Raw genomic sequence first — 57,671 nt, 5'->3', positions numbered from 1 at the left:
ATCGACTTTTTTGTCAGCAAGGGACACACGGCGGTGCCCTCCGCATCCCTGGTCTCCAGCGACCCCTCCCTGCTGTTCACGGTGGCCGGCATGGTGCCGTTCATTCCGTACCTGACGGCCCGCGAAGAGGCGCCCTACAACCGCGCCACCAGCGTGCAGAAGTGCATCCGGACCGGCGACATCGAGGAAGTCGGCAAGACGGCACGCCACGGCACCTTCTTCCAGATGTGCGGCAACTTCTCCTTCGGCGACTACTTCAAGGAAGACGCCATCAAGTTCGCCTGGGAACTGCTCACCACGGGAGTTGACGACGGCGGCTACGGCCTGCCGCCCGAGAAGCTCTGGGTCACCGTCTATGAAGAGGACGACGAGGCCGAGCAGCTCTGGCTCACGAACACGGGCATGCCCGCCGAACGGATCCAGCGGATGGGCAAGGCCGACAACTACTGGTCCACCGGCCAGCCCGGCCCCGCCGGCCCCTGCTCCGAGATCTACTACGACCGCGGCCCGTCGTACGGCGTCGAGGGCGGCCCGATCGCCGACGAGAACCGCTACGTCGAAATCTGGAACCTCGTGTTCATGCAGTACCAGATCGACAACGTCCGCTCCAAGGTGGACTTCGACATCACCGGCGAACTGCCCAAGAAGAACATCGACACCGGCCTCGGCATGGAACGCCTCGCAATGATCCTGCAGGATGTCGAGAACATGTACGAGACCGACCAGGTCCGCCCCGTGATCGACAAGGCCGCGGCACTGTCCGGCCGGGAGTACACCTCCGCCGAGTCCGCCGACGATCCGCACCACACGGACGACGTCCGGATGCGCGTGGTGGCCGACCACATCCGGTCCGCGCTGATGCTGATCGCCGACGGCGTGACCCCCTCCAACGAAGGCCGCGGCTACGTGCTGCGCCGCCTGATCCGCCGTGCCGTGCGCTCCATGCGGCTCCTCGGCGTCGAAAAGGCCTGCCTGCCCGACCTCCTCCCGGCATCCCGCGACGCGATGAAGGGCGTCTACCCGGTGGTCGAGACCGACTTCGACCGCATCAGCCGCATCGCCTACGCCGAGGAGAAGGCCTTCCTGCGGACCATCGCATCCGGCACGGCCCGCCTCGAGGACGCGGTCAAGGATTCCAAGGCAGCCGGCCAGCCGCTGTCCGGCGCCGACGCTTTTGCCTTGCACGACACCTACGGTTTCCCGATCGACCTGACGCTGGAAATGGCGGAAGAAGCCGGCCTTAAGGTTGACGAGCCCGAGTTCCGGAAGCTCATGCTGGAGCAGCGCCAGCGCGCCCAGGCCGACGCCAAGGGCAAGAAGGGCTCGCACGCGGACCTCAGTGCCTTCCAGGAGCTGCTGGCCGAGGGCGAGACCGTTTTCACCGGCTACACCGAGCTTGCCGGCGAATCCAAGGTCCGCGGCATCCTTGCCGGCGGCCGCAAGGTTTCCCAGGCGTCTACGGGCGAGGAGATCGAGCTCGTGCTGGCGGAGACCCCGTTCTATGCCGAGGCCGGCGGCCAGGCAGCCGATACCGGACTCATCACGGGCGACGGATTCGTCGTCGAGGTCCTGGACGTCCAGCGGCCCGTCAAGGGCCTGAGCGTGCACAAGGCAATTGTCCGCGAGGGCGAAATCGGTGCTGACTCCCTCGTGCAGGCCGCCGTGGACCGCGAGCGGCGCCACTCGGCGGAGCAGGCCCACACCGGGACGCACATCGTGCATGCTGCCCTGCACCAGATCCTCGGCCCGGAGGCCCTGCAGCGCGGCTCGTACAACAAAGCGGGCTACCTGCGCTTCGACTTTGCCTGGGGCGAGGGCCTCAGCGCCGCAACGCGCTCGGAGATCGAGGAAGTCTCCAACATCGCCATCCGGAACAACTTCCAGGTGGATACCAAGGTCATGGCACTTGCCGAGGCCAAGGCGCTCGGCGCCATGGCGCTCTTCGGCGAGAACTATGGCAACGAAGTCCGGGTTGTGGAGATCGACGGCGCCTGGTCCCGCGAGCTTTGCGGCGGCACCCATGTGGCCAACACCTCGCTCATCGGCAGCCTGTCCCTGCTGGGCGACCAGTCCGTGGGTTCCGGAAACCGCCGCGTGGAGGCCTTTGTGGGCATGGAGGCATTCCGGCACCTCGCTGCCGAGCGTGCGCTCGTCACGGAGCTCACCGAAATGCTCAAGGTCCCGTCCGGCCTGCTTGCAGACCGCATCGCCACCACCCTCACCAAGCTCAAGACCGTTGAAAAGGAACTGGAGCGCCTGCGCAAGGTGCAGCTGACCGCAGCCGCAGCGCAGCTGGTCGGCACCGCCAAGGATGCCGCCGGGGTCAAGGTCATTGCGCACGACGCCGGACAGGTCAGCGGCGCTGACGACCTCCGCGGACTCGCACTCGACCTGCGCACCCGTCTCGGCTCCGAGGCGGCCGCCGTGGCGGTTGCCGGTGTGAGCAACGACCGTCCCGTGATCCTGGTCGCCACCAACGAGGCAGCCCGCGCAGCGGGCGTCAAGGCCGGCGCCCTGGTCCGTCTGGCGGCCGGAATCCTCGGTGGTGGCGGCGGCGGCAAGGACGACGTTGCCCAGGGCGGCGGCACGGACGCCACGAAGGTACCGGCGGCGCTCACCGCCGTCGTGGACGCCATCACGAGGCGATAACCGAACTGTGAATCAATCTGCTGCACCCGGCGTCTACCCCCAGGGCATCAAACTGGGGGTGGACGTGGGCACCGTCCGCGTGGGCGTCGCTGTCTGCGACCGCGACGGCATCCTGGCCACACCCTTGAAAACGCTGGAGCGGAACGCCAAGAAGAACACGGACGTGCGTGTGCTGGCGGCCCTGGCCGGCGAGCTTGGCGCCGTCCAGATCTTCGTGGGCCTGCCGCGCACGCTCAAGGGCGAAGAGCACGCTTCGGCCCGGATGGCGACGGACTACGCGCATTTGCTGGTGGCCGCGCTGGAGAGCCGTGGCTCGGCCATTCCGGTGCAGTTGATTGACGAACGCTTGAGCACAGTGACAGCGCACCGCAACCTGCATGAAGCTGGCATGAGCAGCCGGAATCACCGTAAGGTAGTGGATCAGGTTGCCGCTGCGGGAATTCTCCAGCACGCAATCGATATGCAAAAAGCCAGGGGAACGGATGTTGGAAGCCGCGTGTTCGCGGTTTCCCAGCCGGGGCTTTCCGGGGACGCCGCAGCGGAAGGCGCTGAGCAGGCTGTCTCCGGAAACGACGTGCAATCTTCAGACGATGGAAGGCTACAGTGAGCCCGGTCAACAGCGGCGAGTCCTCAGGTGACGAATTCAGTGACTCCGGACCTCAGCTGACGCGCAAGGAAATTCGGGCCAGGGAGAAGTCCCTGGCGACCGAAGGCCATGACGTCGTCCCACCGCAGGCATTTGAAACCGGCCACTCGCCGCAGTTTCGCGCCGCCGCTGCCGGCCCGACGGGCGTCACTGGCCCGCAGTCCGCCGATGTGCCCGCGGAAGCACCCCGCGTGCCGCCCGCACCGCCGTCAGTGCATGAGGCAGCCCCCGAGATGCCCGACACTCCGCCCACGGTCCAGCAGCACGAAGTGCCCGTGCGCCACGAGGAACCCGTCCATCACGAGGAACCCGTGCGTTACGAGGAACCGGTGCAGGAGGAACTCCTCCACCACGAGGAACCGGTGCACCAGGAGCAGTTGCGCCCTGAAGCACCCGAAATCTACGACCCCCACGCCTACGATCCACACGGCGACCTGGCGGCGGAGCCCGGTCAGCACCACTATGCGGACCACCACGAGGACGAGGCGCACCATGTCTACGATGACGCCGACGCCTACGCCGCGGGAGACCATCCCGACCATCACTTTGACGAGCCGGGGCACCCGCTGATGGGTGCAGGCTCTTCGGTGGCAGTGGTCCCGGCCAAGTCCAAGAAGGTCCGCCGCCGGCGCCGCTGGCTCGCGCTGCTGCTGACGCTCGCGGTGTTCGTCACCGCCCTGGTGGTGGGAGCCCAGTTCCTGAAGCCGCTGCTGGGCGGAGACACCATTGCCGATTACCCCGGCCCCGGCACCGGGCAAGTGAACGTGTCCGTTGAACCCGGCGAAGGCACCAGGTCTGTTGCCACCAAGCTCGCGGACCAGAAGGTCATTGCCAACCCGGACACATTCCTGCACGAGCTCACCGCATCCGGCGGCACCATTGCGCCGGGCGAGTTCCAGTTCCGCCAGGAGATGAAGAACTCCGATGCCGTCGCCGTCCTGCTGGGCAAGGGCGAAGGCAAAGTGATGTACTTCGCTTTGAGCGCAGGGCTGCGGATCGGCGAGTCGCTGCAGTCCATATCCGAGGGATCAGGCATTCCCGTTACCCAACTCAAAGCGCTCAGCGACGCCCCCGCCCAGTTCGGGCTCCCGGCGAAGGCCAAGAACCTTGAAGGCTACTTGGCGCCCGGTGAGCACCGCTTCCCGCTGGGAACACCGGCGAAGGAGATCCTCCAGACCCTGGTCACCGCCACCGTTGACGAGCTCAAGGCGCAGGGCGTCACCGATCCGGAGAAGCAGTACGACGTCGTGACGGTCGCCAGCATCGTCCAGGCCGAAGGCGGGCAGGCCGAGTACGGCGACGTCGCCGGGGCGATCTACAACCGGCTCAAGCCGAACAACACCGAGACGGCCGGCCTGATCCAGTCGGATGCCACAGTGACCTACGGGCTGGGCATCAAGAGCTTCCACATCGACGAGGACCAGAAGGCCGACAAGTCGAACCCGTACAACACGTACGCCAATCAGGGCCTTCCGGTGGGACCCATCGGATCACCGGGCAAGAACGCGATCGATGCGGCTGCCAAGCCGAAGGCCAACGAGTACATGTACTGGGTGACCATCAACCTGGACACCAAGGAAACGAAGTTCTCCAAGACGCTGGCTGAGCACAACGTTTACGTGGAGCAGTACAACGCCTGGTGCGCCGCAAACGCAGGACGTTGCACGTGACCTTCCGGGCTGCCGTTCTTGGGCATCCGATCAGCCATTCGAAGTCCCCGGCCCTTCACCGCGCAGCCTACGCCCGGCTGGGTGTGGAGATCGAATACACCGCCATCGATGTGAACGTTCCGGACCTGCCGGCGTTCATGGAGACAGTCCGCGGCGAGCCCGGGTGGCGGGGACTGTCCGTCACCATGCCGCTCAAGACCGCCATGGTTTCGGAGGTTGACGAGGTCCGCGGCGTGGCCGGCATCCTCGGAGTCGTCAATACGGTGGTGTTCGAGGCCGACGGGACGTCCGTCCGCCGGATCGGCTACAACACCGACGTCGCGGGCATCGTCAACGCCGTGCGGCATGCCGGCGTGGTGGCCGCACCGACCGCCGTGATCCTTGGCGGCGGCGGAACGTCCGCCGCAGCGATCGCGGCCCTGAAGGATCTGGGGGCGCCGTCGGCTGACGTCTTCGTGCGCGACGTCGGACGTGCTGCCGAAGCCCGCGCGGCGTCCGACGGCGTCGGACTCCCGGTCCGCGTCCTCCCGCTGTCCGGTGCCGCCGCCGCAATGGCGGCTGCCGACGTCGTAATTTCCACCCTGCCGCCCCGCGGGGCCGATGCTCTGGCGGATGAGCTCGCCGGCCTCCACGCCGCAACGCCAGGAGTGCTGCTGGACGTCGCCTACGATCCCTGGCCCAGCCGGATTGCCTCCGTCTGGCAGGACGGCGGCGGCGCTGTGGTGCCCGGGCTGGAGATGCTGCTGTACCAAGCGGTGGAGCAGGTCCGGTTTTTCAGCGGCCTCGGCGACGACGTCACGGCCGATGTCATAGATGTGATGTGTGACGCAGTCGGGGCACCCCGACGAGTGTTCTAACCGCCCTACGTGGCAGGATGGATTGTATGTTGCGTTGGTTGACTGCCGGTGAATCCCATGGTCCGGCACTGGTCGGAATAATTGAAGGCGTGCCTGCCGGTGTTGAACTCACCAGCAGCCAGATCGCCGATGCCCTAGCCCGTCGGCGCCTCGGCTACGGCCGCGGGGCGCGGATGAAGTTCGAGCAGGACGTGGTGACCGTCCTCGGCGGCGTGCGCCACGGCCTCACCCAGGGGGGCCCCGTGGCCATCCAGGTGGGAAACACCGAATGGCCCAAGTGGGAGCAGATCATGGCTGCAGATCCCGTGGACCCCGACATCCTCGCCGACCAAGCGCGCAACGCACCGCTGACGCGGCCCCGTCCCGGCCACGCCGACTTCACGGGAATGCAGAAGTACGGCTTCGACGAGGCCCGCCCGGTGCTGGAGCGTGCCAGCGCCCGCGAAACCGCCACCCGTGTCGCCCTGGGCACCGTGGCGTCCCAGTACCTCAAGCAGCTGGGCATCGAACTTGTCAGCCACACAGTTTCCATCGCGAGCGTCTCCGTGCCCGAGGGACGCCCGCTGCCCGTGCCGGCCAACGTGATAGCCCTTGACGCAGATCCCCTCCGCTGCTTCGACCGGGAAACCTCGGACGCCATGGTGGCCGAGGTTGACGCCGCCCACAAGGAAGGCGAAACCCTCGGCGGTGTGGTGGAGGTCCTCGCCTACGGCCTTCCGCCCGGGCTCGGCAGCTACGTTCACTGGGACCGCCGCCTGGACTCTCGCCTTGCCGCTGCCCTGATGGGCATCCAGGCCATTAAGGGTGTGGAGGTTGGCGACGGCTTCCTCACGGCCTCCCGCCGCGGCTCCGCCGCCCATGACGAAATCGTCAAGGATTCCGACGGCCGGATCATCCGCACCAGCAACCGGGCCGGCGGCATCGAAGGCGGCATGAGCATCGGCGATGTCCTGCGCGTCCGTGCAGCGATGAAGCCCATTGCCACCGTTCCCCGCGCCCTGAAGACCATCGACGTGAGCACCGGGGAGGCCGCCAAGGCCCACCACCAGCGCTCCGACGTCTGTGCCGTCCCGGCCGCGGGCGTCGTGGCCGAGGCCATGGTGGCGCTGGTGCTCGCCGAGGCTGTGGCAGAGAAGTTCGGCGGTGATTCCGTCGCGGAGACGGCCCGCAACATCAAGGGTTACCTGGACAACATTCCGGCGTCCCTGGACTCGATCGGCCAGTAGTGCCGGTCAGCAGCAGGAACGGCGCAGCGCCACGGCGGCCCATCGCGCTGATCGGGCCCATGGCCGTGGGCAAGTCGGCAATCGGGCACCAGCTCGCGCAGCAGCTGGGGGCGGCGTTTGTCGATACCGACATCGTGATTGTGGAAAACCACGGCACCATCGCGGACATCTTCGCTGCCCGCGGCGAGACTGCGTTCCGGGAGATTGAGGCCCGGATCGTGGCCCGGGTGATCGAAGACGCCCAGCACACCAGCACCGTCATTTCGCTGGGTGGTGGGGCGGTCCTGGACTCCGGCACCCAGCAGCTGCTGGGCCGCTGCACGGTGGTCTACCTGGAGTGCGACGCCGAGACGGTGTCCGAACGCATCGCCCGGAATTCGGGCCGTCCGCTCCTCGCGGGGGATGCCATGGGCCGCTGGCGCGCATTGTTTGCCACCCGGCAACCCGTGTACGAACGGCTTGCCGATCTCGTTTTCGATGTCCGCAACGGATCCGTTGCGGACCTCGGACATCGGCTGGAAGAAGCGCTGCGTGAGTACGCGGCGGCACAGACTGCGGCGGCGGAGCCAGTGGCCGCCACAAAGGAAGTTGAAAAGTGAGTAGCGAATCAACCGTCATCAAAGTCACCGGCAAGTCTGCCGCTGACAACTACGACGTCGTTGTGGGCCGCGGCCTGCTCGAACGCCTTCCGGAGCTGCTGGGGGAGCGCGTCAAACGCGTCCTGGTCATCCACCCGCGTGCCCTGCGGCTCACCGGCGATACCGTGCGCGATGAACTGGCTTCGGCCGGCTTCACAGCGCTGACCGCCGAAATCCCGGACGCCGAGGAAGGCAAGCACATCCAGGTTGCCGCGTTCTGCTGGCAGGTCCTGGGACAGAACGACTTCACCCGGTCCGACGCCGTCGTGGCAGTCGGCGGCGGCGCCGTCACGGACCTCGCCGGGTTTGTCGCCGCGACGTGGCTTCGCGGGGTCAAGGTCATCCACATGCCCACCAGCCTGCTCGGCATGGTGGACGCATCCGTCGGCGGCAAGACCGGCATCAACACGGCCGAAGGTAAAAACCTTGTGGGCGCGTTCCACCCGCCGGCTGCCGTGCTCGCTGACCTGGACACGCTGGGCACGCTGCCGAAGAACGAGCTCATTTCGGGGATGGCGGAGGTCATCAAATGCGGGTTCATCGCCGATCCCGCCATCCTGGACCTCGTGGAAAAGGATCCTTCCGCGGTCACCGATCCGCAGTCCGCGGCCCTGCGGGAACTGATCGAACGCGCCATCGCGGTCAAGGCGGAAGTGGTGTCCGAGGACCTCAAGGAAACCGGCCGGCGCGAAATCCTCAACTACGGGCACACCCTGGGTCACGCGATCGAGCTGGTGGAACGCTACTCCTGGCGCCACGGCGCTGCCGTATCTGTAGGGATGATGTTCGCCGCGGAACTCGCCCGCAGCGTGGGGCGCCTCAGCGACGCCGACGCCGACCGTCACCGCACCATCCTGGAAACCCTCGGGCTGCCGATCACCTACCGCCGGGACCGCTGGCAGGGACTCCTCGACGGCATGCGCCGGGACAAGAAGTCCCGCGGCGACCTGCTGCGTTTCGTGGTGCTGGACGGCATTGCGCGGCCGGGGATCCTGGACGTCCCGGACACGTCCCTGCTGTTCGCCGCGTACCAGGAGATTGCCTCTTGATGATGAGCGACGTCATGATGGATTCCATGGGCGGCACAAGTGAGTGGCCGGATGCGGGCTTCCCGGGAATCAAGATCAACCCGGACACCCTGATGCCGGGAATCGTCAACGAAGAAGCCTGCAGCTCCGCGCTCCAGGCATCCTCCGATCCGGCGGACCGCATCATGGTCCTCCTGGTGGAAGGCCACGCCGCCGACGCCGCGGAGCTCCTGGCCGAGGCACGCTACAGCGACCCCGAATCCTTCCGGCTCCGCGCCTTCGAAGCGGAGGTCCTGCGGGTGTCCAAGCGCTTTGACCGGGCCGTGGACCTTTTCCGCCAACTCCTGGGCGAAGTCCAGGGAACCGAGCTGGAGGCCCTGGCGCACCAGCACCTGGGCCGGGCGTACTACGCCGGCGGCAACACCGCGGCCGCCGTTGACGAGTTCGCGAAAGCCCTGGACCTGAGGGTCGCAGGGGCTGCGGACGCCGCGCTGATCTACTCTTCCACCGTTGCGCTGCAGCGGGCACGGAACGTCTTGGAAATGGCGTCCTAGCGGCCGTCGCGCGAGCCCGCCGGCATTACCGGTAGAATGGTTCTTGGATTTTTGACAAATACTCGCTGGCGGCCTTTTGGTGTGCCTGCCTGACATAACCGGCTGGCAGCTAGAAGCAGTCAGATAGAAACCAGAGGATATCAGTGGCAACCACAAACGACATCAAGAACGGAACCGTGCTGAAGCTTGAGGGCCAGCTCTGGAACATCATCGAGTTCCAGCACGTCAAGCCGGGCAAGGGCGGCGCTTTCGTCCGCACCAAGATGCGCAACGTCATGTCCGGCAAGGTGGTCGACAAGACCTTCAACGCCGGCCTCAAGATCGAGACTGCCACGGTTGACCGCCGCGACTACCAGTACCTGTACCAGGACGGCGCTGACTTCGTGTTCATGGACACCCAGGACTTCGACCAGATCACCGTTTCCGGCGCCACGGTAGGCGACGCCACCAACTTCATGCTGGAAAACCAGATGGTCAACATCGCCATCCACGAAGGCACCCCGCTGTACATCGAACTCCCGCCGAGCGTCGTGCTCGAGATCACCTACACCGAGCCGGGCCTGCAGGGCGACCGCTCCTCGGCCGGCACCAAGCCGGCAACGCTGGAAACCGGCTACGAGATCCAGGTGCCGCTGTTCGTTGAGAACAACACCAAGGTCAAGGTCGACACCCGCGACGGCAGCTACCTTGGCCGGGTCAACGACTAGTGAGCGCCCGCGGTAAGGCCCGTAATCGGGCCCTGGATGTTCTCTTCGAGGCGGAGCAGCGCTCCCTCTCGGCTTTTGATGTGCTGCGGTCCCGCCGCGAAATAACCGACCAGATCGTCAACCCCTACACCCTCGAAATCGTCGAAGGCGTGGTGTCCCACCAGGTTGCCATCGACGAATTCCTGGAGACCTACTCGCAGGGCTGGACACTGGAACGCATGCCTTCGGTGGACCGCATCATCCTGCGCATAGGCACGTGGGAACTGCTCTACAACGACGACGTTCCCGACGGCGTGGCGGTCAGCGAGGCCGTCGCCCTTGCCAAGATGCTGTCCACGGACGAGTCGCCGTCGTTCATCAACGGCCTGCTGGGCCGGCTCCAGCAGCTGAAACCATCGCTGCTGGCTTAGCCGCAGCAGGTGCGAAGCACTGAAAGGGCCGGCGCCCGCCTCACGGCGGGCGCCGGCCCTTTCCTGCATCTGCCACGCATCAGCGCAGCACGGCGTCCCGACGGGCCACGATTTCGGCCAGCTGGCGGTGCTCGTCGAACTGGTGGGCAGGAACGTCCCGGCCGCTGAGGATCCGCTGCCGGATGAAGGCAAGCTGGGTGGCCGAGCGGAGGAATGACTTCATCTGCGGCCCCCGGCCGAACTGCTTTGCCCAGCGCACCGCGGACCGGCGGCCGCCGGCCGTTGACAGCATCTCCACTTCCGGCGGCGTGAACCATCCGGCGGCGGCATATTCCTGGAGCCGCTGCCGCGTCAGCCGGGATTCGGCAACGCGCAACAGCACAATCACGACGACGGCCAGCACGAAGATGGGCACCTGCACCACGATGTACTGGACCAGGAAGTCCTGTCCCATGCTGTTCCACATGCTGTGCAGGAACATCGCCGGCGCGAGGCCGACGAAGAACGCCACGACGAACATTCCCGTGTGCCAGCGGCGGGCCGCCAAACCGAGGATGAGCCCGGTGGTTCCGGTGAAAATGGCGTGTGCAAACGGGGACATCACGCCCCGCAGGAAGAACACCATCGCCAGGTCGGCGCCCGGCGTGCTGGATTCGGCGATGGCCCGCCCGAAGTACAGGATGTTTTCCGTGAAGGCGAAGCCGCCGGCAATGGTGAAAGCGAACACCACGCCGTCCACGGGACCGTCAAAGTGCTTCCGCGCGAAGACCAGGAGCAGCAGCAGGCCCAAGGACTTGGCGACTTCCTCTACCACCGGGGCCTGCACGGTCACGGCAAAGGTCCGGTAGTCCATGCCGACCGGCGGTGCTGCCGCCAGTGCGAAGAACGGCTGGATCAGCAGCGTGACGGAAATGGACACGGCGGCGCCCCAGAGGAAGGCAAACAGCAGCAGCCGCTTGGGCTCGGGCTCCCAGCGGTCGATGACGTAGACGGCCAGCAGCACGGCGCTGAGCGGAATAAGGGAGGCGATGAAACCGATCACGAATCCGGTGATTCCCGTGTTGCCCACGAGGTAGGGGAGGACCAGGAAGAGGCTGGCGAAGGCAAGGAAGCCCCCGCCGCCTACAAGCCCCATGACCCCCGCACCCGTCCGGTTGCCTGCGACTGCGGCCGGCATCACCGTGTGGGCGGCGGGTGCAAAGGTGTTGGCGGGTGCCGCACGGTAGTGATCGGGCCGGACCTGGCCCATCCACGTGGGATTGGCCTGCCGGGGCAGGGGCTGTCCGGGCCATGGGGGCTGCTGCCTGTAGCGTTGACCGCCGGGGGGATCGTGCGGCGGCCAAGGCTCGTTCGATGTCATGGCACTGAGCCTATGTCGCCGGCGCCGCCGCTTCCAAGGCGGCACTCCTGCCGAAGCGGCGGGTCCTCACCGGCCCACGGGTGTGATGTTAAACGCCTTCCATGCCCCGGGCGGGCGGGCCGGGCGGGGATGCTGCGTGTGGTAATTTTGAAGAGCAAATGTTCCTTTTTTAATTCCGTCCCGTGAGGCGGGGAAAGGGGAGACGAGCGTTGACTTCAGTCACAGAAGCACCGGTTCCGGCCAGGGTTGTGCTCAACTCTGCGGACATTGACCGTGCACTCACTCGTATCGCCCATGAGATCCTCGAGGCCAACAAGGGTTCCCAGGATCTGGTGCTGCTCGGCATTCCGCGCCGCGGCTACCCGCTGGCAGTCCGACTGGCCAAGAAAATCGCCGCCGCCGATCCCACCGTGGACGCCGCCGCCATCGTCGGCCAGCTGGACGTCACCATGTTCCGGGACGATCTCTCGCACCAGCCCACGCGGCCCCCGTATCCCACGCAGCTGCCGCGTACCGGCATCGACAACAAGGTCGTCGTTTTGATCGATGACGTCCTCTACTCCGGCAGGACCATCCGCGCGGCGCTCGATGCCATCGTGGACCTCGGCCGCCCGCGCATCGTCCGGCTCGCCGTCATGATCGACCGCGGCCACCGCGAACTGCCCATCCGCGCCGACCACGTCGGCAAGAACCTCCCCACCTCATCCTCCGAAAAGGTCCGGGTCCGGCTCGAAGAGACCGACTCCGTTGACGGAGCTCCGGTCAACGAAGTGGTCATTGAGGCAGGCGCATGAAGCACCTGCTCTCCACCGAAGACCTCAGCCTGGGCAACGCCATCCGCATCCTCGACACCGCCGAGGAAATGGCGGCAGTGGGGGACCGTGAAGTCAAAAAGCTTCCCGCCCTGCGCGGACGCACGGTCGTGAACCTGTTCTTCGAGGATTCCACCCGCACCCGGATCTCCTTTGAAGCGGCGGCCAAGCGGCTGTCCGCCGACGTCATCAACTTCGCCGCCAAGGGATCCTCCGTCTCCAAGGGCGAGTCCCTCAAGGACACGGCCCAAACGCTGGCCGCCATGGGGGCCGACGCCGTCGTCATCCGCCACTGGGCCTCCGGTGCGCCGCACCGGCTGGCAGCCACGGACTGGATCGATGCCGCCGTCATCAACGCCGGCGACGGCACCCACGAACACCCCACCCAGGCGCTGCTGGACGCCTTCACCATGCGCCGGCACTGGGCCAGGCTCCACGGGACACCGTCCGCGGGGGCGGACCTGAAAGGGATGCGCGTCGCCATCGCCGGCGACGTCCTGCACTCCCGCGTGGCGCGCTCGAACGTCTGGCTGCTCCGTACGCTCGGCGCGGAGGTCACGCTGGTGGCGCCGCCCACCCTGCTGCCCATCGGCGTCGGACAATGGCCCTGCAGCGTCAGCTACGACATGGACGAGACCCTGGCAAAGGGCGTCGACGCCGTCATGATGTTGCGCGTCCAGGGCGAACGGATGAACGCATCCTTCTTCCCCACGACCCGCGAATACTCCCGCCGCTGGGGCTTCGACGACAACCGCCTCCGTGCCCTGGACGAGCTGGGCCTGAAGGACACCATTATCATGCACCCCGGCCCCATGAACCGCGGGCTCGAAATTTCCTCGGCGGCCGCGGACTCACCCCGGTCCACCGTCCTGGCACAGGTGCGGAACGGCGTGTCCGTCCGGATGGCCGCACTGTACCTGCTGCTTTCCGGGGACACCCGCGAACCAGCCGCAACCCCCACCGCCGCCAACTCCAACGCCGCCTATTCCACCAAGGAGAGCCACTGATGGCACACGAACAACAGGACGCAGCCAACACCGGGGCCTACCTCATCCGCGGCGCAGCCATCCTCGGCGGAGCGGCCGAAGACCTCCTGATCCGCGACGGCATCATCGCCGAACGGGGCAAGGGCCTGGCAGCAGACGGAGCCACCGTCATCGAGGCCGCCGGCCTGGTAGCGCTGCCCGGCATGGTGGACATCCACACGCACCTCCGCGAGCCCGGACGGGAAGACGCCGAAACAGTGGAAACCGGCACGCGCGCCGCCGCGCTTGGCGGCTACACGGCCGTGCACGCCATGGCCAACAGCAATCCCGTTGCGGACACCGCAGGCGTGGTGGAACAGGTCCACACCCTGGGACGCGCCGCAGGCTGGGTGGACGTCCGCCCCGTCGGCGCCGTGACCGTGGGCCTCGCCGGCGAGCAGCTGGCCGAGCTCGGCGCCATGGCTGATTCCCGTGCCAAGGTCCGGGTCTTCTCCGACGACGGCATCTGCGTCCACGACCCCGTGATCATGCGCCGTGCGCTGGAATATGTGAAGGCGTTCGACGGCGTCGTGGCCCAGCATGCGCAGGAACCCCGGCTCACCGCCGGCGCCCAGATGAACGAAGGCGACGTCTCGGCTGTGCTGGGCCTGACTGGCTGGCCGGCCGTGGCCGAGGAAAGCATCATTGCCCGGGACGTCCTGCTGGCCCAGCACGTCGGCTCCAGGCTCCACGTCTGCCACGTCTCCACGGCAGGATCAGTGGAAATCATCCGCTGGGCCAAGGCACGGGGGATTAACGTCACCGCCGAAGTGACGCCGCACCACCTGCTGCTCACCGACGAACTGGTCCGCAGCTACGACCCCGTCTACAAGGTCAACCCGCCGCTGCGCACGGACTCCGACGTCCAGGCGCTGCGTGCCGCCCTGGCGGACGGCACCATCGACGTCGTCGGCACGGACCACGCCCCGCACCCCAGCGAACACAAGGAATGCGAATGGGCGCAGGCGGCCATGGGCATGACCGGCCTGGAAACGGCCCTGTCCGTCGTGCAGGACACCATGATCGAAACCGGCCTGATGGGGTGGGAGGACTTCGCCCGCGTCACGTCCACCGTTCCCGCCGCGATCGGCCGGGTGGCGGACCAGGGGCGTCCGCTGGAGGCAGGCGAACCCGCCAACGTCACACTGGTGGATCCGGCTGCGCGCTGGACCGTGGACCCTTCTAAGATGGCAACCATGGGCCGTAACTCTCCGTTCGCCGGCAGGGAACTTCCGGGCAAGGTCGTGGCGACATTCTTCAAGGGCCACCCCACGGTCCTCGACGGACACCTCAACACCCCATACAGGTACCCGGCCGATACGCCTGCTGCCGCCCCGGCCGGCGGGTACTGATGGACAAGGTCGTTGCCGGATTCGCCACAGTGGCGGTCATCGGCGTCCTGTTCGTGATGCTGGGCACCGGCTGGAGGAACCGCCTGCGGCGCCAGTCCGACGTCGAACAGCTGCCCGCCGTTCCCGCGGAACTGGGCCTGCCGCTGGCCGCAGCAGAGGGCCAGTACGTCGCCACCACCACGGCCGGCGACTGGCTGGACCGCATCGCCGTCCAGGGCCTCGGCATCCGCACCAACGCTGAGCTCACCGTCCACCCGGAAGGCGTGCTGTTCGAACGATCCGGAGCGGCGCCCGTCTTCATCCCGGCAGCGAAACTCACCGGAGTCCGCCAGGACAGCGGCATGGCCGGGAAATTCGTCGAAAAAGACGGACTCCTGGTGGTCAGCTGGACACTGGGAAGCCGCGAACTGGACACCGGGTTCCGGTCCAGGCGCGCAGACGACAAGCCGGCCCTCCTCGAAGCATTTCAAGAATTGATCTCCGCAGCCCCTCAGGCAGATGCCGATAGTGGAAAGTAACAACGTGACAGAGACAGAAGTGACAGCAAACACAGGTACCGCACCTGAAACGGAAATTTCCACGCCCGCGGTGCTGGTGCTCGAGGATGGCCGCATCTTCCGGGGCCGCAGCTACGGCGCCACCGGAACCGCCCTGGGCGAGGCAGTCTTCGCCACCGGCATGACCGGCTACCAGGAGACCATCACGGACCCGTCCTACGCCCACCAGCTGGTGGTCCAGACGGCACCGCACATCGGCAACACCGGAGTGAACGCCGACGACGCCGAGTCCCGCCGCATCTGGGTGGCCGGCTACATTGTCCGCGACGCCGCGCGCCGGCCCTCCAACTGGCGTTCGGAACGGTCCCTTGACTCCGAACTCGTGGAACAGGGCATCGTCGGCATCCAGGGCGTAGACACCCGTGCCATCACCCGCCACCTGCGCGAACACAAGACCATGCGCGCCGGGATCTTCTCCGGCGAGGCCGCCCGTGCCACCGACAAGGAACTGGTGGACACGGTACTGGCCAGCGCGCCGATGGAGGGTGCCCGCCTCGCCGAGGAAGTCAGCGTGGACGAGTCCTACATCGTGGAGCCCAAGGACTGGGGCTGGGACGGCGAGCCGCTGTTCAGCATCGCCGCGATCGACCTCGGCATCAAGCGGATGACCCCCATCCGCTTCGCCGAACGCGGCGTCCGCGTCCACGTCCTGCCCGCGACGGCTACCCTGGCGGACGTCCAGGCAGTCAACCCGGACGGCTTCTTTATGTCCAACGGACCGGGCGACCCCGCCACGGCCGACAACCAGGTCAAGCTGCTTCGCTCGGTGCTGGACGAGAAGCTGCCGTACTTCGGCATCTGCTTCGGCAACCAGATCCTGGGCCGCGCCCTGGGCTTCGGCACCTACAAGCTCCGCTACGGTCACCGCGGCATCAACCAGCCCGTGATGGACCGCCGCACCGGCAAGGTGGAAATCACCTCGCAGAACCACGGCTTCGCCGTGGACGCCCCGCTCGACGGCGCCACCCAGGCTCCCGAGGAGCGTTACGGCCGCGTCGAGGTCAGCCACGTCAGCCTCAACGACGATGTCGTGGAGGGCCTCTCCTGCCTGGACATCCCGGCCTTCTCGGTGCAGTACCACCCGGAAGCCGCCTCCGGACCGCACGACGCCGCCTACCTTTTCGACCGCTTCATCGAGCTGATGGCGGACACGAAAAAGGCGGCCAAGTCTCCCACGGCTGTGTCGCCAACGGCTGCGGCCGAGACTAAGCCTTCCACCGATTCCAAGACTGAGGACAAGAAGTAATGCCCAAGAGAACTGACCTTAAGAGCGTCCTGGTCATCGGTTCCGGCCCCATCGTGATCGGCCAGGCCGCCGAGTTCGACTACTCCGGCACCCAGGCTCTCCGCGTCCTCAAGGAGGAAGGCCTGCGCGTTATCCTGGTCAACTCCAACCCGGCCACCATCATGACGGACCCCGAGTTCGCCGATGCCACCTATGTTGAGCCCATCACCCCCGAGGTGGTGGAGAAGATCATCGCCAAGGAACGCCCCGACGCGCTCCTGCCCACCCTGGGCGGCCAGACGGCCCTCAACACCGCCATCGCGCTGGACAAGAACGGCGTGCTGGAAAAGTACAACGTGGAACTGATCGGCGCGAACATCGCAGCGATCGAACTCGGCGAAGACCGCGAAAAGTTCAAGGGCGTCGTGGAACGCTGCGGCGCGGAGTCCGCCCGCAGCCACATCATCCACACCATTGACGGGGCCCTCGCCGCAGCCGAAGACCTCGGCTACCCCATGGTGGTGCGGCCCTCCTTCACCATGGGCGGCCTCGGCTCCGGCCTCGCCTACGACGAAGCCGACCTCCGCCGGATCGTCGGCCAGGGCCTGCAGTACAGCCCCACCAGCGAGGTGCTGCTCGAAGAGAGCATCCTCGGCTGGAAGGAATACGAGCTCGAGATGATGCGGGACAAGAACGACAACGTGGTTGTTGTCTGTTCCATCGAGAACTTCGACCCCGTGGGCGTGCACACCGGCGACTCCATCACGGTGGCCCCCGCCCTGACCCTGACGGACCGCGAATACCAGCGCCTGCGCGACATCTCCATCGCGGTCATCCGCGAAGTGGGCGTGGACACCGGCGGCTGCAACATCCAGTTCGCCGTCGAACCGGACACCGGACGCGTCGTCGTCATCGAGATGAACCCGCGCGTCTCCCGGTCCTCGGCGCTTGCTTCCAAGGCCACCGGCTTCGCCATTGCCAAGATCGCCACCAAGCTCTCCCTCGGCTACACGCTGGACGAGATCCCGAACGACATCACGCAGAAGACCCCGGCGTCCTTCGAGCCGACCCTGGACTACGTCGTGGTCAAGGTTCCGCGCTTTGCCTTCGAGAAATTCCCGGCGGCGGACCCCACCCTGACCACCACCATGAAGTCCGTGGGCGAGGCCATGGCCATGGGCCGCAACTTCACCGAGGCACTCCAGAAGGCGCTGCGCTCCCTGGAACAGAAGGGCTCGCAGCTGGACTTCAGCCACGTTCCCGAATGGGAAGTCGCCGAGCTGATCGAAAAGTCCAAGCGGCCCACCACCGAACGCCTGCACCAGGTGCAGCGCGCCCTCCTCGGCGGCGCCACGGTGGAGCAGCTCTTCGAGGCCACCAAGATCGACCCGTGGTACCTGGACCAGCTCCAGCTGCTCAACGAGATCTCGCAGGAGATCCGCAAGTCCACCGCCCTGACCCAGGAAATGCTGCAGCGCGCCAAGCGCCACGGCTTCTCCGACGAGCAGATCGGCGCCCTCACCAACAACCAGGAAGCCGTGGTCCGCGGCGTCCGCCAGGCCCTGGGCATCCGTCCGGTCTACAAGACCGTGGACACCTGCGCTGCCGAGTTCGCCGCCTACACCCCATACCACTACTCGTCCTATGACGAAGAGGACGAGGTGGCGCTGCACGCCAAGCCGTCCATCATCATCCTGGGTTCCGGCCCGAACCGCATCGGCCAGGGCATCGAGTTCGACTACTCCTGCGTGCACGCGTCGATGGCCCTCCGCAAGGCCGGCTACGAGACCGTCATGGTCAACTGCAACCCGGAAACCGTCTCCACCGACTACGACGTCTCCACGCGCCTCTACTTCGAGCCGCTGACCCTTGAGGACGTGCTCGAAGTCATCGCGGCGGAGGAGCGCACCGGCGGCGTCATGGGCGTGTTCGTCCAGCTCGGCGGCCAGACCCCCCTCAAGCTCGCGCAGCAGCTCGCCGACGCCGGCGTGCCGATCCTTGGCACGTCACCGGAAGCGATCGACCTCGCCGAACACCGCGGCGCGTTCTCCCGCGTGCTGGACGAGGCCGGGCTGATCTCGCCCAAGAACGGCACCGCCGTGTCCTTCGAGGACGCCAAGAAGATCGCCGACGAAATCGGCTACCCCGTCCTGGTGCGGCCGTCCTACGTGCTGGGCGGACGCGGCATGGAGATCGTCTACGACGAGCCCAACCTCTCCCGCTACATCGCCAACGCGACGGAAATCACCACCGAACACCCGGTGCTGATCGACCGGTTCCTGGAGGACGCCGTCGAGATCGACGTCGACGCCCTCTACGACGGAACCGAGATGTACCTCGGCGGCATCATGGAGCACATCGAAGAGGCCGGCATCCACTCCGGCGACTCCGCATGCGTGCTGCCTCCGATCACGCTCGGCAACAACGTGATCGAGCGCGTACGGACCGCCACCCTGGCCATCGCCGAAGGCGTGGGCGTCCGCGGCCTCATCAACATCCAGTTCGCCCTGGCCTCCGACGTCCTGTACGTCCTCGAAGCCAACCCGCGGGCCTCCCGTACCGTGCCCTTCGTCTCCAAGGCCACGGGCGTCCAGATGGCCAAGGCGGCTGCCCTGATCGGCACCGGCGTGACCATCAACCAGCTCCGTAGCGCCTACAAGATGCTGCCGGAAACCGGTGACGGCTCCACCCTGCCGTTCGACGCCCCCGTCTCGGTCAAGGAAGCCGTGCTCCCGTTCAGCCGCTTCCGCACCCCGGAGGGCAAGGTTGTGGACTCGCTCCTCGGCCCGGAAATGCGCTCCACCGGCGAGGTCATGGGCATCGACAAGCACTTCGACACGGCGTTCGCCAAGAGCCAGGCGGCCGCCAACAACGCGCTGCCCACCGAAGGCAAGATCTTCGTCTCCGTGGCCAACCGGGACAAGCGCTCGGTGATCATGGGTGTGAAGCGCCTCTCCGACCTCGGCTTCGAGATCGTCTCCACCGGCGGCACCGCCGACGTCCTGCGCCGCAACGGCATCCAGGCCACCCCGGTCCGGAAGGTCGCCGAGGGCAGCAGCGCCGAAGGCGAAGGCACCATCGCCGACCTCATCATCGCCGGCGAGATCGACATGGTCTTCAACACGCCCTCCGGCGGCGAAGCCCGCATCGACGGCTACGAGCTGCGCGCCGCAGCCACCTCGATCGGCATCCCGTGCATCACCACGGTGGCTGAGTTCAATGCCGCCGTCCAGGCCATCGAAGCGCTGCGCACGTACGAATGGTCCGTGACCAGCCTGCAGGAGCACGCCGCTGCGCTGGCGGCCTCGCAAAACAGGGCCGCCCAGGAAGCAGCAGCGCAGCATGCCTGAGCCGGAAGCTGCAGCAACGGCCGGCCGGGAGTCCTTCGGCTCCCGGCTCGGCCAGGCCATGGCGGATCGCGGTCCGCTCTGCGTCGGGATCGATCCGCACCCCGCGCTCCTGAAGGCATGGGGACTGAACGACGACGCCGCCGGCCTCGAGCGCTTCTCGCTCACCGTCGTTGAGGCAGTGGGTTCGCTCGCTGCCGCCGTGAAGCCGCAGGTGGCTTTGTACGAACGGCACGGTTCTGCGGGTATGGCGGTGCTGGAACGCACCCTCGCAGCCGCCGCTGATGCCGGCGTGCTGACCATCGCGGACGCCAAACGCGGTGACATCGGCTCCACCATGGCCGCCTACGCCGATGCCTGGCTCCGGGACGGCTCGTCCCTGGCAGCGGATTCGGTCACCTTGAGCCCGTATCTTGGCTTCGAGTCCCTGCGCCCCGCGCTGGACCTTGCGGCGGACTACGGCCGCGGCGTGTTCGTCCTAGCCTTGACGTCCAACCCGGAAGGCGCCTCCGTCCAGCACGTGGGCGGCGCTGATTCGGTGGCCCGCAGGATCACCGAGGCGGCAGCTGTGGAGAACCGCCGGTATGCGGGAACCTTCGGCTCGGTCGGCCTCGTGGTGGGCGCCACCGTGGGCGGGGCGCTGCAGGACCTGCAGCTTGACCTGGAGGCCGTGCGGGGAATCATCCTCGCACCCGGGCTCGGTGCACAGGGCGCCACGGCCGCGGACCTGCGGGCAACGTTCGGTGCCGCCTATTCGCAGGTTCTTGGAACCTCGAGCAGGGACATCCTCTCAGCCGGTCCGGCCGTCGGCGGGCTCCGCGAGGCCGCACTGCGTACCTTGGAACCGCTGCTGACCAGCTGATCCGTTGATTTCGGCGCCATTGATTTCTGCGACGGGCAAAGGGTAGGTTCAGGGGGAATCCAACGGCCGATGCCTTGGATCCGACTGACGATTCGGGGGTGACGGAAGTGAGCTTACGGCCCTTGACCGAGCAGGAACGCGCGGAAGCCCTGGGCAGGGCGGCAGCGGCACGGGCAGCCCGGGCGGAGGCCAAGGAACAGCTGAAGTCGGGATCGCTCTCCGTGGCTGATCTCATCATTTCCGGCGACGGCGATTCCGCCCTGGCACGAATGAAGGTCTCCGAGATGCTCGAGGCCCTGCCCGGCATTGGCCGCGTCAGGGCGGCCGCCATCATGGATGAGCTGGGCATTGCCGCGTCCCGCAGGCTGCGGGGGCTCGGCATTCACCAGCGCCGGGCGCTGGTAGATTTTATGAACGAGAAACAGGTCCATCCGAATACCGCACAAAGGAATATGTGAGCAAGAAACCGGGACTGACAGTCCTCGCCGGCCCGACGGCTGTTGGCAAAGGCACCGTGTCCACCTACATCCGGGACAACTACCCCGAAGTCTGGCTTTCCGTCTCAGCCACCACGCGTCCGCCGCGCCCGGGGGAGCAGGACGGGGTGCACTACTTCTTCAAGTCGGCCGACGAATTCGACGCGCTCGTGGCCGGCGGGGAGCTGCTGGAGTGGGCCGTGGTCCATGGCCGCAACCGCTACGGCACGCTCCGCAGCACCGTGGACGCCGCCATTGCCGATGGCCGGTCAGTGCTGCTGGAGATCGATCTGCAGGGCGCGCGCCAGGTTAAGCAGGCCGTTCCGGAGGCCCAGTTCGTCTTCCTTGCTCCTCCCAGCTGGGAGGAAATGGTCCGCCGCCTCGTGGGCCGCGGCACGGAAACGGCCGAGGAACAGCAGCAGAGACTGGAAACCGCTAAACTAGAACTTGCCGCTGAGCCGGAGTTCGATCACACCGTCATCAATGATGACGTTCGACGCGCAGCGGACGAGCTTGTTTCACTCATGGGGCTGACCCCGCACCCGCATTAGCAGCTGGGTCGGATCGGCCCGCTAGAATTTGGAGAATTCGTGTCCACGAACCTTGAAGGCATCATCAACCCGCCGATCGACGAACTGCTGAAGGCAGCTGATTCCAAGTACGGCCTGGTGATCTTCGGTGCCAAGCGTGCACGTCAGATCAACGCATACTACGCCCAGCTGCACGAGGGCCTGTTCGAATACGTGGGCCCGCTGGTCGACACCAAGCTGAACGAGAAGTCGCTTTCCATCGCCCTGCGCGAGATCAACGAAGGCAAGCTCGTTTCCACGCCGATCGAACCTGCAGAGTAGAACTCTTCAGCCCAGATCTCATCAGACTACAGACTGCCTGTTGACGGAGGTCACGTGCGCATAGTCCTCGGAGTCGGGGGAGGGATTGCCGCCTACAAGGTGGCATCGCTCCTCCGGCTTTTTACTGAAGCCGGCCATAACGTCACGGTCATTCCCACAGAGGCGGCCAACCGCTTCGTCGGAGTGGCGACCTGGGAAGCACTGTCCGGAAACCCGGTCAGCAACAGCGTCTTTGACGATGTCCCCTCGGTCAACCACGTACGCCTGGGCCATGAAGCGGACCTCATCGTCGTGGCTCCGGCCACCGCTGATCTCCTGGCACGGGCCGCCGGCGGGCACGCCGACGACCTCCTGACCAACACGCTGCTGATGGCCAGCGGTCCCGTGCTGATGGCTCCGGCCATGCACACCGAAATGTGGCTGCACGCCGCGACCCAGGCCAACGTGGAGACGCTGCGCAACCGTGGCGTGACGGTCCTCGAACCCGCAAGCGGGCGGCTCACCGGTTCCGATTCAGGTCCCGGCCGGCTGCCCGAGCCGGAGGCCATTTTTGACGCGGCCCTTGCCCTGATGCAGGACGGCGGTGTTCCCGCGCAGCTGCCGCTGGCCGGCCGGACAGTCACCATCAGTGCAGGCGGCACGCGTGAGCCGCTTGACCCGGTCCGGTTCCTCGGCAACCGCTCCTCCGGGAAGCAGGGCGTTGCCCTGGCCGTGGCCGCCCGCAACGCGGGCGCCAGCGTCCGGCTGATCGCCGCCCACATGGAAGTACCGGTACCCGCCGGCGTCGAGGTGGTCCAGGTGGAAACAGCGGTGCAGCTTCGCGAAGCTGCGCTGCGCGCGGCCGCCGACTCCGACGTCGTGGTCATGGCCGCCGCCGTGGCGGACTTCCGTCCCGCCGAGGTTTCGGACACCAAGATCAAGAAGCGGGACGACACAGCCGATCCGGTCATCAGCCTGCTGCGGAACCCTGACATCCTGCAGGAGCTCGTGGAGGTCCGGGCAGCGAACAGGCCGGGGCAGCTGATCGTGGGGTTCGCGGCCGAAACCGGCGACGCCCACGGCGATGTGCTCGCCTACGCCGAGGCCAAACTGCGTCGGAAGGGGTGCGACCTGCTGGTGGTGAACCATGTCGGTGAGGGCCTGGTGTTTGGGCAGGACCACAACTCCGTGGTCATCCTTTCCCGCTCCGGCTCCGAACCACAGGCAGCGTCCGGTTCGAAGGATGATGTTGCGGCCGCCGTCATTGACCGCATCAGCTCCGAGCTGAGCCGCGTTTTTCCACGATCCTGAACAGCCGGCGTGTGCAAGGCCTCCTTAGCAGGGGGACACATGCTGAGGCATGACCGAATCCCAACCAGTAAGGTAGTTGAGTGACTTTACCGCTGCACATTCCCGCATCCCACGGCGCGACGCCGCCGTCCCTTCGTCTTTTCACGTCGGAGTCCGTGACTGAAGGCCATCCGGACAAGATCTGCGACCAGATCAGCGATGCGATCCTGGATGCCCTGCTGGCGAAGGACCCCGAGTCCCGCGTGGCCGTCGAGACCCTGGCCACCACCGGGCTGGTGCACGTAGCGGGCGAAGTCACCACCGACGCTTACGTTGAGATCCCGCAGATCGTGCGCGAAACCATCCTGGGGATCGGCTACGACTCCTCGGCGAACGGGTTCGACGGTGCCCGCTGCGGCGTCTCCGTATCCATCGGCCAGCAGTCCAACGACATCGCCGGCGGTGTGTTCAATTCCCTGGAGGCCCGCGAAGGACGCCAGGAAGACGACTACGATCTCCAGGGAGCCGGCGACCAGGGGCTCATGTTCGGCTACGCCAGCGACGAGACGCCGTCCTACATGCCCGTCCCGATCTGGATTGCGCACCGTCTTTCCGAACGCCTCACCGAAGTCCGCAAGAACGGCGAGCTTGCCTACCTCCGCCCGGACGGCAAGACGCAGGCCACGATCGGCTACGACCGTGACCGGCCTGTTTCCGTCGAAACCATCGTGATCTCCAGCCAGCACGCGGAAGGCGCCAGCCTCGAGCAGTTGCGCGCTGACCTCGCCACGCACGTGATCGATCCCGTGCTGGCGGCAGCCAACCTCGACATCTCCCGCACGCGCAACATCCTCAACCCGGCCGGTGCGTTCGTGATCGGGGGCCCCGTCGGCGACGCCGGACTGACCGGCCGCAAGATCATCGTGGACACTTACGGCGGCATGGCGCGCCACGGCGGCGGTGCTTTCTCCGGCAAGGACCCGTCCAAGGTTGACCGCTCCGCGGCGTACGCGATGCGCTGGGTGGCCAAGAACGTGGTTGCCGCGGGACTCGCCAAGCGGGCCGAGATTCAGATCGCCTACGCCATCGGCCAGGCTCGGCCCGTGGGCACCTACGTGGAGACCTTTGGCACGGAAACCGTGGATCCCGATCGCATCAGCCAGGCGATTGCCGAGATCTTCGACCTGCGTCCGCGGGCCATCATCGACGCGCTGGACCTCAAGCGGCCCATCTACGCCAAGACCGCGGCGCATGGACACTTCGGCCGCGACGATCCCGACTTCACCTGGGAGCGGCTGGACCGGGTGGACGAGCTCAAGGCCTTCTTCAACGCCTGAGAAGCACCGCCCGTCCGCAAACCTAATGCCGGTTGGCCACGAAGGCGTACGTCGCCGGAATAACTGTCGGTGCCGTGTGTTTTGCTGTAGCAGGGCCGCCGTCCGGGCGGCCCTGCTACAGTGCTTTCCGGCTGATGGCGCCCGATCTGCTGCCCCTAAACCGCCGGCACCACTACTGGCAGGATGCTGAATGGAGGTTGGTTCCGTGGCTTCCTTTCCCGGCGATGGTTCCGCCACCGAAGAACCGCTCCAGCTGTCACTGCTCCAGGGATTCCCGGCGGGCCGCCCGCAGTCTCCCGGCGGACCCGCCCTCGCGCACATGCTGCCGGTTGCCCGGGTGCTCATCGAGTCTTCGCTGCCCCACCTGGACCGCCCGTTCGACTACAGCGTGCCCGCTTCGCTTGACGACGCCGCGCAGCCTGGCGTCCGCGTCAAGGTCAAGTTCAACGGCCAGGAACTCAGCGGCTTCATCCTGGACCGGCTCGCTGAATCCGACGCCGGGCACACGCTCGTCCCGCTCCACAAGGTGGTGTCGGCCGTTCAGGTGCTCACGCCGGAACTGGCCGAACTCGCAGGCAGAGTCGCCGCCCGCTACGCCGGCACCCTGAGTGACGTGCTGCGTGTGGCCATTCCGCCGCGGGTGGCCAAACTCGAGAAGGAACTGGCCGCGGAAGGAACGATCTCCGCAGGCCCGCCCCCCGCGGCAGCGGAGGCCGCAGCCGGGGAACGGAAACCGGCTTTGGGCAGCGTTCCCGCCACGGCAGGACCCTGGGCCCGCTACGTCAACGGCGCGGCGTTCCTCCAGCATCTTGGGGCCGGAGAGTCGCCGCGTGCGGTCCTGAGCGCACTCCAGGGCTTCGGCCCCGCCGGCTGGCCCGCGCTTATTGCCGAAGCCGTGGCGGCCGTCCGCGCCTCGGGCCGCGGCGCAGTGGTTGTGGTTCCGGATTACCGCGACCTGGACCGCGTGGAGGAGGCCCTGGCCGCCCTGCTGCCACGGGAGGACATTGCCCGGCTCACCGCCGACGACGGCCCGACGCCCCGTTACCGCAGCTACCTTCGCATCCTCTCCGGCACTGCCGGGGTTGCCGTCGGCACCCGCTCGGCAGCGTACGCCCCCGTGCACAACCTTGGTCTGGTGGTGTGCTGGGACGACGGCGACGACCTCCACATCGAACAGCGGTCGCCCTATGCGCACACCCGGGAAGTCCTCCTGCTGCGGGCGGAACAGGAAGGTGCCGCCTGCCTGATGGCCGCACACACCCGCAGCACTGAACTGCAGCGGCTGGTGGATGCCGGCTGGGCCCGGGCGGTCGAGGCCGACCGGCCGGAAGTGCGCCGGACGGTGCCCCGGGTCCTGAACACGGCGGACAGCTTTGAACAGGAACGGGACCCCCTCGCCCGGATCGCCAGGCTGCCCGGTGCGGCCTGGCGCGCCGCCAAGGAAGGCCTGGAACGCGGCCCCGTCCTGGTCCAGGTGGCCCGTTCCGGCTATGCGCCGTCCCTGGTCTGCGACTCCTGCCGGGAACCGGCCCGTTGCACCGCCTGCAGCGGACCGCTCGCTGTTGCCGGCGCCGCCGGCAGTTCAGCCGTGCCCCAATGCCGCTGGTGTTCCGCTCCCGCGCCGGCCTGGCGCTGCAGCCACTGCAGCAGCCCGCGGCTGCGCCGCTCCGCCACCGGCGTGCTGCGGACCGCGGAAGAGCTCGGCCGGGCATTCCCCGGCAAGCCGGTCATCACCTCGTCCGGGGACCACGTGAAGGCCACAGTCCCGGACACCAAGGCCCTCGTGGTGGCCACCGTGGGAGCAGAGCCCGTAGCAGCCGGCGGGTATGCCGCCGCACTGCTGTTGGACGGGGACTCCTTGCTGCGCCGTGAAAACCTCCGCGCGGGGGAGGACGCCGTCCGGCGCTGGTTCAACGCGGCGGCGCTGGTAAAACCTGCCCGCGAGGGCGGCCTTGTTGTCATCACCGCCGATGACACGGCGGGGGTCGGCGCACTGCTTCGCTGGGACGCCGGGGGATATGCACGCCGCGAACTCTCCCTGCGCCAGGAGCTCCACCTGCCACCGGCAGTCCGGATTGCCTCCGTGACCGGCGGCCGGACCGCCGTCGGGCACTTTACCGAGGCGATTGAAAAGCAGCTGGCCAGGCAGGACATTTCCCTGCGCACAGCCGGTCCGGCACCGTTGCTGCTGACGGACGCACGGGCCGGCCAGCGGGAGTCCGGCGAGGACGTCCGGACGCTGCTGTTCATTCCCTATGCGCGGGCGGCCGAAGCCACCCGGGTGATGAGGGCCGTCAAGGCCGCCGCAGCGGCCAGGCGCAGCGACGATCCCGTGCAGCTGAGGCTCGACGGCGTGGATGTGCTCTAGTGACGAGCAGCAGCTGACGTGCACCAGCTGACGTGTTCCCGCGGGGCTGGCGTCAGCGCCCGTTGATCCGGACAGCTTCTTCGGCCAGCTGGACCAGTTGCCGCGCGGAGTGCGCCCAGCTGAATTCCGCCGCCCGTTCCACGGAGCGCCGTGACTGCGCTTTCCACACGTCCGGCTGCTCCAGCCGCCGGACGGCCTCGGCGAACTCCGACGGGGAATCCGGATGGACATAGCTCACGGCGTTATGGCCCACTTCGCGGAAGATCGGAATGTCGCTGGCGATGACGGGCGTGCCGTGGGACATCGCCTCCACGAGCGGCAGGCCGTAGCCCTCCGCGCGGGACAGGCTGATCAACGCGGTGGTCCGGGCCAGCAGCTCCTCGTACTCAGCATCCGTCACGCCGTTGTGGAAGATGATGTTGGCGCCGTCCGGCGCCAGGGCCTCGAGCTCCGCCCTGCGCTGCGGAGTGATGCGACTGAGGAGGTGAAGAGTCATGTCCGGCAGTTCGGCCATTCCCCGGACCATGGTTTCGACGTTCTTGTACGGCATGAAGGAACCCATGTAGAGAAGGGTTTTGTCCGCTCCGGCCCCGGGATCGCGGGGAGTGTGGCCGTGCTGCGGTGCGTTGCCTACAATCCGGACGGGCCGTTTGGTGAGGCTGTGTTTCGCGATCAGTGCCTCAGTGGTGTGGCTGATCGTGGCCACGACGTCGGCCCGGTTCAGGAGCATCCGTTGCGGCCAGTAGGCCTTGTGGTACAGGCGCCACAGCACCCGTACGGGAGCCGGCAGGAATCCTGGCGGGGCAGGGTGCTCGTAGTAGATCAGGTCGTGAAGGGTCAGGACCAGGCCGTATTTCCGGCCAAGCGTCCCCATCGTCTGCATCGGGCACACCACGACGTCGGCGCCGAGCTTGTTGATCTTGGCAGCCACAAACAGTTCTGCGGGGGAGAGCGGGCTGTTGATCAGCGTGTAGGGGACGTCCGGCAGCAAGGCAAGCTGCCGGGGGTCGCTGATGAGCATCGAGACGTCCGCAATCCTGGCCGTGGCCTGGATCAGGCTGGCGCCGTACCTGCTGATGCCGTCGTGGTGGTCCAGGCGGGTGAAGCGGGCATCGATAATGATTTTCACGCGGGATGGTCCTTCAGGAAGCGTCTGATGAAGCCGGCGGCCGGCTCGGGCGTCTCGTAGTGGATGAGGTGGCCGACGCCGGGAATGACATGGAGGGTGCCGTCCGGCAGGAGCGCCGCCAGTTTGTGCTGGTCCGCGAGCATCGCGATTTCGTCCTTTTCCCCGGCCACCAGAAGCACCGGCAGGGTGAGGTCCCGGGCAACCTCCGAGACGTTGCTGCCGACGGATGCCTTGAAGGATTCAAGCAGGCTGTCCCGGTTGGCGAAGGCGGAGAAATAGGCGTTGTGCTGCCCGTGGATGAACCGCAGGAGCTGCTTGTCCCGGGTCTTCGCCATTGCCACGCTCATGACCCTGACGATGAGCCGGCTGCGCAGCAGGAACAGCCCCAGGGCGCGGGGGAGCCTGGCGGAGGCCTCGTAGTAGAGGACGGCCAGTTTGGTCATAACGCCCTTGGGGCCCTCGAGGGCCGGTGCTGCGATCGGGTTGATGAGGACAAGGGGGGACACGGCGCGGGGGTTGGCCGCCACGAAATGGCTGGCAATGATCGATCCGAAGGAGTGTCCCAGCAGCACCGTTTCCGGCCCAAGGCCAAGGGCGGCCATGAAGTCGCTGATGAACTGTCCGTACCGCATCACGCTGTGCTCACTGCCGGCAAAGGCATCCGAGCTGCCGAACCCCGGGAGGTCGGGCATGATGAGGCGCATTTCGGGCAGCTGGTCCGCAATCCTGAGCAGGCCGTGGTGGTCGCCGCGGAAGCCGTGGATCACCAGGATGGTCCTGGTTTCGGGTGTCGCACGCACAGGCTCGTACACCCAGTAATCGACATTGCAGCCCTGCAGGTCCACGCTGCCGGCCCGCGTCCTGGCGTCGAGTTGCCCGCTGAAGAGGGGCGGGGCCTGTGCCGGTCCCGTGTCCACTTGTTCCATGGTTTCGAATCCTAGTTGACGTTGTCCGGGTGGGAGCCTGTGCGGTGGCCGCGTTCCAGGCCGGCAAGGGCGGCCATGTCTGCGGCGTCCAGGGTGAACCCGAAGACGTTCAGGTTCTCCCGGATCCGGGCGTAGGAGCTGGCTTTCGGGATCACCACGTTCCCCAGCTGCAGGTGCCATCTCAGGATGATCTGCGCGGCGGTCCGGCGGTGCGCCGCTGCGAGTTCCAGAACCACCGGGTCCTCAAGCACCTGGCCCCGGCCCAGCGGGCTCCACGCCTCGGTGCGGATGCCAAGCCGGTCGTGCAGCCGGCGGAGTTCGTCCTGCTGGAGCCAGGGGTGGAGTTCGATCTGGTTCATGGCAGGGACCACTTCAGCGCTCTCGAGCAGGCGCTCCAGGTGGGCGGGCTGGAAGTTGGACACCCCGATCGCCCGGATCCTGCCCTCGCGGTACAGGGTTTCCATGGCCCGGTAGCTTTCGGTGAAGAGTCCGCGGCCGGCGCATGGCCAGTGGATGAGGTACATGTCGACGTATTCCATGCCCAGGTTGGACATGGACGTGTCGAAGGCGCGCATCGTGGCGTCGTAGCCATGGTCGTCGTTCCACACCTTCGTGGTGACAAACAGGTCCTCGCGGGAGAGGGACGGGGATGCCTCGCCGGAGCCTCCGCCGGCACCGCTGCCCGCGAAACCGGACAGCGCGCCGATGGCCTTGCCTACTCCGGTTTCATTTCCATACATGGACGCGGTGTCGAAGTGCCGGTAGCCGGCTTCGAGGGCCATGGTCACCAGCCCGGCCGCGTCGGCCGAGGGGACCTTGTAGAGCCCGAAGCCCAGCTGGTCGATCAGCACACCGTTGTTGAGGCTTAGCCGGGGCGAGGTTTTCATAGCACTGACTCTACCGACTCGGCGCCGCGCGCTCCCGGGGACAGGCCGTCGGGCGGTCGTCGGAGACGTCAGGACAGTCCGTCAAAGCTGACCAGGCGCCGCGCCATGGCTTCATCGAGGATCAGGTCCGTAGCCAGCCCGGCGGCGAGCGCGCCGCGCAGTCCTTTGATCTTTGAGGCCCCCGAGACGACGCAGATACGGCGCCGGACCTGCCGCAGCTGAGCCAGCGCGGGACCGGTGGACCTTTCGTTCAGCGTGATGCCGTCTGATGACCCGTCGCCGCGGAAAAACACGGTCGCGACGTCACCCACCACGTCCGAGGTGGCCAAAATGTTCAGGTCGCTCTCGTCGAGGTAGCCGCCGGCATAGACGTGGCTGGGGTAGTCGGCGTCCACCGAACCCACGCCGAAGATGGCGATGCTCATGCGTGACTGGAGTTCGAGGATGCGCTGGACGCTGCGTTCATTCCACATGGCTGTTTTGGTGGCGGCGTGGTCGAAGAAGGCCGGAACCGGAAACTGTTCAACGCGTGCGCCGTAGGCGCTGCCGAACCTGCGCATGATGTCACTCGCGTAGGTGATGCCGGTGGTCTGCATGTTGCCGGCGCCGTTGAGCTGGACGATCACGCTGTCATGGGTGATCTTGCGGGTGAGGTGCCGGCTGACGGCGCTGAGCGTGGATCCCCAGGCGACGCCGATGATGGCGTTTGAGTCAACCAGCGGTCCGATTGTTCGTGCAGCCTGCATGGCCACTCTGTCAAGGGTCTCCGCCTCATTCAGGGTGTCGACGACCGGAACGACGTGGACATCCACGCGATATTGGGCGCGGATCATGTGCTCCAGTTCCGGCCCGGTGTCGAGGGGATTGCGGATCTGGATCTGGACCAGCCCGGTCTCCCGGGCAGCCGAAAGTAGCCGTGAAACCGTGGATCTGGAGGTCCGGAGTTCCCTGGCTATGGCGTCCATCGTGAGGTCCTGGAGGTAATACAGTTGTGCAGCTCTGAGGGCTTCTGAGTGGCGTGAGCGAGGCATTCCGGTCCCATCCTGCACGTTTGTGCATAGTGCTTGACTCCATTTTCCATTACTCCAAACAATAGTGGTGAACGGCGCCGCGCTGTGAGGCGCGCCGCACAGGACCAAACCCCAAAGGAGCAGTTTTGGGAACCAAGGATTCATCCGGCCATCCGGCCACCAGCAGCCAGCGGACATCAGTGCAAAGCCTGCGCCGGCGTCCCCGCGCCCAAGTCCTGATCATCGGCGGCGGAATCAACGGAGTAGGTACATTCCGCGATCTGGCACTGCAGGGTGTGGACGTCGCGCTCGTCGAACGGGGCGACTACTGCCAAGGAGCCAGCGGTGCATCGTCGCACATGATCCACGGCGGAATCCGGTACCTGGAAAACGGTGAGTTCCGGCTGGTCCAGGAGTCCGTCGTCGAACGCAACAGGCTCCTGCGCATCGCTCCCCACTACGTCAAGCCGCTCCAGACCACCATCCCCATCTTCAGCACCTTCTCCGGAGTGCTCTCGGCGCCGCTGCGGTTCCTGACCCACAAGCAGCAGGGCAAACCGAAGGAACGCGGAGCCTTCCTCATCAAGCTCGGCCTGAGCATGTACGACTTCTTCTCCCGCGACGGCGGCACCGTTCCGCGCCACCAGTTCCGCGGCCGGAAACGCGCCCTTGCCGAGCTGCCGCGGCTGCACCCGGGCATCAAGTACGCGGCCACCTACTTCGATGCCTCGGTCCACAACCCGGAGCGGCTCACCCTGGATGTGCTGCAGGACGGAGAGAAGGCGGGCACGGCCGGCCCCAGCGATGCGCGGGCCAGCAACTACCTTTCGCTCGTCTCCATGGGTGGAGCGGCCGGGACCCGTACCGGCTCCACCGGCGGCAGCACAGTCCAGTTGCGTGATGAACTCAGCGGCGAGGTCTTCGACTTCACGGCTGACGTCATCGTCAACACCACTGGCGCCTGGGTGGACCTGACCAACGGGGCCATGGGCGCAGCGTCTACCTTTATGGGCGGCACCAAGGGCTCGCACATCGTGCTGGACCACCCCGAACTCCTCGAAGCCTGCAACGGCCGTGAGATCTTCTTCGAACACACCGACGGGCGCATCGTCCTCATCTACCCGATGGGGGATCGCGTCCTTGTGGGAACCACCGACGTCGATGCTGACATGGCCGAGGACGCCGTGTGCACCGACGCTGAGATCGACTACTTCTTCGACCTGATCGGCCACGTGTTCCCGGACGTCACCGTGGACCGGGACCAGATTGTCTACACCTTTTCCGGTGTCCGCCCGCTGCCCAAACACGATGCCACCCAGCCTGGCTTCGTCAGCAGGGACTACCGGATCGAACGCCGGGCCGGCGGGCAGGAAGCGGCCGCGGGCGGCAGCAGCGCCGTCGTACTCAGCCTTGTCGGCGGTAAGTGGACCACGTTCCGGGCGCTGGCCGAACACCTGACGAATGACGTTCTCAGGGAACTGGGGATGGAACGCAAAATCTCGACGGCGAAACTCGCCATCGGCGGCGGTGCCGGCTTCCCGGACACGCAGGCCGGTGTCCAGCAGTGGATCAAGGCCCATATGTCCGCGGGCCGCGATGCCGACCGGATTTCCGGATTGCTGACCCGCTATGGAACCCGCGCCGAAGAGGTCCTGCGCTTCCTCGACGCCGGCCCGGACCGGCTCCTGCACTCCACCCGGGAACTCAGTGTCCGCGAAGTGGAATTCATGGCCCGGCACGAACAGGTGGGACACCTCATCGACGTGCTGATCCGGCGCACTTCCCTGGCCTTCCGCGGCCTGGTGACGGGCGAACTCCTCAACGAGGTGGCCGACGTCCTCGCTGGTCCGCTGGACTGGGACGCCGCGACCCGGGCCGCCGAAATCCACAATGCCCAGGAGGTGCTTGAACGCTTCCACGGCGTCCAGGTCCACAGCCTGGTCGCTTAGCAGGCTTGCGTGCCCGGGCAGTGATGCCCGGGCGCAAGGGCTGCGCGGTTCCGCTGGAGCAGAGGCCGGCGCAGCAGCCGGCCGGCATTGCAACAACAATGCCGGCCCAACAGCCCTTCAAACTCGCGAAGGGCTGACAACAGAAAATAGAGGAGTCAAAGATGTCTCTTGGAATTGTTTTTCTTTCCGAAGTATTCGGAACCGGGATGCTGACCTTGTTGGGTTGCGGCGTGGTGGCAAACGTCGCGCTCAAGGGCACCAAGGGCAACAACGGCGGATTCCTAATGGTCACATGGGGGTGGGGCATCGCAGTCTTCGCCGGCGTCTATGTCGCCGCCCGGTCCGGCGCGCACCTGAACCCCGCCGTAACCCTGGGCCTGCTGATCAACGGAAAAGCGGAGTATGCTCCCGGCGTCAGTGTCGACTTCGCCTCCACGCTGACATACTTCGGCGGTGAACTCCTGGGCGCGTTCCTGGGCGCAGTGGTCATGTGGCTTGCCCACAAGCAGCACTTTGACGCCGAACCGGAGCCCGCCAGCAAGCTCGCCGTGTTCTCCACCGGCCCGGCCATCCGTTCCACCCCCTGGAACCTGATCACCGAGATCATCGGCACGTTCGTGCTCGTCTTCGTCATCCTGACGTTCGGCGGCACCCCTTCCGGCCTCGGTCCGCTCGCAGTGGCCCTGCTGGTTGTCGGCATCGGCGTATCCCTCGGCGGTCCCACCGGGTACGCCATCAACCCCGCCCGTGACCTTGGCCCCCGCATCGCGCACGCGCTGCTCCCCATCAAGGGCAAGGGTTCCAGCGACTGGAGCTACTCCTGGATCCCGGTTGTCGGGCCGCTTGTTGGCGGTACCCTGGCCGGCGTCGTCGCAGCAGTAGTGCCGATCATCGTCACGGCAGCTTCCTGATCCCCGCCCCGCAGACCAACACACTGACCAAGCCCTTCACACAACAGACAAGGACGTCAACATGAACCAGTACGTAATCGCCATCGACCAGGGCACCACCAGCACGCGCGCCATCGTCTTCGACCACAGCGGCAGCATTGTCTCCTCCGGCCAGATGGAACACGAGCAGATTTTCCCGCAGGCCGGCTGGGTGGAGCACGACCCCGCCGAAATCTGGGACAACACCCGCGAGGTCATTGCCTCGGCCCTGTCCAAGGCGAACCTGACCCGGCACGACATTGCCGCCGTCGGCATCACCAACCAGCGCGAAACCGCCGTCGTGTGGGACAAGACCACGGGCAAGGCTGTCTACAACGCCATCGTCTGGCAGGACACCCGGACCCAGGACATCGTGGATGAACTGGCGAAGGACGGCGGCCCGGAGCGCTTCAAGCAGAAGGTGGGCCTGCCACTGGCCACGTACTTCTCCGGCACCAAGATCAAGTGGGTCCTGGACAACGTGGAGGGCGCGCGGGCCAAGGCCGAGGCCGGCGACCTGGTCTTTGGCAACACGGACTGCTGGGTGCTGTGGAACCTCACCGGCGGAGTGGACGGCGGAGTGCACGTCACCGACGTCACCAACGCCTCCAGGACCATGTTCATGGACCTCGAAACGCTGTCCTGGGACCAGGAGATCCTGGATGCCTTCGGCGTCCCTGCTTCCATGATGCCCGCCATCAAGTCCTCCTCCGAGGTCTACGGCACCGTCCACACCTCCCAGTTGCTCCGGGAAGTGCCGGTTGCCGGCATCCTCGGCGACCAGCAGGCAGCGACGTTCGGCCAGGCGGCGTTCGAGGCCGGCGAAGCCAAGAACACCTACGGAACGGGCTGCTTCCTGATCTTCAACACCGGCGAGGAAATCGTCCACTCCAAGAACGGGCTCCTCACCACGGTGGGCTACAAGCTGGGGGACGCCGCCCCGCACTACGCGCTGGAGGGCTCGATCGCCGTCACGGGATCCCTCATCCAGTGGCTGCGGGACAACCTCGGCCTGATCAGCAGCGCCCCGGAGGTGGAGACGCTCGCCGCCTCGGTCAAGGACAACGGCGGCGTCTACATCGTGCCGGCGTTCTCCGGACTGTTCGCACCGTACTGGCGTTCGGACGCCCGCGGCGCGATTGTGGGCCTGACCCGCTTCGTGAACAAGAACCACATCGCCCGCGCGGCCCTGGAAGCCACCGCTTTCCAGACCCGTGAGGTCCTCGACGCCGTCAACGCGGACTCCGGAGTTCCGCTGACCGAGTTGAAGGTCGACGGCGGCATGGTGGCCAATGACGCGCTGATGCAGTTCCAGGCGGACATCCTGGGTGTGCCCGTGATCCGGCCCAAGGTTGTGGAGACCACCGCATTGGGTGCGGCCTACGCTGCCGGGCTGGCTGTCGGGTTCTGGAAGGACCTGGGGGAGTGCTCGGCCAACTGGTCCGAGGACAAGCGCTGGGAACCGCAGATGGAACAGGATGAGCGGGACCGCCAGATGCGCCTCTGGAAGAAGGCTGTCACGAAGGCCATGGACTGGGTCGACGAGGACGTGAAGTAGTCTGACCTGTCGTTGATGGCAGCCGCACCTGCCCCGCTCGTCCCCGGCTGCTCCCTGACACTCGCAAGCTTGTGTCGGGGCCCTCGCAGCCGGGGGGCCCATCGCGGTGCCCACCACACCCGGGCGAGGTGCGGCTGCCATCAACTCATCCGTCAGCTATTCAGCCGCTCGTGGCGACTTACGTTTAGGTGAACGTGCGGGTGCGCTAAAGTAGTTCTATGCGTGCGATCCTTCTGCTTAGCTAGCCGCCCGGTATCCCGACCAAATACGGATTGCCGAGCGGCCGCCCCTCCATGTCGAGGGGCTTTTGTGTGTCTGGGGCTATCTCCCGGCCGCAAGTAGGAGATCAGGGGCCGGGGCGGGACAGGACGCCAGGGCCGTACGAAAAGCGGTACAGAACAGAAGAGGGCAGCAGTGAGCGTTCAGCCGGAGACAGAGACCGGAACAGCAACAGTCGCGACGGACGGCCCGGAGGAGGGCACCTACAGCTTCACCGCGATGGAGGCCAAATGGCCGCAGGTGTGGGAAGACCTCAAGGTGTTCACCCCCGTCGATGACGGCTCGCGCGAGCGCCGCTATGTCCTCGACATGTTCCCCTACCCTTCAGGCGACCTGCACATGGGCCACGCGGAGGCGTTTGCCATGGGCGACGTCGTTGCGCGGTACCTGCGCCAGAAGGGCTACGACGTCCTGCACCCGATCGGCTGGGACTCCTTCGGCCTGCCCGCGGAGAACGCCGCCATCAAGCGCAACGCGCACCCCAGCGAGTGGACGTACGCCAACATCGAGACCCAGGCGGCGTCCTTCAAGCGCTACGCCATCTCGGCTGACTGGTCACGGCGCGTGCACACCTCGGACCCGGAGTACTACCGCTGGACGCAGTGGCTGTTCAAGCGCTTCTACGAGCGCGGGCTGGCGTACCGCAAGGATTCCCCGGTCAACTGGTGCCCCAAGGACCAGACCGTGCTGGCCAACGAACAGGTCGTCAACGGTGCGTGCGAACGCTGCGGCACGCCCGTGACCAAGAAGTCCCTGAACCAGTGGTACTTCAAGATCACCGAATACGCCGACCGCCTGCTGGATGACATGGACGAACTGCGCGGCCACTGGCCCGAGCGCGTCCTGGCCATGCAGAAGAACTGGATCGGCCGGTCCGAAGGCGCCCACGTCAACTTCGTCATCGAGGCCGACGGCGGCCAGCCCGCCAAGGACGTCACCGTCTTCACCACGCGGCCGGACACCCTGTACGGCGCCACCTTCTTCGTGGTGGCTGCTGATGCGCCGCTGGCAGTGGAGCTGGTCACGGACGAGCACGCGGCAGCCCTGGACGCCTACCGCGAACAGGTTAAGGCGCTCTCCGAAATCGAACGCCAGTCCACCGAACGGGAGAAGACGGGCGTCTTCACCGGCCGGTACGCCGTCAACCCCCTGAACGGCGAGAAGCTCCCGGTCTGGGCGGCGGACTACGTGCTGGCGGACTACGGCACAGGCGCCATCATGGCCGTCCCTGCCCACGACCAGCGTGACCTCGACTTCGCCAAGACCTTCGACCTGCCCGTCCGCGCTGTGCTGGACACGGGAGAGGACGACCCCGCTGTGACCGGAACGGCCACGGCGGGCGAGGGCACACTGATCAACTCCGGCGTGCTCGACGGACTGCCCAAGGCGGAAGCCATCCCGGCCGCGATCGAAATCCTGGAGAAGCAGGGCACGGGCGAAAAGTTCGTCAACTTCCGGCTGCGCGACTGGCTGCTCAGCCGCCAGCGGTTCTGGGGAACCCCGATCCCCATCATCCACTGCCCGGCCTGCGGTGAAGTTCCCGTCCCGGACGAGCAGCTGCCTGTCAGGCTGCCGGCTGACCTGCGCGGCGAAGACCTGTCCCCGAAGGGCACCTCGCCGCTGGCTGCCGCCGAGGCGTGGGTCAACGTTGAGTGCCCCAACTGCCACGGCCCCGCCAAGCGGGACACCGACACCATGGACACCTTCGTTGACTCGTCCTGGTACTTCCTGCGCTTCGTCTCCCCGCAGTACACCGGCGGCCCGTTCGACCCCGAGAAGATCAACGACTGGATGCCGGTTGGGCAGTATGTGGGCGGCGTGGAGCACGCCATTCTGCACCTGCTGTACGCACGGTTCTTCACCAAGGTCATCCACGACCTGGGCATGATCGACGCCGACGAGCCGTTCAGCGCCCTGCTCAACCAGGGCCAGGTCCTCAACGGGGGCAAGGCCATGAGCAAGTCGCTGGGCAACGGTGTTGACCTCGGCGAGCAGCTGGACAAGTTCGGTGTGGACGCCGTGCGTCTGACCATGATCTTCGCTTCCCCGCCGGAGGACGACGTCGACTGGGCGGATGTTTCGCCGTCGGGCTCCGCGAAGTTCCTGGCCCGTGCGTGGCGGCTGGCGCAGGACGTCACCAGCGCGCCCGGAACGGACGCCGCCCAGGGAGACCGGGCGCTGCGCTCAATCACGCACCGGACCATCGTGGACGCCGCCGCGCTGCTGGACAGCAACAAGTTCAACGTGGTGGTGGCCAAGCTGATGGAGCTGGTCAACGCAACCCGCAAAACCATAGATGCAGCCTCCGGGGCAGGCGGGGCGGATCCCGCCGTCCGTGAAGCAGCCGAAGCCGTGGCCGTCATCCTGAGCCTCTTCGCGCCCTACACGGCCGAGGACATGTGGAACGTGCTGGGGCACCCCGCGTCGGTGGCCAACGCCGGCTGGCCCGGGCATGACGAAGCGCTTCTGGTGCAGGAGACGGTGACTGCAGTGGTCCAGGTCCAGGGCAAGGTCCGCGACCGCCTCGAGGTCTCTCCCGGGATCGGCGAGGACGAGCTGCGGGAACTGGCACTCGCGTCCGAGAATGTGCAGCGCGCCCTTGACGGGCGCGGTATCCGCACGGTCATCGTGCGTGCCCCTAAACTGGTCAACATCGTCCCGGCCTAGCCGGGGCACCGGCCGCCGGTACTGCCGGCGGCCGGCCATGATGTTTAACCGGAACAGCAGGGGGATGCCGTGAACGACCGGGAGCCGGCCGGCTGGCCGTGGCTGAGGGAGCGGCTGGTCCGCCTACGGCAGGCCACCCGGCAGGGAGCTGCTCCGGAAGCAGTGGTGACGGCCGCCGTCGTACGCACCGCGGTGGTTACCGACTCCGCAGCCGCACTTCCCGCCGACTGGGTCAGGGACTTCGCCGCCGACGGGCGGCTGACCGTGGTTCCCATGCCCGTGATGGTGGGGGAGGAAATCTACGGCGAAGGCGAAGACGACATCACCGACACGATCGCGGTGGCGTTGGCCACCGGGAGGCCGGTCAAGACGTCACGGCCGTCGCCCGGCCAGTTCGAGCAGGCCTATCTGGCAGCGCTTCGCCACGGCTACGAAGCCGTGGTTTCCGTGCATATCTCCGGAGCGCTTTCCGGCACTGCCGACTCCGCCAGGCTCGCAGCATCCCGTGTCGGCATCCCCGTGGAAGTGGTCGATTCGAAAACCGTGGGCATGGCGCTGGGCATGGCGGTGCAGAGCGCGGTAGTGGCCGCCGCGGACGGCCGCCCGGCAGCTGAAGTGCGCGCTTTTGCCGAGGAACGGCTGGCACGCACCAAGGTGTATTTCTATGTTCCCAGCCTCGAGCAGCTGCGCCGCGGCGGCCGGATCGGAGCAGCGGCTTCCCTGTGGGGAACTGTGTTTGCCATCAAGCCGATCCTCGCCGTGGACGACGGAAAGATCGTCCCGCTGGAGAGAGTCAGATCGGCGGCGCGGGCGGTGGCCCGCCTCGAGGAAATCGTGGTTGCGGACGCCGCGGCGCGGCCTTCGGGCCAGGCCCGGCTGGCGGTCCACCACTTCGGCAACCCGGCCGAAGCCGCGGAACTCGCTGGCCGGCTGGCCGCCTCGCTCCCGGAGGCACCGCCGGCGCAGATCAGTTCGCTCCCTGCAGTGCTCGCCGCACACGCCGGACTGGGAGTGCTTGCCGTCATCGTGGGGGAGAGCAGCACGCCGGCGAGGGATCCGGTGGGCGGCACCGGCTGACCCGTCCTGAAGGGGCCGGCCGCAAGCCACCACTGGTCCAATCCCGGCGCTGGTAGTACAGTCTCCCCACCGGGCAAGGAGGCTCCCATGTCAATGCAGGTCCACCACGTTGCGCAGTTCGACAAGGACGTGTCGGAAGAAGTAACCAACTGGTTGAAGTATCTTAAGGGCCAGGTGACGAGCGTCCAGTTCCTGACCACGACGGTTCCGGATCCCAAGGCGCCGGAGGCGTGGCGGGTCCAGTACGAGGCGTACATCACCTACCAGAAGTAGCGTGCCGCGGGGCGCTGCCGCCAGCCCGCTATCCACATAGGCTCATGCGCGCTGTCTGTTCCACGTCCGTTCTCCTAGCGTGGGGGTATGTCACGCCGGAACGCGGAAGCGGGAGAACCTGCCACGGCCAGCCGTGCACGGCGCCGCCTGACTGCTTCGCTGGGGCCGGCCGGCAATATTGGCAGCGGCGTGACCGGCGGCGCGGTATCCGGCCCGGGCCTTTTGGGGCACGGCAACGGGGCGGCGGGCGGGGAACCTTTTAGGTACGACGGCGGTGCGCGGCCGGCCCGTGACGAGGTCGGCTCGCCTTCCGGTGGCGCGGCGCACGGACCCTCGAGATTCAGGTGGCGCACCGGAGTGCGTGTGGCCGTAGTGGTGGGGATACTGGGGCTTCTCCTTGGGGGCTGGTTCTGGTGGGACGTTGCCGCCGGCAGTCCGCAAGTAACTCCCCTGGGCGACGTCCGCAGTACGGAAGGCAGCGCGCAGCCTGACGACGGCACTGGTGCTCCGGTGGAAGGCCCCGGTGGGCCGGCCGGCGGAGGCCCGGCCACGGGCGGCAAACCCGGCGGGAAAATCGTGGTGCATGTCGCAGGCGCCGTCAAAAGGGCCGGCGTGGTCGAGCTGCCGCAGGGAAGCCGCGTCCACGAGGCCATCGCGGCGGCTGAGGGCAGCACGGCGGAAGCGGACCTGAACCGTCTGAACCTGGCCGCTGTCCTCATCGATGGCCAAAAGATCTACGTTCCAGCGCATGGCGAGGTTGTGGATGAGGCGGCCGGGGTCCCGCCCGCTGGTCCTTCAGCCGGCGAAGGAGCCTCCGGCGGACCGGCGGCCGGCGCCAGGATCGACCTGAACTCCGCCACGGCAGAGGAGCTGGGGGCACTGCCGCGGGTGGGTCCGGTCCTGGCCCAGCGGATTGTCGACTGGCGCAAAGAGCACGGGCGGTTCAGCACAGTTGAGGAACTCGACGCCGTGGACGGTGTTGGACCCAAGATGCTGGAAACGCTGCTGCCACTCGTGCGGGTGTCCTGAGATGGGCAGGCCCAGTCCGTGGCAACGTTTTGTTGATTCGGCTGTCCGGGACAACCCTCAAATACCTGCGCAGGCTCCGGCGGCACCGGCTTCAGGGGTGCGCACCAACCCGGACGTCCAGTCCACGGGCGTTCGGAGCATTGTGCCGCGCACGGCGGGAGGCATACGGGCGCTGCTGGTGGCCCGCATCCTTCCTGCCCCCGCGGTCCGGCCACAGGCAGCGGGCAAGCAGGCTTCGGCCGGAACCGGAGCCGCGGGCAGGCCCCGGCGCCGGACCGACCTGCGCCTGGCGCCGCCGGCCCTCCTCGCCTGGGCCGCCGCGGTCGCCGGCGTGTGGCTGCCGCTGCCGGCGCTGGGCCTGGTGATCGGCGGACTGCTCCTCGGTGCGGCCGCACTGCTTGCCGCGATCCGCCGCCGGTCCCGGACACGGGCCGGACCTGTGCCTCGGAGCTTCCTGACCACCCTCGGCGTTGCACTGGTGCTGGCGGCAGCCGTCGCCTCCCACTCCGCGGTAGCCGCATCGCAGAAGCACGGCGGGGCCGTGGCCGAGGCAGTCTCCTCGCGGTCCGCCGTCGTGATTGAACTGGAGATCGCGGGACCGCCGCGACTGCTCAAGTCGCCTGGCCGTGCCGGGGCGGACCGCTGGGCAGTCCCGGCCACCGCGTCTACGATCATCGCCAGGGGTAACCTGATCCGCGGGGAGGCCGAATTGCTGATCATGGGCGGTGCTGATTGGCAGCGTGTGGTCCCCGGTCAGCGGATCCGGACAACCGGCAAGCTGAGGCCTCCCGAAGACGGCCAATCGCAGGCAGGAATCCTGTCCGCCGGTACCGGCCCGGCCACCATCGTTGCCCCTTCGGGATGGCAGGAGGGGCCGGCGGCGCTGCGCGGCCGGTTTGCCGCCGCCGCGGAATGGATCGGCGGAGATGCCAGGGGCCTGTTGCCTGGAATGGTGACGGGTGACACCAGCTTTCTGGATGAGCAGCTTCAAACCGACATGAAGACAGTCGGAATGACCCACCTGACCGCAGTCAGCGGGGCAAACTGCAGCCTTATCCTGGGGGCACTGTTATTGGCTGCCCGAACTGTACGCCTGCCCCGGGCGCCCGCTGCAGCGGCCGCACTCGCGGGACTGGCACTGTTCGTGCTGATGGTCGGCCCGGACGCCAGCGTCCTCCGGGCCGCGCTCATGGGAGCGATCGGGCTGGTATCCCTGTCCGGAGGCCGCACCGGGCGCGGACTCAGCTTCCTCTCGCTTGCGGTGATCGGACTGCTCATGGCGGATCCCGCACTCGGGACCAGCTTCAGTTTCCTCCTGTCCGTGCTGGCAACGCTGGGCATCGTGGTGGCCGGCCCGCGGATCATGGAGTGGCTACCGCCTGTCGTTCCGCGCTGGCTGGCCGCCGGACTCGCGGTTCCCCTTTCGGCCCAGCTGTTCTGCGGGCCGGTGATTGTCCTGCTGCAGCCCCAGTTTTCGTCCTTCGCGCTGCCGGCGAACATGGTGGCGGCGCCGCTCGTGGCGCCGGTAACCATCCTCGGCACCGCAGCCGTCCCCTTGGTGCCCCTGGCCCCGTGGGCAGCTGTCGTTCCCATGGCGGTGGCGGGGGCATGCGCCGCCGGTGTGGCGGGCGTTGCCAGGTTCTTCTCCGCCCTGCCCGGCGCTTCCCTGCCGTGGCCGGAGGGGCCGTTCGGCGCGGCGACGATGCTGGTGCTGTCCGCCTGCACCATTCTTGCACTGTGGCTCATTCTGCACCCGCGGGCCGTGTGGGCACTGGTCCTGGCGGCGCATCGACGGACCGTGGATCTGCTGGAGCTTTGGCCCCGGTTTACTGGCTTGGATGAGCGCCGCCGCCGTGGGAGTCTTAGAGGTAATAATCCAATTTCCGGGAGGAACCAAGAGTGGCCGCTGCGCAAAAAGCCCGATCCAAGCCGGCGACGTCAGCTACGGCCACCTGGCGCGATGTGACCCCGGCCCGTGTCGTGCTCATCGGTGGGCCCGAAGAATACCTGGGCATCCGTGCCATGGACCGCGTCAGGTCACAGGTCCGTGCAGCCGAACCGGACGTGGAAATCACCAGGCTCAACGCCGGCAGCTACGAACCCGGGTCGCTCGCCATGAACGTGAGCCCTTCCCTCTTCGGGGAATCGAAGCTCATCGAAATCGAGTCCGCGGAAGCAATGAATGACGCTTTCCTGGCAGACGCCCTCAAATACCTGGCGAACCCCGAACCAGACGCTGTCCTGGTGGTCCGCCACGGCGGCGGGGTCCGGGGCAAGAAGCTGCTTGATGCCATCAAAGCCGCCGGCTGGCCGGTGGTCGATTGCCAGCCCCTCAAAAAGGACGCAGACAAGTCGGCGTTCGTCGCAGCGGAGTTCAAGGCCGCTTCACGGCGGATCGAGCCGGAGGCCGTCCACGCCCTGGTCAATGCGGTGGGCGCCAGTCTTTCGGAACTCGCTGCCGCCTGCAGCCAGCTCATCGCGGACGCTGCCACGGCCGTGGATACGGACATGGTGGACCGGTATTACGGCGGCAGGATCGAGGCAACGGCGTTCAAAGTCGCTGATGCCGCGTTGGCTGGCAACGGCCCACTAGCGCTTTCCACCCTTCGCCACGCCCTCGCCACGGGCGCGGACCCCGTGCCGCTAGTGGCCGCGCTGGCCGCCAAGCTTCGGACTGTCGCCAAAGTGGCCGGGGCGCAAGGGTCCTCGGCCCAGATCGCCCGGCAGCTCGGCATGCAGCCGTGGTTGGTGGAACAGGCGCAGCGTGACGTCCGGCGCTGGACGCCCGAGGGCCTGGTCCGCTCCATCCAGGTGACGGCCGAGGCGGACGCCCAGGTCAAGGGCCTCTCCCGCGATCCCGTGTACGCCGTGGAGCACGCCGTCACCGTCATCGCAACGTCGGTCCGCCGCGGCTAGGCCGAAAAGCAGCCTCGCCGCAGCCCTCCAGGGGAAGCCGCCTCGCGAGAGGCGCACGCAGCCGTTAAATGGATGTGGCCGGCACCCCGAGGGGTGCCGGCCACGATCATCAGTTCAGTTGAACTGGAAAACCTTAGAGTGCGTTGACCTTCTTGGAGATCGCCGACTTGCGGTTTGCAGCGTTGTTCTTGTGAAGAACGCCCTTGCTGACAGCCTTATCCAGCTTACGGCCTGCAGCAACCAGCGCAGCAGCAGCGGCATCCTTGTCGGTGGACTCAACGGCGGTGTTGACGGCGCGGATGGCCGTCTTCAGCTCGGACTTGACTGCGTTGTTACGCAGGCGAGCCTTCTCGTTGGTGAGGATGCGCTTCTTCTGGGACTTGATATTAGCCACGTGTGAACTCTCTTTTTAAAGCGGAAAATGGTCTAGAGGGCTTTCAGATTGGCCATTGACTGAGCGGCGTGGGGATACCTATGGCGGCCAACCATCAGTGGCCGTCGACCTGCACGGACACACAGCTGTCAATGATAGCAGACACACGGGACTGCTGCTGGTCCTCCGGTTGTTCCCCGTGGTCTTTCCGGGGGGTTCCGTCAGCTCCAGCCGTGCAGCTCACGGAGTGCCGACGAAACACTGTCAAAACGCTTCCGGTCAAGGACGGCTCCCTCCCTGCGGATGTCAGCAGGGCTGATCTGGAGGATGCGATCCAGTTTCGCTTCGCTGGGCCGGCGCTGCCGGTCCCAGCTGCCGGTGCCGATGTCCACGTAGCTGTCGTCGTTTCGGTGGTCCTGGTCGTGGTCCTTGCTGGTAAGCATGAGTCCCAGCAGGTACCGCCCGCGGCTCCCGATCAGCAGCACGGGCCGGTCCTTGCCTTGGGAGTGGTCCTCCTCATACGGGACCCAGGTCCACACCACCTCACCCGGTTCCGGCTTGCCGTTGGGGGAGGGGGCGTACTTCACGCTCGCGACGCCCTTGAAGTCGCCAGGGTACTTTCCGCTTATTCCGCCGGCAGCTCCGCGCGGCGGTGCGCTGGCCCGCGGCGCGCGGACGTGCGGCTGGCTGCCCGGACGGTCTTTGGCGGGGCGCCCTTCCAGGAAGCGAATTGCGGCGCGTACGGCCTTGCCGAGGGAGCGTAGGTTCAGTGCCATGCTGCAACGATACTGCGACTGCCGGGACGGACGCTGAGCGTTGTCGCAGGCCGGGCATGCAAACAATGCACCGACTGGCGGCCGGACGTGGGACACTATAAGTTCACGTGCGGCAGGTCCCGCGATGGCTTCGGCCATCCTGATCACAGCCGCGAAATGCCAACAGTAAGGACCCTGCGTGTCTCCCATGGCCCGCACCGCCCCGGTGCCCGCCGCAACAGATCCGGCCATCATCCGGAACTTCTGCATCATTGCGCACATTGACCACGGTAAATCCACTCTGGCCGACCGCATGCTGCAGTACACCGGCGTCGTTAAGTCCCGCGACATGAAGGCCCAGTATCTGGACCGTATGGATATCGAACGTGAGCGCGGCATCACCATCAAGTCCCAGGCTGTCCGCATGCCCTGGGAAGTTGACGGCACCAGCTACGCCCTGAACATGATCGACACCCCCGGCCACGTCGACTTCACCTATGAGGTCTCCCGTTCGCTGGCCGCCTGCGAAGGCGCAGTACTGCTTGTGGACGCGGCCCAGGGCATCGAGGCCCAGACCCTCGCCAACCTGTACCTGGCGATGGAGAACAACCTCACCATCATTCCGGTCCTGAACAAGATCGACCTTCCCGCGGCCCAGCCCGAGAAGTACGCGGCTGAGCTCGCCAGCCTGATCGGCGGCGACCCGGACGAGGTGCTGCGCGTCTCCGGCAAGACCGGCGCCGGCGTCGAGGTCCTCTTGGACAAGATCGTGCGCGACCTGCCGGCCCCGGTGGGCGATCCCAATGCCCCCGCCCGTGCCATGATCTTCGACTCCGTGTACGACACCTACCGCGGCGTGGTCACCTACGTCCGCGTGGTTGACGGCATGCTGCACCCGCGTGAGCGTATCCAGATGATGTCCACCCGCGCCACGCACGAACTCCTCGAAATCGGCGTGAGCTCCCCGGAACCCACGCCTTCCAAGGGCCTGGGCGTCGGCGAAGTGGGTTACCTGATCACCGGTGTGAAGGACGTCCGCCAGTCCAAGGTGGGCGACACCGTCACCAACCTGGCCAAGCCTGCCGCGCAGTCGCTGCCCGGCTATGCCGACGCCAAGCCGATGGTCTTCTCCGGCCTCTACCCGCTGGACGGCACCGACTATCCGGTGCTCCGCGATGCGTTGGAGAAGCTGATGCTCAACGACGCCGCCCTGATCTACGAGCCGGAAACCTCGGCCGCCCTGGGCTTCGGCTTCCGGGTGGGCTTCCTGGGGCTGCTGCACCTGGAAATCACCCGCGAACGGCTCGAACGCGAGTACAACCTGGACCTGATCTCCACAGCACCCAACGTGGAGTACGAGGTGACGCTGGAGGACAAGAAGGTTGTCCACGTCACCAACCCCAGTGAATACCCCACCGGCAAGGTCGCTGAGGTCCGGGAGCCGATGGTGTCCGCCACCATCCTGGCGCCGAATGACTTTGTCGGAGCCATCATGGAACTGTGCCAGAGCCGCCGCGGCATTATGGGCGGCATGGACTACTTGTCCGAGGACCGGGTGGAAATCCGGTACCGCCTGCCGCTGGCCGAAATCGTCTTCGACTTCTTCGACATCCTCAAGTCCAAGACCCGCGGCTACGGCTCACTTGACTGGAAAGCGGACGGCGACCAGGTTGCCGACCTCGTGAAGGTTGACATCATGCTCCAAGGCGAACAGGTGGACGCCTTCAGCGCCATCACCCACCGGGACAAGGCCTACGCCTACGGTGTGATGATGACCGGCAAGCTGCGCGAACTCATCCCCCGCCAGCAGTTCGAGGTTCCCATCCAGGCCGCCATCGGATCCCGGATCATCGCCCGCGAAAGCATCCGCGCCATCCGCAAGGACGTTCTGGCGAAATGCTACGGCGGCGATATTTCCCGTAAGCGCAAACTTCTGGAAAAGCAGAAGGAAGGCAAGAAGCGCATGAAGATGGTGGGCCGCGTTGAGGTTCCCCAGGAAGCCTTCATCGCCGCGCTGACCACCGACGAGTCCAAGGACAAGGCCAAGAAGTAGTGATGACAGTGGCCGGCAACACCGGACGCCCCCGCAATGCCTAGCATTCTCCCCCTCGGCGACCCCGCGCCGTCGGACGGCCTGCTTCCCGCGCAGGCCGCCGACGGCGCAGCCGGGCGGGGATTCGGGCTGTACGTCCACATCCCCTTCTGTGCCGTCCGCTGCGGATACTGCGACTTCAACACCTACACTGCCACGGAACTCGGCGGCGGGGCGTCCCAGGACGCCTATGCCTCCACGGCTATCGCCGAGGTGGAGTTTGCCGCCAAGGCATTGCAGGCCAGCGGACTGCCTGACCGCCGGCTGGGCACGGTTTTTTTCGGCGGCGGCACGCCCACGCTGCTGCCCGCGGAGGACCTGGCCCGCATCCTTACCGCGGCCGTTGCGGGATGGGGGCTGGAGCCCGGCGCCGAAGTCACTACCGAAGCAAACCCGGATTCAGTCACCCCGGAGTCCCTCCAGTTGCTAGCTGACGCAGGCTTCACGCGTGTGTCCTTCGGCATGCAGTCCGCAGTCCCGCATGTGCTGAAGGTACTCGACCGCACCCACACGCCCAGCCGCGTGCCGCAGGTGGTGCAGTGGGCACGGGACGCCGGCCTCGCGGTCAGCCTGGACCTCATCTACGGCACCCCGGGCGAGTCCCTGGAGGACTGGCGGTACTCACTCGAAACTGCCTTGTCCTACGGGCCGGACCACATCAGCGCCTACGCGCTCATCGTCGAGGACGGCACCAAGCTGGCCGCCCAGATCCGCCGCGGCGAAGTTCCCGGAATCGACGACGACGACCACGCCGACAAGTACGAACTCGCGGACGAACTCATCAGCGCCGCCGGACTCGGCTGGTATGAGGTAAGCAACTGGTCGCGCACGCCGGAACAGGCATGCCGGCACAACCTGGCGTACTGGCGCGGGGACGACTGGTGGGGGATCGGCCCCGGCGCGCATTCGCACGTCGGCGGCGTCCGCTGGTGGAACGTCAAGCACCCCACTGCCTACGCGGGCAGGCTCGCCGGCGGCGCGTCGCCGGCCGCCGGCAGGGAAACGCTCGACGCCGAAACCCGGAACGTTGAACGGGTCATGCTCGAAGCCAGGCTGAGTAGCGGACTCGAGGTTGCCGGGCTGGGAACGTCGGGGCGCCACGCCGTCGCGGGGCTAATCGCCGATGGCCTGGTAGACCCCGTCTTGGCGTTCAAGGGCCGGCTCGTCCTCACGCTCAAGGGCAGGCTCCTCGCCGACGCCGTGGTCAGAAGGATCCTTCCGGACTGAACCGGCTTCGCCCCGTCCGGCAGCGCCCGTCCGGCCCTGCCTCAGCCGGTTACTTGATCCAGCGCAGGTTGAAGTCGTACCGGTGCGGCTGGCCCCGGTTCACATGGATGCCGGCCGCGACCGAGAAGCAGGTCACGGCGATCCAGATCAGTGTGGCCAGCACCGCGAAGATGTTTCCCACGACCGGAAGCATCACGAGGATATTGCAGAGGACCGCCGCGATGGTGGGAGGCAGGGTGAAATTCAGTGCTTCCTTGGACTCCTGCGCCGTGAACGGCCCGCGCTCCTTGAAGATCAGGTAGATCAGCAGCGACGGGACACATCCAAGGATGCCGCCGAAGTGAGCGAGCGTTGCCCACTGCCGGTCCTCGTTGGCCGTCAGGGGCAGTGCGTTGGCGGGGACACCATGATACTGGGGCTGGCCATGGCCGGCCTGGTTGTCCCTTTGTTCACGTGCGTCTTCTGCCACGGTGTCGTCCTTCGGATTGCAGTGGTGCGGTGGTTCCCGGAAAAGCGGACGCTGCCACAAAAGCAACAACCGCCGTATCAAGAATACTGGGTCCGGGGTGCATTCGGAGAGTCCAACAGCGCCTTACGGCACGGTGAGGAAGTCGATGACCTCTTCCACCCGGCCCAGCAGGGACGGTTCCAGGTCTGCGTAGCTGCGGACGGCCCCCAGCAGCTTCTGCCAGCCCAGGCCGATGTCTTCCTTTGTCTCGTGGGGCCAGCCGAAGGCCGTCAGGATTCCGGTCTTCCAGTCGACGCCCCGCGGAATAACCGGCCACGCGTCAATGCCGAGCACTGCGGGCCGGATCGCCTGCCACACATCCACGTAGGGGTGGCCGACGATCACCACGTTGCCCGCGGCGCCGGGGGACGCCATGACGGCGTCAGCGATCCGCGACTCCTTTGAATTGGCAACGAGGTGGTCCACCAGCACACCCAGCCGTCGGCCGGGTCCCGGCCGGAACGCGGCAACCGCCGCCGTGAGGTCGTCGATGCCGTGCAAAGGCTCGACGACGATGCCCTCCACGCGGAGGTCGTCACCCCAGACCTTTTCCACGAGTTCGGCGTCGTGCTTGCCTTCCACCCAGATGCGGCTTGCCTTGGCCACCTGCGCGCGCTGGCCGGCCACCCGCACCGACCCGGAGGCCGTCCGGTTGGATCCGGCGGGGGCTGCCTGCGCACGGGGAGCGGGCGGCATCAGCCGGATGGGCAGGCCCTCCAGGAGGAACCCGTAGCCGAGGCGGAAGGTGCGCGACTTGCCGCGCCGGTCCTCCAGGGCCACAACATGCATGCCGCCCGACTTCTCCACCCTGGTGACAGCGCCCACCCAGCCGGACTGCACGTCTTCGAGCACCATGCCGCGTTCAACCGGAACTTCGGGAAGCTCGGATTTCCGGGGAGCCGTGATGTCCTGCGGGCCCCAGTTCTGGTACGACATCCGATACACACTGCCTTGCACTAGGAGGAGGGAACCAGGGCGGCCGCGCCTTCATTTATCTGCACGTCCGGTTCCGCTCCGGAGTTTCGCCCGGAGCGGTACCAATGCTAACAACGCGGCGACTCATATTAGACTGGTTAGCACTTAGACATGACGAGTGCTAACGGGTGACGGGATATGCGCCTGGCGCAATGCCGGGCCGTGGCCCGGGGAAAGCCGATCGGAGGTGGAGAATGAGCGAACCACGCAAGCTTGAAGTACTGCGCGCCATCGTGGAGGACTACGTCCATTCCCGCGAACCTGTGGGCTCCAAGGCGCTGGTGGAAAGGCACCATCTGGGTGTCTCCAGTGCCACCATCCGCAACGACATGGCAGCGTTGGAGGACGAGGGCCTGATCACGGCGCCGCATACCAGCGCCGGCCGCATCCCCACGGACAAGGGCTACCGGCTCTTCGTTGACCAGATCTCCGCGGTCAAGCCGCTGTCGCAGGCAGAACGGCGGGCCATCCAGACGCTGCTGGAAGGGTCGGACGACCTGGACGATGTCCTGGAACGCACTGTGCGGCTGCTGTCGCAGCTGACCAACCAGGTGGCGGTGGTGCAGTATCCACACCTTAGCCGTGCCATGGTGCGGCACATCGAGTTCGTGCTGCTGGCACCGCGACAGGTCCTGATCGTGCTGATTGCGGACACCGGAAAAGTCGAACAGCGGGTCATAGACGTCGGGCAGGACCTCGGCGATGACGCCCTCGCCGGCCTTCGCACACGGTTCCTGAAGAGCCTTTCCGGCACACCGCTGAGCCTTCTCCCGCAGGCGCTGCCCGCCGTCGTCGCCGCGTGTGAACCGTTACGCCGGCATGCCGCCCAGGCGCTGGCGCGAGGCCTGGACGCCCTGGCCAGCAGCACTCGCGAGGAGCGGATGGTCATGGCCGGAACCGCCAACCTCGCACGATCCAATGTTGACTTCCCGCTGAGTATCGGCCCGGTCCTCGAGGCACTCGAAGAACAGGTGGTCATGCTCCGCCTGCTCAGTGAAATGGCGGAGGACCCCCGTGGCGTCACCGTCAGCATCGGCCGCGAGAATCCGTACGACGGACTCGCCGAAGCCTCGGTGGTGGCTACCGGCTACGGCCCAGGCTCCAGTGCCAAGGTTGGCGTCCTTGGCCCCACCCGGATGGACTATCCCACCACCATGGCCGCGGTCCGGGCCGTGGCACGCTACCTTTCCAGGATCCTCGGACCTTGACCGGTCCTTCATCAGCCAACCAGGCCTCCGCGTCCCGGCTTGCGGGGTGCGGCAGCAGCATCACAGGCAGTACAACCAGGAAGAGATACGAACTTTGAGCAGCCACTACGACGTTCTTGGAGTCTCACCCGAAGCGACGGGCGAAGAGATCAAGAAAGCCTACCGAAAGCTTGCGCGAACCCTGCACCCGGACGTTAACCCCGGCGAGGATGCCTCGGACCGCTTCAAGGCTGTCACGCACGCCTATGAAGTGCTGTCCGACCCGCAGAAACGCCGTGTCTATGACACCACCGGCAACGAGAACGGCACGGACAACGGCTTCGGCGGTGCCGGCTACTCGGGCCAGGGCTTCGCCTTCCAGGACATCTTCGACACGTTCTTCGGAGCGGGCGGCTCAGCCGGGCCCGCCTCGCGCGTCCGCCGCGGCCAGGACGCCCTCATCAGCGTCCGCATCGACCTTCGCGACGCCGTCTTCGGCGTCAACAAGAAGCTTGAGGTCGACACTGCCGTAACGTGCCCCACCTGCGAGGGTTCCTGCTGCCAGCCCGGAACCCACCCCGAGCGCTGCGACATCTGCGGCGGCAGCGGCCAGGTACAGCGGGCCGTCCGCTCCATCCTGGGCCAGGTCATGACAGCCGCCCCCTGCGGCTCCTGCGAAGGCTTCGGGACCGTCATCAAGGATCCCTGCAACGAGTGCAACGGGCAGGGCCGCATCCGCAGCCGCCGTTCGCTGACGGTCAAGGTCCCTGCCGGCGTAGCCACCGGAACCCGCATCCAGCTGGGCGGCCAGGGCGAAGCCGGGCCTGCCGGCGGCCCCTCCGGCGACCTGTACGTGGAGATCCGCGTCAACAATGACGCCACCTACGTGCGTGACGGCGACGACCTTCACGCCACCCTGCACATCCCGATGACCGCCGCAGCCCTGGGCACCGAACTCAGCCTGGACACGTTCGACGGGCAGCAGGAAATCGACGTCAAGGCGGGCACCCAGTCCGGTGAGGTCATCACCCTGCGCGGGCTCGGCGTCACCCATCTCCGGGGCTACGGCCGCGGCGACTTGAAGGTCCACCTGCAGGTCGAAACCCCGGCCAAGCTTGATGCCGCACAGGAAGACCTCCTCCGGCAGCTGGCCAAACTCCGGGGCGAGCAGTACACCGAGGGGAAACTCACCGCCAGCGGCGGTGTGTTCGCCAAGCTGCGGGACCGGTTCGGTAACCTGTAGCGGTGAGCAACCCGGTCTTTTTCGCAGCCCCAGGAGCACTGGACCAGCAGGTTCCCGGGTCGCAGTACGTCCTTCAGGGAGCCGAGGCCCGGCATGCCGTCACCGTCAAGCGGATTTCCGTAGGGGAATCCGTTGACATAGCCGACGGCGCCGGCAAAAGGCTGACGGGGACCGTCGCCGCCGTCGGCCACGGCGAGCTGACCGTGGAGTGCGCGGCGCTCGAAACCGAAGAGCGCCCGGACCTGCGCCTTGTCCTGGTTCAGGCGCTGGCCAAGGGCGACCGCGACGAACTTGCCGCTGAGACCGCCACTGAACTGGGAATCGATGCCGTCATCCCGTGGCAATCGGAACGCTCCATCGTCCGGTGGAAAGGTGAGCGGGCCGCCAAGGCGCATGCCAAGTGGCAGTCCGTGGTGACTGCAGCGGCCAAACAGGCGCGCCGGGCCTGGATTCCCGAGGTCCGTGCCGCCGTCGACGGTGCAGGTTTGCAGGCCGCCGTCTCCGCGGCGGACCTGGCCATCATCCTCCATGAGGATGCCGTCCGTCCGCTCCGCGCGGTTCTGGAGTCCTGGCGCGACGGCGACAGCGATGGCGGGACGGGCGGTCCGGGGCCGCGTGAAATCCTGCTCATCGTCGGGCCGGAAGGCGGAATCAGTCCGCGGGAGGTCACCAAGCTGTGCAGCGCCGGTGCGGTGACGGCGCTGCTGGGCCACCATGTACTCAGGTCTTCCACGGCGGGACCGGCCGCCACGGTTCTCGCCAGCGATATCCTGGGACGCTGGTAGCAGCGTCCGCTGATTCAGGGGTGTTGCCCTGACACGCTCAGCTGCTACTCAACCGTGAAGCCGCGCGTGTCCACGTTCATTTCGCGGTCGGGCGTCCCGGGGTCGATCTGGGAAACGCGGACCTCATAGTTTCCCGGTGCGAGATTGACGTTCAGGGAGAAGAGCCCGGACTGCGTCGCCTCGGCCGAGGCCGTGACGTCTCCGCTCAGATAGGCCGCCTTGTCGGTGCTGCCTTCGACCTTCAGGATCTTCCACCGGAGCTTGGCCCCGGGGAGCGTGCTTCGTCCGCTGATTTTGACGCTGCCGTCAGCAACGCCCACACCTTCCTGTGGATCAATGATCCAGACCGGCGCCACCATGCCCGCGCCGCGTGGAGTAGGCGCACCCAGCCTGACGTGGTTGAACGCGAGGTAGTCAGTGTGGCCGTCGACGAGGATCACCACTTGGATCTGCTGGCCGGAGTCCACCAGCCCCGAGCTCGCACCGGCAGCCGTCGCTGTGTACACCAGCTGCTGGATGGCCCGCTTTGCCATGTCTTCGTCGAGATTGCTGTTGAAGGCATCCGGCGAGACATCCACCGTGATCACGTTCTTGCCGGAGATTGAGGTGGCAAGCTTCTTCGGGTTCTGCCACGGGGTGAAGAAATCCGGATCCAGCGGCTTTTGGGACATCATCGAACGCAGCGCCCGCGTGACAGGGTTTTCCTGCTCGGGGACGTCCCGGAATTCACGGTAGAGGAAGACGTTTTCGTTGCTGCGGCCGATCCAGTACACAGGAGCCTTGTTCGAAGCCTGTGTGGTCTCCAGCGGAGCACTCGTGCTGGGAATGCCGGCGGTGGCGGTCCCGGTCATGGCCTGCGGCGTGCTGGCCGCGGTTGTTTCGGGCGGCTGCGGAGTGGCCACACAGCCGGAGAGCACCATGGCGGCGGGCAGCACAAACAGGAGCGCTGCGGAACGTGCCCGGCTGCCTCCCGCTGTGTTCCGGCGTCGTGGATTCCAGATCTCCATGGTGCTTCCGGGTTCCTCCGCCCTGTCCGTGTAAACGTTGCTGTGTCGCACTCTGCAATGGATTCCAGCATTACACGGAGTCTCCGGCCCTCAGCGGCGTTTACGGACGGTCGGCCCAACTGCAACGGGAACGATATGAGGCCGATACGAAGTTGATACCTAATTACGGGAACCTGCAACGAAACGGTTGCAGCCCGAACACCGGACGGCAATGGTCCGCGGTGCCCGCGCGATGTACTGGCGTAAGATGGAGGGACTCGGCCCGGCACGGAGCCCGACGCTGAAGCAGCGAAGGCGAACTGATGAGGCAGAGCGACAAATTTCCTAACTGGAGGGGACCAGAGGCCCGCAGGCCGGCACCATGACTGAAGCAACAAACGGAAGGCCCCGGTTCAGCTCCGGTGAGCGCACCACAGGTGAATTTCCCCATAGTCTTCCCGGTGTCCGGACGGAGGTGGTCATCTTTGACAACTCCGAACAGATGGTTCAGTCCCTGGGCAGCCACGACGAGGCCCTCCGTTTCATTGAGGAACAGTTCCCGGCAGTCGACTTCCATGTCCGCGGCAACGAACTGGCCATCAGCGGCCCCTCCGCGGACGTTCCCCGGATCATGCGCCTCCTCCACGAAGTGCGGGGGCTCGTAGACCGGGGAACGGTCATCACGCCGGCAGTCCTCCAACAGCTTGCGACCCTGCTCCGGAGCCAGTCGCTCCAAAACCCGGTTGAGGTGCTGACCTACAACATCCTGTCCAGCCGCGGCAAGACGATCAGGCCGAAGACGCTGAACCAGAAGAACTACGTGGACGCGATCGACGCCAACACAGTAATCTTTGGAATCGGACCCGCCGGTACCGGCAAGACCTTCCTTGCCATGGCAAAGGCTGTGCAGGCCCTGCAGCAGAAGGAAGTCAGCCGCATTATCCTCACCCGGCCCGCTGTCGAGGCAGGCGAACGGCTGGGCTTCCTGCCCGGGACCCTCAGCGACAAGATCGACCCCTACCTGCGGCCGCTTTACGACGCCCTCCACGACATGATGGATCCTGAGTCCATTCCCCGGCTGATGGCGGCGGGCACCATCGAAGTGGCCCCCCTGGCGTACATGCGCGGGCGCACCCTTAACGATGCCTTCATCATCCTCGATGAGGCCCAGAACACGACGCCGGAACAAATGAAGATGTTCCTGACGAGGCTCGGGTTCGGCTCCAAAATGGTGGTCACCGGGGACGTCACCCAGGTGGACCTTCCCTTCGGCACCCGTTCAGGGCTCCGGATCGTGGAGGAAATCCTGCAGGGCATCGACGACGTGAACTTCAGCGTCCTGGATGCCTCGGACGTGGTCCGCCACCGGCTTGTCGGCGACATTGTCAATGCCTACGGCATTTGGGACGAGGTACAGAGAAACCGGGTGAAGCATTCCGTGACCCGGGAGAAGCGGGGAGAGCACGCATGAGCATCGAAGTGAACAACGAATCCGGCGTCCAGGTTGATGAAGCCCAGCTGGTTGCCTTGGCCCGGTTCGTTTTCGAACGCCTGTACGTCCATCCCCAGGCCGAGCTGTCCATCCTGCTGGTGGACGAACCCGCCATGGAAAAGCTCCACATTGAACTGATGGACGAACCCGGAGCCACGGACGTTCTGTCTGTTCCCATGGACGAACTGACACCGGGCACACCGGACAAGCCGACTCCCCAGGGCATGCTTGGCGACATTGCCGTCTGCCCGCAGGTGGCCGAGGTCCAGGCTAAGAACGCCGGACATTCCACCCAGGACGAGATGCTGCTGCTTACCACGCACGGAATTCTGCACCTGCTGGGTTATGACCACGCCGACCCCGAGGAAAAAGAAGAGATGTTCGGCCTCCAGCGGGAACTGCTTGAGGGCTTTACCGGTAAAGAAGCCCCGTCTGAGACGATTCAGTGACCCCACTGATCCTTGTTGGCATGGCGCTGGTTTTCCTCAGTTTCGCAGCCCTGCTGACCGCGGCCGAGTCCGCTTTTAACTTTTTGCCCCGGCACGACGCCGAGGAAGCCATGCTCCGAGGCAACGGCCAAGCCCTGAAACGTATTCTGGACCAGCCGGTGGCCCACATGCGCTCCCTGAGGTTCTGGCGGATCTGGTTCGAAATGGCCTCGGCGGTGGCAGTCGCCGTCCTCCTGCACAGCCTGTTGGACAGTGTGTGGCTCGCCGGGCTTGCCGCCACCGGCATCATGGCCCTGGTGGGCTTCGTGATCGTGGGGGTTTCACCGCGGCAGCTGGGCCGCGCCCATGCAGCCGGCGTCGCCGGGTTCACCGCACCGGTCATCCGCTTCCTGTGCTGGGTGCTGGGCCCCATTCCGGGGTGGCTTGTCGCCCTGGGAAGTGCGGTGGCTCCGGGCGCCGGCGGCGGCGATGAGGCTGCCTTCAGCGAAGAGGAGTTCCGCGAACTGGTGGACCGCGCCACGGAATCGGACATGATCGAAGACAACGAGGCGGAACTGATCCAGTCGGTGTTCGACTTCGGCGACACCCTGGTCCGGGCCGTGATGGTGCCCCGGACGGACATCCTCAGCATTGACGCCGGTTCGAGCCTGCACCGTGCCATGTCCCTTTTCCTGCGGTCGGGGTACTCCCGGATCCCCGTCATCGGCGATAACACGGACCAGATCCTGGGCATCGTGTACCTCAAGGATGTTGCCGCGGCCCTGCACAGCCTCGGCCCGGGCGAGGAACCGCCCCTTGTGGACGAACTTGCCCGCGAAGTCCGCTACGTGCCGGAGTCCAAGCAGGTCAGTGACCTGCTCCGCGAACTGCAGAAGGAATCCACGCACGTGGCCATCGTGATTGACGAATACGGCGGAACGGCGGGCCTGGTCACGCTCGAGGACCTCATCGAGGAAATCGTCGGCGAGATCGTGGATGAATACGACACGGAGAGCGCCGAGGCCGTTGCCCTTGGTGACGGCAGCTACCGCGTCAGTGCACGGATGAGCATCGATGACCTCGGTGAGCTTTTTGATATGGAACTCGACGACGACGAAGTGGACACCGTTGGCGGCCTGCTGGCCAAAGCCCTCGGCAGGGTTCCCATCGTTGGGAGCACCGTTGAGGTTCACGGGGTCTCGCTGCGCGCGGAGCGCCTGGAGGGCCGCCGCAACAGGGTCAGCCATATCATCGCAGCGCCCGTTGCAAAGGGCGCCGTTCCAGAAGAAACTGACCTTGAAGACCTACTCGACGAGGCCGAAACAACGCAACAGGGAGTTCCACGTGAGCAAGCAGAATAAAGCGGGCGGCGGCGAGGCCTTTGGCGGCTTCCGTGCCGGATTTTCGATCCTCGTGGGCAGGCCCAACGCCGGAAAGTCCACACTGACGAATGCCCTGGTGGGCAAAAAAGTGGCCATCACGTCGGCGAAGCCGCAGACCACGCGCCACACCATCAGGGGGATCGTCCACCGGGATGACGCCCAACTGATCCTGGTCGACACGCCGGGCCTGCACCGGCCCAGAACGCTGCTCGGCAAACGCCTCAACGATCTTGTTGCCGACACGTTGTCCGAAGTGGACGCCATCGGCTTCTGCCTGCCTGCCAACGAAAAGATCGGCCCCGGTGACCGTTTTATTGCCGCCCAGCTGGCCGCCGTCGGCAACAAGCCCATCATCGCCATCGTCACCAAGGCCGACCTTGTGG

Annotated in this window: 51 protein-coding genes (2 of these 51 only partly in view); 41 read left to right on the top strand and 10 right to left on the bottom strand. The window is 66.5% G+C overall.

Annotated features, from left to right (window positions below):
* From alaS to nusB, 10 genes are all read left to right on the top strand, one after another.
* Positions 1-2,649 carry the 3' portion of an alanine--tRNA ligase gene (gene alaS / locus CXQ91_RS05950; RefSeq protein ID WP_104173003.1) on the top strand. It extends 30 nt beyond the left edge of the window, so the window shows 2,649 of its 2,679 coding nt (coding positions 31-2,679); the start codon falls outside the window, past its left edge; the stop codon is at positions 2,647-2,649.
* A 7-nt stretch (positions 2,650-2,656) separates the two neighbouring features.
* Complete coding sequence (gene ruvX / locus CXQ91_RS05945) at positions 2,657-3,256, top strand: Holliday junction resolvase RuvX (RefSeq protein WP_104173002.1); 600 nt, start codon at positions 2,657-2,659, stop codon at positions 3,254-3,256.
* A complete protein-coding gene (gene mltG / locus CXQ91_RS05940; RefSeq protein WP_181038794.1) occupies positions 3,253-4,965 on the top strand; it encodes an endolytic transglycosylase MltG in 1,713 nt (570 codons plus the stop codon). The genes ruvX and mltG overlap by 4 nt, the downstream gene beginning before the upstream one ends.
* A complete protein-coding gene (locus tag CXQ91_RS05935) occupies positions 4,962-5,822 on the top strand; it encodes a shikimate dehydrogenase (protein ID WP_104173001.1) in 861 nt (286 codons plus the stop codon). Before mltG ends, CXQ91_RS05935 begins: the two co-directional genes overlap by 4 nt.
* 26 nt (positions 5,823-5,848) lie before the next feature.
* Entirely contained in the window at positions 5,849-7,048 is a 1,200-nt protein-coding gene (aroC, locus tag CXQ91_RS05930; protein ID WP_104173000.1) for a chorismate synthase, read from the top strand.
* Complete coding sequence (locus CXQ91_RS05925) at positions 7,048-7,647, top strand: shikimate kinase (protein ID WP_374953629.1); 600 nt, start codon at positions 7,048-7,050, stop codon at positions 7,645-7,647. The genes aroC and CXQ91_RS05925 overlap by 1 nt, the downstream gene beginning before the upstream one ends.
* A complete protein-coding gene (gene aroB / locus CXQ91_RS05920) occupies positions 7,644-8,735 on the top strand; it encodes a 3-dehydroquinate synthase (protein ID WP_104172999.1) in 1,092 nt (363 codons plus the stop codon). Before CXQ91_RS05925 ends, aroB begins: the two co-directional genes overlap by 4 nt.
* Before the next feature lie 14 nt (positions 8,736-8,749).
* Positions 8,750-9,268: a lipopolysaccharide assembly protein LapB gene (locus tag CXQ91_RS05915; RefSeq protein WP_104173183.1), complete on the top strand. Its 519-nt coding sequence runs from the start codon at positions 8,750-8,752 to the stop codon at positions 9,266-9,268.
* Positions 9,269-9,411: 143 nt separating this feature from the next.
* Positions 9,412-9,975, top strand: a complete 564-nt coding sequence (efp, locus tag CXQ91_RS05910) for an elongation factor P (protein ID WP_028267136.1) — start codon at positions 9,412-9,414, stop codon at positions 9,973-9,975.
* Positions 9,975-10,385, top strand: a complete 411-nt coding sequence (nusB, locus tag CXQ91_RS05905; protein WP_104172998.1) for a transcription antitermination factor NusB — start codon at positions 9,975-9,977, stop codon at positions 10,383-10,385. Before efp ends, nusB begins: the two co-directional genes overlap by 1 nt.
* Before the next feature lie 79 nt (positions 10,386-10,464).
* Here the strand turns inward: nusB and CXQ91_RS05900 are convergent, their stop codons facing one another.
* The gene (locus tag CXQ91_RS05900; RefSeq protein WP_258073845.1) at positions 10,465-11,745 is read right to left on the bottom strand and encodes a PrsW family intramembrane metalloprotease; all 1,281 of its coding nucleotides are present in this window, start codon (positions 11,743-11,745) and stop codon (positions 10,465-10,467) included.
* Positions 11,746-11,954: 209 nt separating this feature from the next.
* Between CXQ91_RS05900 and pyrR the strand changes: the two genes are divergently transcribed.
* The 13 genes from pyrR to CXQ91_RS05835 all read left to right on the top strand — a co-directional run bounded on the left by pyrR (position 11,955) and on the right by CXQ91_RS05835 (position 27,226).
* Positions 11,955-12,539 carry a bifunctional pyr operon transcriptional regulator/uracil phosphoribosyltransferase PyrR gene (gene pyrR, locus CXQ91_RS05895; RefSeq protein WP_104172997.1) on the top strand — a complete coding sequence of 195 codons (585 nt, stop codon included), beginning with the start codon at positions 11,955-11,957 and terminating at the stop codon, positions 12,537-12,539.
* On the top strand, positions 12,536-13,564 hold the full coding sequence (locus CXQ91_RS05890) for an aspartate carbamoyltransferase catalytic subunit (protein ID WP_104172996.1): 1,029 nt from the start codon (positions 12,536-12,538) through the stop codon (positions 13,562-13,564). Before pyrR ends, CXQ91_RS05890 begins: the two co-directional genes overlap by 4 nt.
* Positions 13,564-14,934, top strand: a complete 1,371-nt coding sequence (locus tag CXQ91_RS05885) for a dihydroorotase (protein WP_104172995.1) — start codon at positions 13,564-13,566, stop codon at positions 14,932-14,934. The genes CXQ91_RS05890 and CXQ91_RS05885 overlap by 1 nt, the downstream gene beginning before the upstream one ends.
* Positions 14,934-15,452 (top strand): hypothetical protein, encoded by a 519-nt coding sequence (locus tag CXQ91_RS05880; protein WP_104172994.1) that lies wholly within the window; start codon positions 14,934-14,936, stop codon positions 15,450-15,452. The genes CXQ91_RS05885 and CXQ91_RS05880 overlap by 1 nt, the downstream gene beginning before the upstream one ends.
* Positions 15,433-16,737: a glutamine-hydrolyzing carbamoyl-phosphate synthase small subunit gene (gene carA / locus CXQ91_RS05875; RefSeq protein WP_104172993.1), complete on the top strand. Its 1,305-nt coding sequence runs from the start codon at positions 15,433-15,435 to the stop codon at positions 16,735-16,737. Before CXQ91_RS05880 ends, carA begins: the two co-directional genes overlap by 20 nt.
* Positions 16,737-20,066 (top strand): carbamoyl-phosphate synthase large subunit, encoded by a 3,330-nt coding sequence (gene carB / locus CXQ91_RS05870; protein ID WP_104172992.1) that lies wholly within the window; start codon positions 16,737-16,739, stop codon positions 20,064-20,066. Before carA ends, carB begins: the two co-directional genes overlap by 1 nt.
* Positions 20,059-20,925: an orotidine-5'-phosphate decarboxylase gene (gene pyrF, locus CXQ91_RS05865; RefSeq protein WP_104172991.1), complete on the top strand. Its 867-nt coding sequence runs from the start codon at positions 20,059-20,061 to the stop codon at positions 20,923-20,925. Before carB ends, pyrF begins: the two co-directional genes overlap by 8 nt.
* A gap of 107 nt (positions 20,926-21,032) precedes the next feature.
* Entirely contained in the window at positions 21,033-21,383 is a 351-nt protein-coding gene (gene mihF, locus CXQ91_RS05860) for an integration host factor, actinobacterial type (protein ID WP_181038793.1), read from the top strand.
* Entirely contained in the window at positions 21,380-21,952 is a 573-nt protein-coding gene (gene gmk, locus CXQ91_RS05855; RefSeq protein ID WP_104172989.1) for a guanylate kinase, read from the top strand. The genes mihF and gmk overlap by 4 nt, the downstream gene beginning before the upstream one ends.
* A gap of 39 nt (positions 21,953-21,991) precedes the next feature.
* Positions 21,992-22,252, top strand: coding sequence for a DNA-directed RNA polymerase subunit omega (gene rpoZ, locus CXQ91_RS05850; RefSeq protein WP_011692102.1), 261 nt, complete (start codon positions 21,992-21,994; stop codon positions 22,250-22,252).
* Positions 22,253-22,306: 54 nt separating this feature from the next.
* Entirely contained in the window at positions 22,307-23,542 is a 1,236-nt protein-coding gene (gene coaBC / locus CXQ91_RS05845; protein ID WP_104172988.1) for a bifunctional phosphopantothenoylcysteine decarboxylase/phosphopantothenate--cysteine ligase CoaBC, read from the top strand.
* Between the two features lie 80 nt (positions 23,543-23,622).
* Positions 23,623-24,858: a methionine adenosyltransferase gene (gene metK / locus CXQ91_RS05840; RefSeq protein ID WP_104172987.1), complete on the top strand. Its 1,236-nt coding sequence runs from the start codon at positions 23,623-23,625 to the stop codon at positions 24,856-24,858.
* Positions 24,859-25,048: 190 nt separating this feature from the next.
* Entirely contained in the window at positions 25,049-27,226 is a 2,178-nt protein-coding gene (locus tag CXQ91_RS05835) for a primosomal protein N' (protein ID WP_104172986.1), read from the top strand.
* A gap of 52 nt (positions 27,227-27,278) precedes the next feature.
* On the opposite strand, the gene CXQ91_RS05830 is transcribed toward CXQ91_RS05835, so the two are convergent.
* The 4 genes from CXQ91_RS05830 to CXQ91_RS05815 form a co-directional block, all read right to left on the bottom strand.
* Positions 27,279-28,355 carry a glycosyltransferase family 1 protein gene (locus CXQ91_RS05830; protein WP_104172985.1) on the bottom strand — a complete coding sequence of 359 codons (1,077 nt, stop codon included), beginning with the start codon at positions 28,353-28,355 and terminating at the stop codon, positions 27,279-27,281.
* On the bottom strand, positions 28,352-29,281 hold the full coding sequence (locus CXQ91_RS05825; protein WP_104172984.1) for an alpha/beta fold hydrolase: 930 nt from the start codon (positions 29,279-29,281) through the stop codon (positions 28,352-28,354). The genes CXQ91_RS05830 and CXQ91_RS05825 overlap by 4 nt, the downstream gene beginning before the upstream one ends.
* 11 nt (positions 29,282-29,292) lie before the next feature.
* Positions 29,293-30,168, bottom strand: coding sequence for an aldo/keto reductase (locus CXQ91_RS05820; RefSeq protein ID WP_104172983.1), 876 nt, complete (start codon positions 30,166-30,168; stop codon positions 29,293-29,295).
* Between the two features lie 68 nt (positions 30,169-30,236).
* A complete protein-coding gene (locus CXQ91_RS05815) occupies positions 30,237-31,199 on the bottom strand; it encodes a sugar-binding transcriptional regulator (protein ID WP_104172982.1) in 963 nt (320 codons plus the stop codon).
* A gap of 125 nt (positions 31,200-31,324) precedes the next feature.
* Between CXQ91_RS05815 and CXQ91_RS05810 the strand changes: the two genes are divergently transcribed.
* The 9 genes from CXQ91_RS05810 (at position 31,325) to holA (ending at position 43,855) form a co-directional block, all read left to right on the top strand.
* Positions 31,325-33,127: a glycerol-3-phosphate dehydrogenase/oxidase gene (locus tag CXQ91_RS05810; RefSeq protein WP_104172981.1), complete on the top strand. Its 1,803-nt coding sequence runs from the start codon at positions 31,325-31,327 to the stop codon at positions 33,125-33,127.
* Between the two features lie 161 nt (positions 33,128-33,288).
* The gene (locus CXQ91_RS05805; protein ID WP_104172980.1) at positions 33,289-34,038 is read left to right on the top strand and encodes an MIP/aquaporin family protein; all 750 of its coding nucleotides are present in this window, start codon (positions 33,289-33,291) and stop codon (positions 34,036-34,038) included.
* 61 nt (positions 34,039-34,099) lie between these two features.
* Positions 34,100-35,614 (top strand): glycerol kinase GlpK, encoded by a 1,515-nt coding sequence (glpK, locus tag CXQ91_RS05800; RefSeq protein ID WP_104172979.1) that lies wholly within the window; start codon positions 34,100-34,102, stop codon positions 35,612-35,614.
* Between the two features lie 414 nt (positions 35,615-36,028).
* Positions 36,029-38,560, top strand: a complete 2,532-nt coding sequence (gene leuS / locus CXQ91_RS05795; RefSeq protein WP_104172978.1) for a leucine--tRNA ligase — start codon at positions 36,029-36,031, stop codon at positions 38,558-38,560.
* A gap of 69 nt (positions 38,561-38,629) precedes the next feature.
* A complete protein-coding gene (locus tag CXQ91_RS05790) occupies positions 38,630-39,637 on the top strand; it encodes a DegV family protein (protein ID WP_104172977.1) in 1,008 nt (335 codons plus the stop codon).
* A gap of 87 nt (positions 39,638-39,724) precedes the next feature.
* A complete protein-coding gene (locus CXQ91_RS05785; protein ID WP_104172976.1) occupies positions 39,725-39,910 on the top strand; it encodes a hypothetical protein in 186 nt (61 codons plus the stop codon).
* 87 nt (positions 39,911-39,997) lie between these two features.
* Entirely contained in the window at positions 39,998-40,939 is a 942-nt protein-coding gene (locus CXQ91_RS05780) for a ComEA family DNA-binding protein (protein WP_104172975.1), read from the top strand.
* Positions 40,940-41,036: 97 nt separating this feature from the next.
* Positions 41,037-42,905 carry a ComEC/Rec2 family competence protein gene (locus CXQ91_RS05775; protein WP_308471388.1) on the top strand — a complete coding sequence of 623 codons (1,869 nt, stop codon included), beginning with the start codon at positions 41,037-41,039 and terminating at the stop codon, positions 42,903-42,905.
* Complete coding sequence (gene holA / locus CXQ91_RS05770; protein ID WP_104172973.1) at positions 42,839-43,855, top strand: DNA polymerase III subunit delta; 1,017 nt, start codon at positions 42,839-42,841, stop codon at positions 43,853-43,855. The genes CXQ91_RS05775 and holA overlap by 67 nt, the downstream gene beginning before the upstream one ends.
* A gap of 133 nt (positions 43,856-43,988) precedes the next feature.
* Here holA and rpsT read toward each other — a convergent pair whose 3' ends face one another.
* Positions 43,989-44,249 (bottom strand): 30S ribosomal protein S20, encoded by a 261-nt coding sequence (rpsT, locus tag CXQ91_RS05765; RefSeq protein WP_090581023.1) that lies wholly within the window; start codon positions 44,247-44,249, stop codon positions 43,989-43,991.
* 200 nt (positions 44,250-44,449) lie between these two features.
* Positions 44,450-45,004 carry a type II toxin-antitoxin system PemK/MazF family toxin gene (locus tag CXQ91_RS05760; protein WP_104172972.1) on the bottom strand — a complete coding sequence of 185 codons (555 nt, stop codon included), beginning with the start codon at positions 45,002-45,004 and terminating at the stop codon, positions 44,450-44,452.
* 178 nt (positions 45,005-45,182) lie between these two features.
* Between CXQ91_RS05760 and lepA the strand changes: the two genes are divergently transcribed.
* Both lepA and hemW read left to right on the top strand, forming a co-directional pair.
* Positions 45,183-47,036, top strand: coding sequence for a translation elongation factor 4 (lepA, locus tag CXQ91_RS05755; protein WP_181038792.1), 1,854 nt, complete (start codon positions 45,183-45,185; stop codon positions 47,034-47,036).
* A gap of 36 nt (positions 47,037-47,072) precedes the next feature.
* A complete protein-coding gene (gene hemW / locus CXQ91_RS05750) occupies positions 47,073-48,302 on the top strand; it encodes a radical SAM family heme chaperone HemW (protein ID WP_104172970.1) in 1,230 nt (409 codons plus the stop codon).
* Between the two features lie 49 nt (positions 48,303-48,351).
* Here hemW and CXQ91_RS05745 read toward each other — a convergent pair whose 3' ends face one another.
* Both CXQ91_RS05745 and CXQ91_RS05740 read right to left on the bottom strand, forming a co-directional pair.
* Positions 48,352-48,771 carry a DUF4870 domain-containing protein gene (locus CXQ91_RS05745; RefSeq protein WP_104172969.1) on the bottom strand — a complete coding sequence of 140 codons (420 nt, stop codon included), beginning with the start codon at positions 48,769-48,771 and terminating at the stop codon, positions 48,352-48,354.
* Between the two features lie 123 nt (positions 48,772-48,894).
* Entirely contained in the window at positions 48,895-49,746 is an 852-nt protein-coding gene (locus tag CXQ91_RS05740) for a DUF3097 domain-containing protein (protein ID WP_104172968.1), read from the bottom strand.
* A 233-nt stretch (positions 49,747-49,979) separates the two neighbouring features.
* Here CXQ91_RS05740 and hrcA point away from each other — a divergent pair, with 233 nt between their 5' ends.
* The 3 genes from hrcA (at position 49,980) to CXQ91_RS05725 (ending at position 53,000) form a co-directional block, all read left to right on the top strand.
* The gene (hrcA, locus tag CXQ91_RS05735; RefSeq protein ID WP_104172967.1) at positions 49,980-50,993 is read left to right on the top strand and encodes a heat-inducible transcriptional repressor HrcA; all 1,014 of its coding nucleotides are present in this window, start codon (positions 49,980-49,982) and stop codon (positions 50,991-50,993) included.
* Between the two features lie 94 nt (positions 50,994-51,087).
* Positions 51,088-52,215, top strand: coding sequence for a molecular chaperone DnaJ (gene dnaJ, locus CXQ91_RS05730; protein ID WP_104172966.1), 1,128 nt, complete (start codon positions 51,088-51,090; stop codon positions 52,213-52,215).
* Between the two features lie 2 nt (positions 52,216-52,217).
* Entirely contained in the window at positions 52,218-53,000 is a 783-nt protein-coding gene (locus CXQ91_RS05725) for a 16S rRNA (uracil(1498)-N(3))-methyltransferase (RefSeq protein ID WP_104172965.1), read from the top strand.
* A 44-nt stretch (positions 53,001-53,044) separates the two neighbouring features.
* Here the strand turns inward: CXQ91_RS05725 and CXQ91_RS05720 are convergent, their stop codons facing one another.
* Positions 53,045-54,007 carry a GerMN domain-containing protein gene (locus CXQ91_RS05720; protein ID WP_104173181.1) on the bottom strand — a complete coding sequence of 321 codons (963 nt, stop codon included), beginning with the start codon at positions 54,005-54,007 and terminating at the stop codon, positions 53,045-53,047.
* 361 nt (positions 54,008-54,368) lie between these two features.
* On the opposite strand from CXQ91_RS05720, the gene CXQ91_RS05715 reads away from it, so the two are divergent.
* The 4 genes in view from CXQ91_RS05715 to era are tightly spaced (each overlapping or abutting the next) and all read left to right on the top strand, a layout consistent with a single transcriptional unit that may run on beyond the window.
* A complete protein-coding gene (locus CXQ91_RS05715) occupies positions 54,369-55,457 on the top strand; it encodes a PhoH family protein (RefSeq protein ID WP_104172964.1) in 1,089 nt (362 codons plus the stop codon).
* Positions 55,454-55,927, top strand: a complete 474-nt coding sequence (gene ybeY / locus CXQ91_RS05710; RefSeq protein ID WP_104172963.1) for an rRNA maturation RNase YbeY — start codon at positions 55,454-55,456, stop codon at positions 55,925-55,927. Before CXQ91_RS05715 ends, ybeY begins: the two co-directional genes overlap by 4 nt.
* A complete protein-coding gene (locus CXQ91_RS05705; protein ID WP_104172962.1) occupies positions 55,924-57,267 on the top strand; it encodes a hemolysin family protein in 1,344 nt (447 codons plus the stop codon). The genes ybeY and CXQ91_RS05705 overlap by 4 nt, the downstream gene beginning before the upstream one ends.
* Positions 57,251-57,671 carry the beginning of a GTPase Era gene (era, locus tag CXQ91_RS05700; RefSeq protein WP_104172961.1) on the top strand. It continues 539 nt past the right edge of the window, so 421 of the gene's 960 nt are visible here — the first part of the coding sequence; its start codon is at positions 57,251-57,253; the stop codon falls past the right edge of the window. The genes CXQ91_RS05705 and era overlap by 17 nt, the downstream gene beginning before the upstream one ends.

Origin of the sequence: Arthrobacter sp. Y81, assembly GCF_002929335.1 — a bacterium.
GTDB lineage: Bacteria > Actinomycetota > Actinomycetes > Actinomycetales > Micrococcaceae > Arthrobacter.
This window is presented reverse-complemented; position numbering and strand designations above follow the sequence as displayed.

Bases quoted from the DNA above. Each gene is read 5' to 3' on its own strand.
- CXQ91_RS05760 (WP_104172972.1), bottom strand. From the start codon at position 45,004: ATGGCACTGAACCTACGCTCCCTCGGCAAGGCCGTACGCGCCGCAATT.
- CXQ91_RS05805 (WP_104172980.1), top strand. From the start codon at position 33,289: ATGTCTCTTGGAATTGTTTTTCTTTCCGAAGTATTCGGAACCGGGATG.
- CXQ91_RS05900 (WP_258073845.1), bottom strand. From the start codon at position 11,745: ATGACATCGAACGAGCCTTGGCCGCCGCACGATCCCCCCGGCGGTCAA.
- hemW (WP_104172970.1), top strand. From the start codon at position 47,073: ATGCCTAGCATTCTCCCCCTCGGCGACCCCGCGCCGTCGGACGGCCTG.
- carB (WP_104172992.1), top strand. From the start codon at position 16,737: ATGCCCAAGAGAACTGACCTTAAGAGCGTCCTGGTCATCGGTTCCGGC.
- CXQ91_RS05915 (WP_104173183.1), top strand. From the start codon at position 8,750: ATGATGGATTCCATGGGCGGCACAAGTGAGTGGCCGGATGCGGGCTTC.
- CXQ91_RS05740 (WP_104172968.1), bottom strand. From the start codon at position 49,746: ATGTCGTACCAGAACTGGGGCCCGCAGGACATCACGGCTCCCCGGAAA.
- hrcA (WP_104172967.1), top strand. From the start codon at position 49,980: ATGAGCGAACCACGCAAGCTTGAAGTACTGCGCGCCATCGTGGAGGAC.
- CXQ91_RS05835 (WP_104172986.1), top strand. From the start codon at position 25,049: ATGGAGGTTGGTTCCGTGGCTTCCTTTCCCGGCGATGGTTCCGCCACC.
- CXQ91_RS05785 (WP_104172976.1), top strand. From the start codon at position 39,725: ATGTCAATGCAGGTCCACCACGTTGCGCAGTTCGACAAGGACGTGTCG.
- carA (WP_104172993.1), top strand. From the start codon at position 15,433: ATGCCGATAGTGGAAAGTAACAACGTGACAGAGACAGAAGTGACAGCA.
- CXQ91_RS05715 (WP_104172964.1), top strand. From the start codon at position 54,369: ATGACTGAAGCAACAAACGGAAGGCCCCGGTTCAGCTCCGGTGAGCGC.
- pyrF (WP_104172991.1), top strand. From the start codon at position 20,059: ATGCCTGAGCCGGAAGCTGCAGCAACGGCCGGCCGGGAGTCCTTCGGC.
- CXQ91_RS05890 (WP_104172996.1), top strand. From the start codon at position 12,536: ATGAAGCACCTGCTCTCCACCGAAGACCTCAGCCTGGGCAACGCCATC.
- CXQ91_RS05820 (WP_104172983.1), bottom strand. From the start codon at position 30,168: ATGAAAACCTCGCCCCGGCTAAGCCTCAACAACGGTGTGCTGATCGAC.
- CXQ91_RS05825 (WP_104172984.1), bottom strand. From the start codon at position 29,281: ATGGAACAAGTGGACACGGGACCGGCACAGGCCCCGCCCCTCTTCAGC.
- CXQ91_RS05815 (WP_104172982.1), bottom strand. From the start codon at position 31,199: ATGCCTCGCTCACGCCACTCAGAAGCCCTCAGAGCTGCACAACTGTAT.
- CXQ91_RS05720 (WP_104173181.1), bottom strand. From the start codon at position 54,007: ATGGAGATCTGGAATCCACGACGCCGGAACACAGCGGGAGGCAGCCGG.
- CXQ91_RS05880 (WP_104172994.1), top strand. From the start codon at position 14,934: ATGGACAAGGTCGTTGCCGGATTCGCCACAGTGGCGGTCATCGGCGTC.
- CXQ91_RS05780 (WP_104172975.1), top strand. From the start codon at position 39,998: ATGTCACGCCGGAACGCGGAAGCGGGAGAACCTGCCACGGCCAGCCGT.
- glpK (WP_104172979.1), top strand. From the start codon at position 34,100: ATGAACCAGTACGTAATCGCCATCGACCAGGGCACCACCAGCACGCGC.
- CXQ91_RS05885 (WP_104172995.1), top strand. From the start codon at position 13,564: ATGGCACACGAACAACAGGACGCAGCCAACACCGGGGCCTACCTCATC.
- ybeY (WP_104172963.1), top strand. From the start codon at position 55,454: ATGAGCATCGAAGTGAACAACGAATCCGGCGTCCAGGTTGATGAAGCC.
- aroC (WP_104173000.1), top strand. From the start codon at position 5,849: ATGTTGCGTTGGTTGACTGCCGGTGAATCCCATGGTCCGGCACTGGTC.